General features: G+C 46.9%; 35 protein-coding genes. 14 read left to right on the top strand and 21 right to left on the bottom strand.

The genetic code is table 11. From position 1 onward, the window contains the following. Positions 1-204: 204 nt before the first annotated feature. From QUB26_RS20825 to ribE, 8 genes are all read right to left on the bottom strand, one after another. Complete coding sequence (locus QUB26_RS20825; RefSeq protein ID WP_333319522.1) at positions 205-1,536, bottom strand: glycosyltransferase family 4 protein; 1,332 nt, start codon at positions 1,534-1,536, stop codon at positions 205-207. 5 nt (positions 1,537-1,541) lie between these two features. Beyond that, complete coding sequence (locus tag QUB26_RS20820; RefSeq protein ID WP_333244171.1) at positions 1,542-2,312, bottom strand: class I SAM-dependent methyltransferase; 771 nt, start codon at positions 2,310-2,312, stop codon at positions 1,542-1,544. A gap of 22 nt (positions 2,313-2,334) precedes the next feature. Beyond that, positions 2,335-3,618, bottom strand: a complete 1,284-nt coding sequence (locus QUB26_RS20815; protein ID WP_333319520.1) for a glycosyltransferase — start codon at positions 3,616-3,618, stop codon at positions 2,335-2,337. A gap of 35 nt (positions 3,619-3,653) precedes the next feature. Further along, the gene (locus tag QUB26_RS20810; protein ID WP_333244165.1) at positions 3,654-4,637 is read right to left on the bottom strand and encodes a glycosyltransferase; all 984 of its coding nucleotides are present in this window, start codon (positions 4,635-4,637) and stop codon (positions 3,654-3,656) included. A gap of 60 nt (positions 4,638-4,697) precedes the next feature. Further along, positions 4,698-5,921, bottom strand: coding sequence for a glycosyltransferase (locus QUB26_RS20805; RefSeq protein ID WP_333244162.1), 1,224 nt, complete (start codon positions 5,919-5,921; stop codon positions 4,698-4,700). Between the two features lie 33 nt (positions 5,922-5,954). Continuing rightward, positions 5,955-7,751 (bottom strand): ABC transporter ATP-binding protein, encoded by a 1,797-nt coding sequence (locus QUB26_RS20800; protein WP_333319518.1) that lies wholly within the window; start codon positions 7,749-7,751, stop codon positions 5,955-5,957. A 43-nt stretch (positions 7,752-7,794) separates the two neighbouring features. After that, positions 7,795-8,940 (bottom strand): glycosyltransferase family 2 protein, encoded by a 1,146-nt coding sequence (locus QUB26_RS20795; protein ID WP_333244156.1) that lies wholly within the window; start codon positions 8,938-8,940, stop codon positions 7,795-7,797. Between the two features lie 291 nt (positions 8,941-9,231). Then, positions 9,232-9,945: a riboflavin synthase gene (gene ribE / locus QUB26_RS20790; RefSeq protein ID WP_333244153.1), complete on the bottom strand. Its 714-nt coding sequence runs from the start codon at positions 9,943-9,945 to the stop codon at positions 9,232-9,234. Between the two features lie 242 nt (positions 9,946-10,187). On the opposite strand from ribE, the gene QUB26_RS20785 reads away from it, so the two are divergent. From QUB26_RS20785 to QUB26_RS20770, 4 genes are all read left to right on the top strand, one after another. Beyond that, the gene (locus QUB26_RS20785; RefSeq protein WP_333319515.1) at positions 10,188-10,694 is read left to right on the top strand and encodes a bifunctional nuclease family protein; all 507 of its coding nucleotides are present in this window, start codon (positions 10,188-10,190) and stop codon (positions 10,692-10,694) included. 5 nt (positions 10,695-10,699) lie between these two features. Further along, entirely contained in the window at positions 10,700-11,830 is a 1,131-nt protein-coding gene (locus tag QUB26_RS20780) for an aldo/keto reductase (protein WP_333319513.1), read from the top strand. A gap of 559 nt (positions 11,831-12,389) precedes the next feature. Next, on the top strand, positions 12,390-15,614 hold the full coding sequence (locus QUB26_RS20775; protein ID WP_333319511.1) for a PAS domain-containing protein: 3,225 nt from the start codon (positions 12,390-12,392) through the stop codon (positions 15,612-15,614). Between the two features lie 300 nt (positions 15,615-15,914). Next, the gene (locus QUB26_RS20770) at positions 15,915-16,445 is read left to right on the top strand and encodes a hypothetical protein (protein ID WP_333319508.1); all 531 of its coding nucleotides are present in this window, start codon (positions 15,915-15,917) and stop codon (positions 16,443-16,445) included. Positions 16,446-16,655: 210 nt separating this feature from the next. On the opposite strand, the gene QUB26_RS20765 is transcribed toward QUB26_RS20770, so the two are convergent. Both QUB26_RS20765 and QUB26_RS32070 read right to left on the bottom strand, forming a co-directional pair. Then, the gene (locus QUB26_RS20765) at positions 16,656-17,765 is read right to left on the bottom strand and encodes an extracellular solute-binding protein (protein WP_333319506.1); all 1,110 of its coding nucleotides are present in this window, start codon (positions 17,763-17,765) and stop codon (positions 16,656-16,658) included. Beyond that, positions 17,762-17,968 (bottom strand): phycobiliprotein lyase, encoded by a 207-nt coding sequence (locus tag QUB26_RS32070; protein WP_445299630.1) that lies wholly within the window; start codon positions 17,966-17,968, stop codon positions 17,762-17,764. The genes QUB26_RS20765 and QUB26_RS32070 overlap by 4 nt, the downstream gene beginning before the upstream one ends. A 54-nt stretch (positions 17,969-18,022) precedes the next feature. Between QUB26_RS32070 and QUB26_RS20755 the strand changes: the two genes are divergently transcribed. Both QUB26_RS20755 and QUB26_RS20750 read left to right on the top strand, forming a co-directional pair. Further along, the gene (locus QUB26_RS20755) at positions 18,023-18,181 is read left to right on the top strand and encodes a hypothetical protein (RefSeq protein WP_333319504.1); all 159 of its coding nucleotides are present in this window, start codon (positions 18,023-18,025) and stop codon (positions 18,179-18,181) included. Positions 18,182-18,649: 468 nt separating this feature from the next. Next, a complete protein-coding gene (locus QUB26_RS20750; RefSeq protein WP_333244132.1) occupies positions 18,650-19,048 on the top strand; it encodes a hypothetical protein in 399 nt (132 codons plus the stop codon). A gap of 280 nt (positions 19,049-19,328) precedes the next feature. Here QUB26_RS20750 and cobT read toward each other — a convergent pair whose 3' ends face one another. The 5 genes from cobT to QUB26_RS20725 all read right to left on the bottom strand — a co-directional run bounded on the left by cobT (position 19,329) and on the right by QUB26_RS20725 (position 24,289). Further along, positions 19,329-20,435, bottom strand: a complete 1,107-nt coding sequence (gene cobT / locus QUB26_RS20745; protein ID WP_333244129.1) for a nicotinate mononucleotide-dependent phosphoribosyltransferase CobT — start codon at positions 20,433-20,435, stop codon at positions 19,329-19,331. Positions 20,436-20,646: 211 nt separating this feature from the next. Next, positions 20,647-21,858 (bottom strand): transposase, encoded by a 1,212-nt coding sequence (locus tag QUB26_RS20740; protein ID WP_333244126.1) that lies wholly within the window; start codon positions 21,856-21,858, stop codon positions 20,647-20,649. Between the two features lie 188 nt (positions 21,859-22,046). Continuing rightward, complete coding sequence (locus QUB26_RS20735; protein ID WP_333244123.1) at positions 22,047-22,808, bottom strand: DUF2232 domain-containing protein; 762 nt, start codon at positions 22,806-22,808, stop codon at positions 22,047-22,049. Positions 22,809-22,987: 179 nt separating this feature from the next. Next, the gene (locus QUB26_RS20730) at positions 22,988-23,485 is read right to left on the bottom strand and encodes a universal stress protein (RefSeq protein WP_333244120.1); all 498 of its coding nucleotides are present in this window, start codon (positions 23,483-23,485) and stop codon (positions 22,988-22,990) included. A 90-nt stretch (positions 23,486-23,575) separates the two neighbouring features. Next, positions 23,576-24,289, bottom strand: coding sequence for a Crp/Fnr family transcriptional regulator (locus tag QUB26_RS20725; protein WP_190663937.1), 714 nt, complete (start codon positions 24,287-24,289; stop codon positions 23,576-23,578). A 259-nt stretch (positions 24,290-24,548) separates the two neighbouring features. Between QUB26_RS20725 and QUB26_RS20720 the strand changes: the two genes are divergently transcribed. Further along, positions 24,549-24,770, top strand: a complete 222-nt coding sequence (locus QUB26_RS20720; RefSeq protein WP_333302778.1) for a hypothetical protein — start codon at positions 24,549-24,551, stop codon at positions 24,768-24,770. Between the two features lie 123 nt (positions 24,771-24,893). On the opposite strand, the gene QUB26_RS20715 is transcribed toward QUB26_RS20720, so the two are convergent. Next, positions 24,894-25,214 (bottom strand): hypothetical protein, encoded by a 321-nt coding sequence (locus QUB26_RS20715; RefSeq protein WP_333244118.1) that lies wholly within the window; start codon positions 25,212-25,214, stop codon positions 24,894-24,896. Positions 25,215-25,400: 186 nt separating this feature from the next. Between QUB26_RS20715 and QUB26_RS20710 the strand changes: the two genes are divergently transcribed. The 7 genes from QUB26_RS20710 (at position 25,401) to pgsA (ending at position 39,005) form a co-directional block, all read left to right on the top strand. Continuing rightward, positions 25,401-26,591: a transposase gene (locus QUB26_RS20710; RefSeq protein ID WP_333244115.1), complete on the top strand. Its 1,191-nt coding sequence runs from the start codon at positions 25,401-25,403 to the stop codon at positions 26,589-26,591. Positions 26,592-26,858: 267 nt separating this feature from the next. Next, a complete protein-coding gene (locus QUB26_RS20705) occupies positions 26,859-31,217 on the top strand; it encodes a hypothetical protein (protein WP_333319502.1) in 4,359 nt (1,452 codons plus the stop codon). A 274-nt stretch (positions 31,218-31,491) separates the two neighbouring features. Then, on the top strand, positions 31,492-32,202 hold the full coding sequence (locus QUB26_RS20700; RefSeq protein WP_333319500.1) for a sugar transferase: 711 nt from the start codon (positions 31,492-31,494) through the stop codon (positions 32,200-32,202). An 83-nt stretch (positions 32,203-32,285) separates the two neighbouring features. Further along, positions 32,286-33,131: an ADP-ribosylglycohydrolase family protein gene (locus QUB26_RS20695; RefSeq protein WP_333244106.1), complete on the top strand. Its 846-nt coding sequence runs from the start codon at positions 32,286-32,288 to the stop codon at positions 33,129-33,131. A 1,157-nt stretch (positions 33,132-34,288) separates the two neighbouring features. After that, positions 34,289-36,001, top strand: a complete 1,713-nt coding sequence (locus tag QUB26_RS20690) for a pentapeptide repeat-containing protein (RefSeq protein WP_333244100.1) — start codon at positions 34,289-34,291, stop codon at positions 35,999-36,001. A 384-nt stretch (positions 36,002-36,385) separates the two neighbouring features. Further along, entirely contained in the window at positions 36,386-37,747 is a 1,362-nt protein-coding gene (locus QUB26_RS20685; RefSeq protein ID WP_333319497.1) for a calcium-binding protein, read from the top strand. A 739-nt stretch (positions 37,748-38,486) separates the two neighbouring features. After that, on the top strand, positions 38,487-39,005 hold the full coding sequence (pgsA, locus tag QUB26_RS20680) for a CDP-diacylglycerol--glycerol-3-phosphate 3-phosphatidyltransferase (RefSeq protein ID WP_333150896.1): 519 nt from the start codon (positions 38,487-38,489) through the stop codon (positions 39,003-39,005). Between the two features lie 61 nt (positions 39,006-39,066). Here pgsA and QUB26_RS20675 read toward each other — a convergent pair whose 3' ends face one another. The 5 genes from QUB26_RS20675 to QUB26_RS20655 form a co-directional block, all read right to left on the bottom strand. Beyond that, positions 39,067-39,276, bottom strand: coding sequence for a type II toxin-antitoxin system HicB family antitoxin (locus QUB26_RS20675; RefSeq protein ID WP_333150893.1), 210 nt, complete (start codon positions 39,274-39,276; stop codon positions 39,067-39,069). Continuing rightward, positions 39,263-39,529 carry a type II toxin-antitoxin system HicA family toxin gene (locus QUB26_RS20670; RefSeq protein WP_333244090.1) on the bottom strand — a complete coding sequence of 89 codons (267 nt, stop codon included), beginning with the start codon at positions 39,527-39,529 and terminating at the stop codon, positions 39,263-39,265. Before QUB26_RS20670 ends, QUB26_RS20675 begins: the two co-directional genes overlap by 14 nt. Positions 39,530-39,643: 114 nt before the next feature. Next, the gene (locus tag QUB26_RS20665) at positions 39,644-41,389 is read right to left on the bottom strand and encodes a diflavin flavoprotein (RefSeq protein ID WP_333244088.1); all 1,746 of its coding nucleotides are present in this window, start codon (positions 41,387-41,389) and stop codon (positions 39,644-39,646) included. Then, a complete protein-coding gene (locus tag QUB26_RS20660; RefSeq protein ID WP_333244085.1) occupies positions 41,382-42,011 on the bottom strand; it encodes a hypothetical protein in 630 nt (209 codons plus the stop codon). Before QUB26_RS20660 ends, QUB26_RS20665 begins: the two co-directional genes overlap by 8 nt. A gap of 345 nt (positions 42,012-42,356) precedes the next feature. Next, positions 42,357-44,084 carry a diflavin flavoprotein gene (locus QUB26_RS20655; protein ID WP_333244082.1) on the bottom strand — a complete coding sequence of 576 codons (1,728 nt, stop codon included), beginning with the start codon at positions 44,082-44,084 and terminating at the stop codon, positions 42,357-42,359. Positions 44,085-44,373: the final 289 nt, after the last annotated feature.

Genomic DNA, 44,373 nt, shown 5'->3' with positions numbered 1-44,373 from the left:
GGGCGGGACGCCCATCCCACAAAATTGTGGAAGTTATTTAATTCTCATTCCTTAGTTGAAAGAATGAATATATTAAAAAAAATCGTCAAGTTAAATTTATTAGGTCTCCGATAATTGGCAAAAAAAATGATAATAAAACCACAAAAATTAGGCGGAGATAAATTTTTAGGGCTGGGATTTTTCAAGCATTCCCAGTGCTGCGAGTCAGATATGCGGAATGTGCGCTAAAGAGCGATCGCACAAAAACTGTCGCAGTTGCACACCGATCGCCTCCAGAGAAAAATGAGTTTCCACCCGAATGCGAGCGCGCTTGCCCAACTCCCGCCCCCACACCCGATCGTCTAAAACCCGACCGAGCCCCCCCGCCAAAGCGGTTGCATCCTCACGGCGCACAACGATCCCGCCGTCAGCTTCGCCCCCCTCGAAAATATCAGGCACTCCAGGCGCGTCAGCAGCCACAACGGGCAACCCGCAAGCCATCGCCTCCAGCGGTGCCACCGGAAACCCCTCATGCCGAGAAGGCAAAGTATAAACGTCAGCAGCCGAGAGGTACTGTCGCATCAAAGCGCGATCGCGCACATATTTATTCACCCAAACAATGCCCGAAAGCTGCATCTGAGCGATTCGCTGGCTCAACTCCTCCGCGTCGCTACCAGTCCCCACCAGCAACAGCCGCAAATCTCGGCCTGGGCGATCGCGACAGATCCCTTCCCAAGCTTCCAGCAAAATATCTAACCCCTTGCGGCGGATGTCAATCCGCCCGTGACAGGCGACAATTTCAGCGTCACCGGGAAAACCCAGCAGTTGTCGAGCTTCCCCGCGATCCATAGGCTGCCACAGTTCCAAATCCAGCGGGTTAAAAATGCGGGCAATCTTGGCAGGAGGCACGCCATAGCGACTTTGCACGCGCTGTACCTCGGTTTGCGAAGCAATAATTAAACCCGCGCTCGCTTTGAGGGCGATCGGGCGCGACAAACCTTCCCAAGGACTAACCTGAAAATCGCCCCCCTGAAACGTCGCAAAAACAGGCAGCCCCATCCGCCACCCCAACCAAGTGCAAGCGTCGAAGCGCGGGTACTCGTATTCTTGGCAGAGAATCGCTTGGCAGTTTTCCCGTCGCAGTTCTCCCGCCAGCAACCCCAGCGGTGTAGCCAGATAAGGAGTAACGCTTTTCACCCCTGCCAACATCAGACGGCCCAGGCCTCGAACCTCTCCAAACATCTCCTGAACCGTCCACCCTTGAGGGTTAACCATCTGGCGACGGACAGCTTGGTAAAGTTGAGGTGCGGGCAGGGTGCAGATTGTTGCACCTGTGTCTTTGTGGGTGTAGCGCACGGGTTCAGCCACGCTACCAGAGATGCAGAATAACACTGTCCGCACCCCTGCCCGTCGCAGCGCCTCAATGTAGCCAAACATCCAGCCCCCCGTCATTTCGTTGCAGAAAGCTTCAAAGGAAACCCCGATGGTATCTAAAAAATCTTCGATTAAATCGCCCCAGTGCAGGAGGGCGATCGTTGGTTCTGGTTGGAAATTCATAAATTTTATGGCTTCTGCCAAGCTGATGCTGTTTCCGTTCCCAGGGAATCAGGTTTGTGCCACCAATAGCTCGTCCACGTTACAGGACTCAGGGCAGTACAGAATAATAAGCGCATGAGGGCAGGCAAGCGAGAGAAGGCAAAATCATGGCAGACTACTGTCAGGGGATTGATAAAAGTAGCAGAACTCTGGTAAGGCAAACCGATTAATCCTGTCAGTTCATCGATCGTATAGCCGCGCCGAACGTGACCCCATTCTGCCATCACCTCTGCTTCAGGCGGACAGAGCGGTTTCATCACGCCGTAGTAGGGAAAGCGCCAGTTTTCATTGGGACTGCTCACTAATAAAAAACCCTTGGGTTTAAGAACTCGCAGCGCTTCAGATACAGCTTTTTGGTGGTCGGGAATGTGTTCGAGAACGTCGAACATCGTCACTGCATCAAAGGACTCATTTTCAAACGGTAAATTGGTCGCGTCGCCACAGATGAAGCGTACTTTTTCCTGCCGATTGCAAGGAACATTTGCATATTTAGGATCGAGGTCAATGTTAGTAATTTGCGCTTGCGGATAAAGTAAAGACGTTAAGCCTCCTTGACCTCCTCCTACTTCTAAAATTTCTTTAAAGGGCATATCTGGCGAAATGCGGTGAATTGCCCGCATCTTTTCTCGGTAAAAGAATCCCAGGGTCAAGGGCTGACCGAAAGGGTTGCGGGCTAAGAAATTGCCCAGCTTTTCTTTATGTGTTTCCGATTTCTTGGTCTCAACAACTGTTGCCATAATCTTCCTATAATTGGAAAAACTATTGATCCTTATTTACACGATTTTTGAGGTAAAAGCTGACTCCCGCAAAGCAACCTAATACCTCTGCCAATAGCGTTCTATTAATCCCTTTAAATCCGGTCAAAAGACCGATTAAAAATCGTTTCACATAATAGAGAGGTAAAATGATGAATAAGCGAAGCAAGTTCCCCCAGTGCTTGTAGCGCCCGAACTGAATCAAAAGGGCCGCGATGTGACCCCGCATATATTGGTACATCTGATGTTTCAAGCTATCGAGATCGCCCCGGTGATAGTGATAAACAACAGGGGTCGGATCGTAGTAGCAAATCCACCCTTCCGCCAGCACTCTATACCATAGCTCTGAATCTTCACTGCACCCAGATGCCCCTGCACCCAAGCGTTCGTCAAAGTCTCCTAGTAACTCAAAAGCTTCACGCCGAAAAGCCATATTTGCTCCTGCACCAATGCGCCAAACGGGAGCGCCTAGGTGTTTCGTATCCTTAAAAAATTCAGCGTCAAAAGTCAGAGATCGGTATCCCCAACCAAAGCCAGTATCACCTTTTTGGAATATTAATTGGGCTTCTGTTTCGAGTTCAGCAGGCAGGACGAGGCCGGTTACAGCGATGATCTTGGGTTCGCGGAAGCTTTGTGCAATCCTGGCCACCCAGTCAGGGTGAACGATCACATCGTCATCGGTAAACGCAATAATGTCGCCTGTACAGTGACGGATGCCAGTATTGCGGGCGATGCTTAAACCAGGGCGAGGTTCTAATACATATTTGACTCCAGGGATCTCAGCCACCAGTTGGCGGGTAGCGTCTGAACTCGGAGCATTATCAATCACGATGAGCTCGTGAGCAGGTTGGGATAAATTTTGCAGGGATTGCAAACATCGCGCCAATTGTTCTGGCCGATTTCGAGTGCCGATTACGACAGAAACAGATGCGCTGCTAGTCTGGTTCAAGCGTTCCTGCAGCTTGGCCAGGGGTTGCTCTAAGGCAGTCAGGGCATCAAACTCAGGGGACTGGTGCCACGCCCGATTTTTTTTGTAAACTTCTGGCAAAGGCGCTTTAAAACCTTGCTCTAGCAGGTGGCTGCCGACTGCAGGCGCGATCGCCAGCGCCGCTAGATTCGCTAGTTGTGAAGCCGAGATTGGCAACTGATCCTCTAAAATCTCCCGTTCGCCAAGGGGGATATTATGCCACCAAAACACTACATATATTCCGGCGTAGTTGGAAATCAAGGGCAATTCAGGAATATTTTCGCTCAATTCGACATTGAGAACTTTCCAAGGCTTGCTCACAGAAATTACCTCAAGAAATATTATTTATGAGCTGTTTAGCCAGCTAATTTTGCACGCCCCAATATCAAGCTGCGTTCTTCTGGGCTCATGCGAACCACACGGCTAATTCCGGCCCACTTACCACGGACAAAACTCCCATTTATCTCCACTTCCGCTGGATTCATCCGCCCCAAAGCTGCTCTTAAAGATTGAATCAGGACATTTTGGGAAGCTTTCACCGCATCGATAATAAATTTCAACAGCCAATCTCGATAAGAACCAGACCAGAGAAGAGAATCGCCCAAAACTTGAGAGGTTCCTAGACCATAGTTAATGTCGATCAAGTATTTTTGAGAAGTACGCCTAGCCGGAATAAAGTGTCTTAACTGACAGTCGGGAGTGTACCACAGGTCGTATCCTGCTCCGTAAATCCGCAAAGCAATTTCCACATCTCCCCCTGATATGAGCTTAGTTCCGATGCGATCTTGAAGTAACGGTTTATCTATCCAGCCAGTATGAGCGAGGGCTGCTCTATTCAGAACTAATCCTGCTCCCACTAAACAAGATTTTTTTTGGGGTTCTGTACCGTGTTCTTGTTGTGCGAAGGAGTACCCATAATTCAATACATATTTGGCTGGTAGAGTTTCCCAATCTAAAATTACTCGACCGCCAAAAGCCCCGCAGTCGGGATGAGCCGCTGCAAATCTAACAGCTTGTTCCACCCAATTTTCTGCCAGGAAGCAATCGTCATCTACAAAAGCAATCCAATCAGCAGTTGTATTTTTAACGCCACAGTGGCGGGCATAGGTTAATCCTTGCTGTGTTTCTGATACTGTAGAAAGCTGGGGAATTTGCCCCAAAACTCGATATTTTTCGACAATTTTCTGCGTATTATCGGTGCAATTATTGTCAACTACTAAAACTCTCCACTCTAGGTTGGGTGACACTCTTTGTTGGGAAAGAGCTGAGAGAGCTTTGTCTAAAACTGGAGCATTGTTATAAGTACAAATTACGATATCAATCGGCGGAAGCTTACTCATATTTAACTATTCTTCCCTGCGTTCAATAGGAAACAGATTTCGGAAAAAACTCTCCTAATTTTAGGCAAATTGCTGCCTAATTTTTTCAATTAGTTTTAAAGAGCGGGGATATTCCCCAAACAGACCTACAACACCGCCCCACAACTCGGCTAGAATCATGGACGGAGGCAATACATGGCACCCTCTGACACTTTTTTGTAACTGATTTAACTGATTGGCAAACCACCAGGCTACAAGCGAGCGCAATTTCGAGCGTTGGCTCGGATCGGTCTGATAAGATTTTACGACAAAAGCCATAAAACCTAAACCCCACGTCCAATACTGGCGGCGCAATTTTTCATATTCCCGGCGGTGTTGGTGAAACACCAGATAGCGAGGCTCATAGACGAGGGGATAGCCAGCGCGAACAACTCGATAAAACATATCTAAATCGCCACCGCCGGGGAGAGGCGCACCTGTATCGAGTGCATCATCAAATCCCCCTAATTTCAGTAGAACATCTCGGCGAAATGCCATATTGCAACCAGCTCCAAATATGCCAGCCCCACAGGGGTATAAGGGATTATAGGGCAAGATTTGACCATAACGAATTTTTTCAAAACCGCGTCGAAAGCCTCCTCTGCTTTCAAATAAAATTTGGGCTTCAGTCACTAACTCATAAGGCAGCACTAACCCTGTAAAACCGCCAGCATCAGGATTTTCTGCCCAAGCTTCCCTCAAGCCTTTGAGCCATTGGCGATCGGGCGTGACATCATCGTCAAGAAAGGCTAATAGTTCGCCATTTGCTTCCTGCAGGGCGCGATTGCGAGCGAAGTCTAAACCTGGTTTTGGTTCCCTGGCATAGCGAACTCCTGGTAGAGAGTCTACCAATTTCTTCGTTCTTTCATCTGAAGGTGCATTATCAACTACTAACACTTCAAAGTAAAGCTTTTCACCCGAAATAGGTGTTTGCAACTTGAGTAAATGTTGCAGGCACCGCGCCAAGTTGTCCGGCCGATCTTTCGTACAAATTGCTACTGTCAGCGGCGGAAAGGGATCGCCATTTTCGGCAGGAGTTAGCTCTTCTCTAATCGATTCCTGAAGTAACTTAATGCCAACCTCCCGTTCAATGATTTTAGCTAAATCTTCAGGAGAAAGGACGGTCTTGGGAGGAAGAGGCTGCATGATCAAACCAACAGCTTTATCTTTGCGCCGCACAACTAAGGCAATTCCTGTATCCTCCTCAGAAATTATCAGATTTGGGAGGGGCTGTGTCACTTCAATGTCAAGGATGGGATAAGGCATAAATAATTCACCAACTTACTCTTAGTTTTTTACTTAGTTTTGTACGTTACGGTGTTGCAAGTGATAAAGCTTGGCGAAGAGGCCGTCGAGTTTCAGCAAATACTGGAGGTTGCCTTGTTCGATCGCCCTGCCATTTTCCATCACAATAATTTTATCCGCATTTTCTATCGTCGATAAGCGGTGAGCAATGACAATGACGGTACGATCCTGGCTGAGGGTATTGAGGGCATCCTGAATCAAGTTTTCGGCAATACTATCCAGAGCATTCGTTGCTTCATCCAGAATTAGAATATCTGGGTTGCGGACAATCGCCCGAGCGAGGGCAATGCGCTGCCTTTGCCCGCCAGAAAGGCGAACGCCGCGATCGCCCACTTTCGTGTCATACCCTTGCGGCAGTTGGCTGATAAAATCGTGAGCATTGGCAAGTTTTGCCGCCTCAAAAATTTCTGCCTCGGTTGCTTCTAAACGCCCGTAGGCGATATTATCCCTCACCGTCCCGCTAAAGATATGGACATCTTGGCTGACAATCGCAATTCGTTTCCGCCAGTCCATTAAATTCAGTTCTTTTAATGAGCAGTCGTCAACATAAATTCCTCCTGACGTTGGCTCGTAAAAGCGGCAGAGGAGGCTGATGATCGTAGATTTTCCCGCACCCGATGGCCCCACTAAAGCAGTCGTTTGGCCGCGTTTTAACTCGACGGAGACAGCCTCTATTGCCGGCCGATCTTCAGGATTGTAAGTTAAGGAAACTGACTCAAAATAGATCGCCTGCTTCAGCTTGTCAAAGGGAACGGTACCAGAGCGGATGTAAGGTTTATCCGAAGTGTCTAAAAAAGACATCACCACTTCAGCAGAACAGGCAGTAGAGACTAAACCTAACCTCGCGATATCTAGTTGTTGCACCTGCGGTTGCAAGCGGTAGAGGATGAATAAAAAAGTCAGCAGCGTTGGCATAGCTGACTGGTTTTGCAGGAGGGCGATCGCCAAAATTGCTAGCAGGAGGAGTGCGGAAAAAACTTCATAGAGCGGATTGATGAGCCCTCCCAGCATATCGAGTTGCAAAAAGGTGTTTCGCACCTGCTGGGAAGCGCGATCGAAGCGTTCTTGCTCGTAAGATTCCCGTCCAAAGGAGCGGATGGTTTTCATCCCCCCTAATCCCTCCCACATTCGGACAGCGAGCTGAGAATTGGCGTCTACCGCTTGCTGTGCCAGATGTTTGACTCGGCGTGTCACCAACTGGATGAACTGTGAGATGAGGAAGAGCGCTATACTGATAATTAAGGTGAGTTGCCAAGAGATGAGCAGTAACAGCGTCGCCAGGACAGTAATCGTACAAGCAGACGTAATCAAGTTAACAAACAAACTCAAAGCTTTGCTAGTCTGCCAACTCTCTGTTGCCAAAATATTCATAATCTTTCCCGATTCGCTGCGCTCTAAGAAAGAGTAGCTAACGGTTAAAGTTTGGTTAAAAATTTGGCAGCGTAATCGGTTGCTAATTCGCGAATTTAACCAAGCAAAAAGTAGAGAATTACTATAGACAATCAGGTTTTTGATGAGGATGCTGACTAAAATACAAGATGGAATGATTAAGGCGCGGTAGCCAGCAGGAACACCAGCGAATATCTGGTTCAGAGAATCAATGAAAGAATTGCCAGTTACAGCCTGAGTTTGTTCTTGCTGTAAAGTTTGCAAAAAGGGAATGAATAAGCTAATGCCAAAGCCGTCGGAAAGGGAAGCAAGCATACCCAAGGAAATCATTGCCGGGATTGCCCAAGGATAAAGCTTGAGGAGGGGTAGCAGAGTTCTAATAGCCTGAATTTCTTTTTTCATAAGACAACTCTGCCTTTGTCGGTGGCGTGGCGCTAATTTTTACTTAAGGGAGCGTGTCAATATTTGGTTGATTTCGCTGGACAAGGAGGGAAATTGACTGGTGAAAAATGTTCCCTATCGTTACCATGAATTCGATCTTTTTGCGCCGGAGCTCTACCAACACCTCCCGGCCCATCGGTTGGTTCTCAGAGTATGGCGTATCTTCTACTCTCACAGGTGCATCTAGAGCATCCTGATGTTTCCCAGACTGGGATAATAGGTTTAGAAGGCTCTTTCCCAATACTATGTAAAAGCCAGAACGTAATAAGGGTGAGATGCACTCAGTTTTTAAAGCTTGGAATAACCAAAAGAGCGCGGTGCGATCGCGGCCGTTGCGGCTGCTTTGGTTCGCTAAGTACAGCAAAAAATTACTGGTAGATAATCGGTGCAGGAAATCGGGAATTTCGGGATGCCGTTGCTTGGCCGCTTGCAGCATCAAAGATTGAGAATTCGCCATTGTCGTATAGTTGGTAGACATAGTGTTATACATTCTGCGATAGCCAATGGAAAATTCCGGCACGGCTCGAAATTGATAAAGCTCTGCTATCCGCAGGTATAAGTCCCAGTCTTCACAGCCTTGAGCATTCCTTTCCTTCAATGTCTTGTCATAAACCCCCACCTTTTCCAAACAACTGCGACGGATCATAGAAGCACTCGCGTTTCCTATAAAGTTGTGGCAGATTAGGGTGGCGTACACGTCACCTTCAATTCTAAAAGACCGGAATCCTCCTGTTAGCAATCCTTTTTCATCTAAGTCCACTGTCCACGAATAGACTACCCCTACTTCTTCCCCTCCCTCCAACATAGATTCAACTTGTTTTTCTATGTTTTCAGGATACCAAATATCATCGGCATCAATGGGGGCAATATATTCTCCTCTGGATTTCTGAATTCCTAAGTTTCGAGCAACAGCGACTCCAGAATTTGGCTGTTTCAGAAGCTGGACGCGAGAATCTTTTTGGCCAAATTTTTCGACAATTTCAGGGGTTCGATCTTGGGAACCGTCATCGACTACTAAAACTTCAATTGCTGGATAAGTTTGAGCTAAAACTGATTTCAGAGTTTCTTCAATAAATGGCTCAGCGTTGTATGCAGGGATAATGACTGAGACGAGAGGTAAATTGGGAGATTTTTGAGAATCTGGCTGCATTGCTTTTTAACAAGATTTTTCAATTTTTTTTCTTTGTAGATTGGCATATCTACCTTACACTCGTCGCAGTCAGGACTTACACAGTCGCTGGAAGAGATAGCCGAGAAACCCCTAATAAAAATTGTACCGCCTTCTCTGTTCAACGTCAATGGTATATAGCACGTATCAATGAGTTGTGCAAAGCAAGAGAATGGTGATAGACTACAACTAAAAGTTATATTCTAAATGATAAAAAGATGCTAGTCGGCCCACAGCTACTTCGTTCAGCAATGATTTTTATTGTTTCATTGATTACATAAATCCGTGTTCTGCTAAGAATTCGGGTGTAATTGTTCCTAAACTGTTGATTGCGGAATCTTCTTCCCAAGGTTCGGGATGGGATTTTGAGCCGCTGCGGAGAAATTTGGCGACATATTTGCCCAGAATATCTGCTTCTAAGTTTACTAAACTTCCTGGTTGCAAATAGCTGAGGTTTGTCTCACCAAAACTGTGGGGAATGACAGCAACTTCAAACCAATTGCCGTCAGCATCGCAATCTGCCACTGTTAAGCTGATGCCGTTGACGGCGATGCTGCCCTTGGAAACGATGTAAGGTGCGATTTGACGTTGCCATCCCGAATTTGCTGCCGGTGGGGCAGTAAACCGCATCTCCCAAGCGTTGGCGGTTTGGGTTGATGTCGCTAAAGTGCCGATCGCATCTACGTGCCCCGTCACAAAATGTCCCCCCAATTTGCTACCGGCGCGCAGGGAGGTTTCTAGGTTCACCAAAGCATCGGGGAATGATCCCAGAGTAGTGCGGCGGAGGGTTTCTGGGGAAGCGACGGCGACAAAACCTTGCGGCAGAACTTCCACTACCGTCAAACAGACTCCATCCACGGCTACGCTGTCCCCAATGGCTAAATCTTGTAAAATCTGGTAGGAGTTGTTTGATGTGCAGGAAATTTGGAAATAATCGTTGCCTAGCGACTTCAGTTTTCCGAGAGATTGAATTAGTCCTGTAAACATAAGTATTTTTCCTTAGTCGATCGCTTATTTACATGAAACCACAGGCACAAACCAGACGCAGGAGGTTTTGCTGTCCCCCTCTCCCCCGGAGTCTATCGAAAATCTAAAATCTAAAATCTAAAATCGATAGTCCCAGATCAGTTGCAGATTCAGGCGAAGATCGAGTCATACTGGATTTAGGTGATCTTTATGTCCAAGTTCTCTACTGCCTTACAGTTTCTTAATTCTATGAGGCCGATCGAATGATTGAAATGAAAGTCGCTGGAATTGCCTTAGATGCAGCCACGCGCAGCCCTATTGTCCTATTGAGAGACTCTACTGAGCGACGCGCTTTGCCTATTTATATCGGTCAGGAGCAAGCAAAAGCTATTATTAGCGCGATCGAAGGCCACAAGCCTCCTCGACCCTTAACTCACGATCTGATGGTCAATTTCTTAGAGGCATGGAGTCTTACCTTGGAGCGTATAGTTATTCACTCGCTGCAAGATAACACGTTTTATGCCGTCCTGATCGTCCGTCAGGGAGAAGTTAAAAAAGAGATCGATGCCCGACCTAGCGACGCGATCGCCCTAGCCCTGCGAACGAACTGCCCCATCTGGGTGATGGAAGAAGTCGTCGCCGATGCTTCGATACCGGTCGATCGAGATGCTGATGAGGCAGAACGCCGGGCCTTCCGGGAATTTATCTCAAACCTCCGTCCAGAGGATTTGATTAAGAGAAGCGGTTTCAGCCCAGGCGAAACTTCCTAAACTTTATGCGCTATCGACGGTTTGGCAAAACGGAGTTGCACCTGTCTGTATTTTCCTTGGGAACCATGCGCTATTTGGCTTCTGAGGAAACTGCCTGTCAGACTGTACAACAGGCGGTTTCTCAGGGAATCAATCACCTGGAAACGGCTGCAGGTTACGGTTGCAGCGAGGAATATCTTGGCGCGGCCCTTTCGGCTGGTTTGTCTGTCGATCGATCGCGCTTCCACGTCACTACAAAAATTTCCCCAACCGAGGATGCAGCAGCAATGGAACGCTGCATCGACGCATCCCTCAAACGCCTGAATTTAGACTATATCGATTGTCTGGCAATTCACGGTTTGAATACTTGGGAACATTTGGCGATTGTGCGATCGCCCACAGGCTGCATGGAATCTGTACGCAAAGCCCTCGCCGATGGGATCATTCGGCACGTCGGCTTTTCCACTCACGGGCCTCTAGATCTGATTTTGGCGGCAATCAATACAGATTTGTTTGAATTTGTCAATCTGCATTACTACTATTTTTTTCAGCGCAACGCCCCGGCAATTGAACTCGCCAAGCACAAAGATATGGGCGTTTTCATCATTTCCCCAGCCGATAAAGGAGGGCAACTCTACACGCCCCCGGAAACTCTCGCACAATTGTGCTCGCCTTTCTCGCCCTTAGAGTTAAACTATCGGTTTTTACTTAGCGATACGAGGATTGGGACTTTGAGTGTGGGCCCTGCAAATGCCACAGAATTAGAGCAACCCCTGAAATATTGCGATCGCGACTTTCCCCTCACCCACGCCGAAATCGCTGCGTTCGATCGGCTAGAATCGGTTATTGCAGCCACTTTGAAAACCGACAAATGCAGCCAGTGCTATGCCTGTTTGCCTTGCCCGGAAAACATCAACATTCCCGAAGTATTGCGACTCCGCAATCTCGCCGTCGGGTGCGACATGACTGACTTTGGCAAATACCGCTACGCCATGTTTGAAAATGCCGGACACTGGTTTCCTGGCAGCAAAGGCAACCGATGCACCGATTGCGGCGAATGTTTACCTCGGTGTCCCGAAGAGTTAGACATCCCAACCCTGCTCAAAGATACTCACCAGCGACTCGGTGGCAAAGCAGGCAGGCGGTTGTGGGATTGAAAAAAATGTGAAGCAGGGAAAAGGCGATCGAGCGTATCTAAGTGTTGCAATAATTACGCTAAACTTTGGTTTAAGTAAATTTAGGATACAGTCGATCGAACAACTACTTAGTTTGGCGAGTCTATGGGCCAGCCTCCCGCAACATGGCAAAAAGCCTTTTTGAGGAGTGCGAGTATCTTGCACAGCCAAGCCTACATCTAAGCGGGAACTCTCCGGCTCGCACTCTTGTCAAAGCACTCATTTGGATGCTCCCAACACACTTTAAATAGGAGCCGACAGTAGATGTAAAAACAACTAAATAAGACAATCTGATTAACACCGAGAAACTGATTTCTTTGAGAATACCCCAGTCATTTTCTTGCTGGGTGGGCGCGGGCGATACCGAATAATTTTATGACGATTGATTAACCCAATTAGATATAAAATCTAAAATCGTTCAACTGAGCGCTCACGCCGAAGTCTTAGCTCTAAAATCTAAAATCTAAAATCTAAAATTGATTGATTGCCTTCCCGATTAATTGATGGCCTGTCATCTACAACCGATCCCGCATTTACTACTATGGCTCATACTCAGTTAAACGACAGCCAGCAAAATTGTCGGCAACAAACTAAAGTTGCGACTTCCGAAAGAAGATTGAAAGCAGCTTTCAAGCCCTGTACCTACAAGTTATCTGTTACCAGAAAACAGCTAATCGGACTGCTGACTTTACAAACAATCTTGCCCGTGGGACTAACGGCAGCAGCACTTTGGCTAACATCGGCAGTTGAAAGCAATCAACTGCAAAATCAAGCTAAATCCGAACTGAGCCTTAGTGAAATTAACTACAATCTCCCACTCGATCGCGCAGCCGACCGTTTGCAAAACTCCTCTGACAGCAAAACGATCGCCCAAATAGCCTTAGCTTACAACAGCGGCAAAAATTTATCATATTTGCAAAAATCTGTCAAGCAAATTCTCGAAAATCAAGTCAAAACAGGGGAAATAGACAGCGCGGCCTTAGTTGGAAAAAACAGGCAGATAGTGGTTAGCGTCAACCCCAACCAAAAGGGAAAAAGTTTTAACCTGCCAAAAATAGTCGATCGAGTATTCGCTACAAAAAAACCCATTACAGCTACCGAAATCATTGCCAAATCAGAAGTTCAGGAACAATTGGGATCTTTGCCGCCCGGAAAGGGCGATCGACCTGTTCTCCTCCACTACGCAGCAATTCCCATAAAAGATCCCAAAAATCAGACAGTGATTGCGGCCTTAGTGTTAGGAAAAATTATCAGCCAAACTTCGGCGGTTGCTAACACCGAAACCCTCAAATTACAGGGCGGCGGATATCAGGCTATCTACGCACCGCTGGCTGACGGCAAATTTGTTTTGGCTTCGCAAACATTTACAAAAAACCAACAGTTACCAGACTTGCTGGCAGAAAAATCGCTGCTGACATCTGCACTCGCAGCAGGCGGCAAACCAGTCGCCGGAAACGTACAAACAGGCAGTCAAACTTATGCTGTAGCTGCCAAATCCCTTGGCAATTTAGCCGGAAAACCAGCCGCAATTTTAGTGCGATTCATCCCCAAAACATCAATAGAAACTTGGTGGGAAAACAACTGGCTGCTGGCAATGTCTGCGGCTGCCCTTGTCCCCTTCGCCTTGGGAGTTGCCGTCACTCGCCGGATTGCCAAACCCGCTAACTCAGATTTATCAACAGCAGAGGGGAATTGGGCATTTAACTCCAGCGCCGAACTGTCGCAGCGATCGCGGACATTTGATATAATTTATGACAATTTAAATTTCGGCGAATTCCCCGATTTATTTCCTAAAAAATCTAGTTTAGATGGTCAATTAGCAGTCGATTTTCGATATAAAAAAATTGCGGGCGCTCGGCCGATCGCAAATCCCCACATCCCGCTTGCTTTCCAACCCCTAGAATTGCCCGAAAGCTCCGTCTCAAACCAGTCGCGGCAGGTAAATACAGAAAATACAGAATTAGAAAAAAGCGCGATCGCCTTAAATCTAGTCCAGGAAGCTTGGCAAGACTTAAATCGCCTCAACTTGGAATTGCAGCCAGAAATAGTCGATCGCCAAAACACTCAAAAAGCCCTGCGAAAGAGTGAAGCACTGCTGCAAGCGATTTTAGACAACTCAACAGCAGTAATTTACATCAAAGACCTTGACGGAAAATACCTGCTCACCAACCGCCATTTTGACAATTTGTTCGACATCACCAAAGAGCAAATAACAGGGAAAACCGACGGCGATATTTTTCCCCAAGACTCTTCAGCAGCCTTGCGAGAAAATGACCTGAAAGTTCTCGAATCCTCCTCGCCCATAACTCTCGAAGAAATCATCCCTCAAGACGATGGCCCGCACACTTATATTTCTCTGAAATTTCCCCTCTGCAACTCCGAAGGTAAAGCTTATGCAGTCGGTACAATTTCTACAGATGTGAGCGATCGCAAACTTGCCGAACGCACCCTAGAAAAAGCCAAAGCAGAACTAGAAATAGAAGTCGAACAGCGCACCCTATTCCTCAAACAAGCCAACGAACTCTTGCGGTTTGAACTCGCCGCCAGAGTCCGTGGCGCCATCACAGTCAGACAAATGACGGCTCAAGTAGCCCGACACGCCAGAACAGTTGACGGCATTCTCGGTGCTTCTCTTGACCTAATTTTTCTAGTAGATCGATCGGGAAAATACACCTATGTCAGCCGCACCGCCGCTCAAGCTGCCGGCATGAACCCCAGAGAAATGATTGGCAAAACCTGGCAGGAATTAGGCTGGCCGCCAACAATTATGCAGCGGGTTCACCAAGAATGCCAGGGCATATTTGCCACAGCCGAACCCGTCAAAGGCGAAGTAATTGTCCCCACGGCAAACTGGGGAACCCGCGACTACGAGTACATTCTCAGCCCGGTTTGTGCGACAGACGGCAGCGTCGAAGCGGTGGTGGCGACACTTCGGGATATCACCGAACGCAAAGACGCTGAGGAAGCATGGCAGTTGGCTAAAGAAGCCGCAGAAATCGCCAACCGCGCCAAGAGTGCTTTTCTGGCAAATATGAGCCACGAGTTACGCACTCCCCTGAACGCGATTATCGGCTACAGCGATATGCTAGCGGAAGATGCCGAAGAGTTAGGCAATTTAGAGGTAGTCTCGGATTTAGACAAAATTCGCACTGCTGGCAAACACTTGCTGCGCCTAATTGACGACATTCTAGACATTTCCAAAATTGAAGCTGACAAGATGGAGATTTACCTCGAAAGCTTCGATGTTGGAGGCTTAATTGAGGAGGTGGTAACAACTATCAAACCGCTAATGGATAAAAACGGCAATACTTTGGAAGTATTGAGTTCTGACAATATCGGCGCGATGCACGGCGATTTGATGAAAGTGCGGCAGGTAATGCTGAATTTGCTCAGCAATGCTGCTAAATTTTCTGCTAATGGGACGATCGTGCTTACTGTCGAAAGAATTACCAGCGAAGAATTAAAAAATAAATATCAACCGAGAGTTGCTCAAATGTTAATTTTGGATGCAGATTTTTTAATTTTCCGAGTGACGGACACGGGTATCGGCATGACACAAGAACAACAAGAGCGACTGTTCCAGCCTTTCACTCAAGCCGACAATTCAACTACTCGCAAGTACGGCGGTACTGGTTTGGGACTGACTATCAGCCAGCGTTTTTGTCAGATGATGGGCGGCGATATTGAAGTTTCTAGCGAGTTAGATTGTGGTTCTACTTTTACTGCTTGTCTGCCTGCTTCATTGTTTAGGCGATCGGAATTTTAACAATTTTGCAGAAATAAGAGCAAGAAGAGTCGGCGGTTGAAACCGCTACTCTACAAACAAAGTCCGCCTCCGCGGACTGAAGAATAATAAAATTAACTTGTTCCCAGGCTCCAGCCTGGGAACCTAAATCTAGAGGCTCTGCCTCGCTTGGAAACATGGAGGCAGAGCCTCCGGATCTGCGTTACTAGGCTGAAGCCTAGTAACGAGTAATTTAAAATTATCTGCGTTTATCCGTGTTTATCTGCCTTACATCTGCGGTTTCTGTATTAATGAATGATTTATAAAATCTTGGCTAATAATATGATGAATTACCACAAAATGCGCCACGAAAATCAAGTTTCTCGCCGCAAACACGGCATTTTGACAAAAAGTTTATTTTTGTTCCCGATCGCCTGTTATGCGTGCCTAGGAGCCTTGCTGGGTGAGCAATCGGCGGCCTATTCCCAGGAGCCGGTCTGCCCGACTGGCAGCGCTGCTAATTTCCCGTCGCCCCCGCTTTCGCAAACGGAAAAAAGCGTGCCGAGTCTGTGGTTAGCTCAAAAACAGTTTGGCGGAAAATTGCTCGATCGCTGGTTTGTTGATCCCGGTAATACTTGGGTAATTATCATAGTCAACCGCCAACTTTGGAGTTTGCTCGATTATATGGAACGCTATCAGTTTGTTAACCGCTTTGGCACTGTCGCCAACGATTATGGTTACAATGTGCGAGTTTGCAACCGTCAAGGCACTGCTTTGGCAGTTTATTCGTGCAAGGGCGATCGGCTTAACTGTCGGATTGATTTAGAATCTCTCTCAAATCCAGGTCTTCGAGGAAGGGTGAAAGGCTTTTAGATTAGTGTCCTTACAAGAGTTAGGACACGGCGCCGTGCCTTTGGGAGTGTCAACTTAAGGTCAAACCCATAGTCCGGCAAGGGTTGAAACCCCTGCCTCAAAGCTAAAGTCGTCTGAAGACGACTAATGAGTTCTTCAGTCCTCTTTGAGAGGACTTTAGCTATTAGACAGGGGTTTCAACCCCTGGCGGGCTCGCGGGATGACTGTAAATTAACTTCTCACTACTTGCCTAGTTTCTTGCCAGAGCGATCGATACAGCGAAATGCCCGCATCCCCAAACGGCAGCAGAAAGTCGCTAGCAGCAAGAATCTTAGCATCCGGCAACAACACAGAATTAGTGCGAACAGCTTCCGGCAAATCTTCGGGTTTCATGCCGACAATTATCGGCGAACTAGCCTTAGCCAGCAAAGATAATTGAGGAGCAATCCGAGGCTGCAAGCAAAAATCAATCCATTTGTCAACTAAAGAAACTGGATTCCCTGATGCTGGTTGTACCCACAAATCCGTCCAAAGTGCAGTTCCCGAAACTGGAATTACTAAAGCAATATCCTTTTGAGTTTGCAGCAGCGGCAGCAAGTCCCCAGAGGAACCTACTGCCAACCAAGTATCGCCTAAAACTAATGGTTGCAGGTAAGAATCAGAACTATAAAGTTTAACTTGTTGGTGCAGATTTGCGAGTTCTTTTTTAAGATTTGGGACTTGATCTAATTGCTGCGTATTGTAAGATTTTCCGAGTTTTTTTAATGTTAAACCGATAACTTCTCTGGCACTGTCCGGCAGAGAAATTCGATCGCGCAATTCGACTCGCCACAAGTCTTTCCAATCTGTCGGAGTCCACCCCAAAGCCTTAAATTTGTCGGTTCGATAAGCAATTACCGTACTTCCCCAGCGGTAAGGTGCAGCCCACACTTTACCTTGAGGATCTAATTTACCCTCATCGTTGCGCCTGACGAGTTTTTGCCATCTTTCGGGCAATTGTGGCCAATTAGCAAACTTAGCAGGATCGATCGGCTTAATCAATTTTTGCCTAATTGCCAAAGTCAGCCAGTAATCTCCCAACATCACCAAGTTAGCTTGATTTTTTGATTCGGGAACCCGTTTCCACTCCTGCAACAGGGCGAATAATTCTTTTAATTGTGCTTCTTGCCTTACCTGTAACAGCGGAGACGGTTGTACATCGCGGCTAAATTTGCTTACCAGTTGGGCCGGAATACCGTTTTTGAGCGATCGAATTTTGAGAATCGGCTTCGAGTCGCAGCCTGCCGCCAATTGACTTAAAGTTAGGGTGGCGGCCCCCAATAGCAAAGACCTTCGTTTCACCTGTCAATCCGCTTTTCTAAATATTGACCCATCGTTTTGTGTTCTAGAGCCCCGGAAATAATTGTTTGTCGAGTCCGGTAGTTGGCGCTGATTTGTTTTATTTCTTTTTCAAACACAGAGCCATTGTACTCGGTTCTGCTGCGCTGTGAGTCTGTTTGACCGAAACCATCCAGGATACAATCCCCCGAATTTATCTCGCGCAAGTCAATGCTTCAATTCTAAAATCTAAAATCTAAAATCTAAAATCGCGCAATCGATTGGCTCTTGCCCTGATTTTACCTTCTACCTTGTCGATCGAGCTTTCCGATGCCGAAAACTCCCTCAGCTTAACGCCTAATTTCTCTGCTGCAAGTTCCTTTGAGCCAGTTGTGCTCGCCAGCCGGGTCGATCGACTGCATCTGTGTTACATTTTTTAATATAACGAAACAACGAGAGCGCTGCCATCTGCCGTTAGATGACGCTTTTTACACAACCGAAGTGAAAAAGTATTTTTATATCGGCGACAGATTAATAACTAAAAAAACTAAAAACCAATTTATCTAAATCCTGAAAGCACTAGCGAGAGCGAAGTCAATCTAATAGGACGCTGTGCGATCCGACTCTCATAAACCAGATTTTTTAACTCTGATTGAAGGTTTGAACGAAGTATGGGGGTTAACCCACCCGGTTCCTGTGTCTAAGACTATCTAAAACCTAAAATCTAAAATCTACAATCGACTCACCAATGGCGATCGATTATCTTCAAGCTGGCTCCCTAAATCTACCGTCAGGATTGGGAACACAACAATTAAGTCAAAAATTAAATAATTTAGTGATAAATCCAAGTTATGTAAAGATTTACCTAAAATGTAAAGATATTAAGTTACGAGCCAAAGGATAATTGTATGGAAGCGCTCCGCCAGCAAGTTACAGTATTGAGCCAACAAGTCGAGGCCCTCTACAAACTCATAGAAAACCTCAATGAAAAGCTCTTGGAGTCGGCCAAGGAGACGAAGCTGACTCAGCAACAGAGAAACGATCGCTCTGGAACGCTAGGAAATGACCAAACCTCGCCCTATCAAAGCTACAGCACTCTTGACGGCCTCCTCGAACACAAAGACATACTGTTAGATGACAGCTACTTCGACAAGAATTCTCAAAGCCTGGAAAAAGAGCTGAGCGCAGAGATTCAAATCCAGCGCTTAACTGCTCAGCTAACAGCAGCTTACAATCGAATTGCCGCCTTGGAAGAACAGTTGCTCTCCAAAAGAATGCACTCGCAACATCTAGGCGGGCCTAATTAAATATTGCTAGCGGGGATCGGGTAGTAATTCAAAAAAAATACAAGTTGCGTTGATTTATGCTCGTCTACTTATAGATTCATTGCATAGAGTTTTTTATCTCCCGCAATTAGCAGGGGGAATACTGCATGAAAGGGAGATATTGTGTAGAAATAGGAAGGCTATTTCTTTGGTGAACAAGATTTTTTTACAAACCGCAGAGGGCGCAGAGGACGCAGAGAGAGAAGAAAGAGAAGAAAGAGAGAAGTTCACAAATCTGGCATCGATTGTTATAACTATCTACTTAATGTTTAATCTCACAGCGCGAGGCTAAAGCTTCAACAGCGTGGAGGAGTTGAGTGGGAGTCCAATTTGCAGTCAAGCCACTGGCGATCGCACACGCTCCCGCACCGACACCTTCCTTAACATAGCCGCGATCGTAAGCTTGCAGTTGCCCGTAGCGAGAGCCCGCAAAACTTAGCTGCGCGGCGAACAGAGGCACACCGCCGATATCATTAGCAAGTCCTACAGTGTCTCCTGTAGGGTCTTCGGCTACCCAGCGCGTAGTCCCCACCGCAACTTGTTCGGGACTCCATAGCAGAGCATATTCACGGGCTAAGGCTTCCATCAAAGCGTACACCGCCAGCATTTGCGTACCCCCGGCCAGAAGCACCCCGCAAGTCTGACTCGCGGCGATCGCCATTGCCGCCACCGCTATTTGCATCGGATCGCCCACCGCCGCTACCAATTCCAGGGGAGTGCTGTTTTGTCCGTTAATTTCCCACTCAGCATTATTGAGTCCCGCTGTCACCGCAGCCAATTTTTGAGCGTGATTGCAGCGAGGATGAGAACTATTAACTTTGCCCGCCGCTGCAATACCCAAACCCATTAACACGCCCAAAGCAGTAGTCGTTCCCCCAACTACGCACTCGCCTAAGATTAAATAACTGCCATTAGTTTGAGCAGCCAATTTAGCTCCCCAAATTAATCCTTGTTCGAGCAAATGTTTGACTGTTTCGAGTTCTAAAGCATTCCCAGAAATCAGACACTTTGCCGGAGTGCCCCCCAAGTCAATTGCAGGTACGGGAGGTGGGAGGGGCAAACCAGCATTAAATAGGTAAAGCGGAAGTTCCAAAGCTTCGACTACAGCGCGAGATATTAGTACCGGCGAGGCACCCGCTTCTAGGGGCGGCAAAGGATATTGGGGCGACGGTTGGGGGCCGTTATACAAAAATTCTGCATCGGCTAAACAAGTAAATTGTCGATCGTGCGGGGTTGCTCCTGCTGCTGAAATCCCCGGAATTAAGCCTGTCGCGGTAAATCCTAACACGCAGGCAAATATCGGTTTTCGTCCTCGATAGCGATCGAGCCACCGCTGCCCCTGTTCAATTTCTGTATAAATACCAATCATAAATTAGTCATTAGTCAGTAGTCATTAGTCATTAGTCAGCAGTCATTAGACCTCTGCAATAATTATTGTGGAACAGGCATCTTCCCTGTTCAAGACTTGTTTTGCAGGAGAGGTCTATTAGTTATTAGTCATTAGTTATTTAGTAGCAATTAGCAATGCCCCATGCCCCATGCCCCATGTCCAATAACTACTCTTCTTGACACTCCCCTGGCTAAAGCCGAGGGGATTCTTGATTCGCAGAATCAACTTGCCGATGCAGAATTACTTCAACATCGGTAGCGGTCAACTCTCCACAAGCGTTCGGATCTAAGATCCAAGTTCCGACGTGCCCCGCCGTACTTAATCCCCGACTTAGGATATTTCTACCTGCGTTGTGATCGCGATCTAATACACATCCACACCGACAAGCGTGAGTTCGCGTTGATAGACTTTTCTTAACAATGGTTCCGCAGCTAGAACATTCTTGACTCGTCCCGTGGGCTGGCACGGCAATTGTAATCCTTCCGAATACTTTACCGAAATATTCCATCCACACTCGAAACATATACCAAGATGCGTCGTTAATCGATTTAGCTAAGCAGTGATTCTTCACCATGTTTTTGATTCTCAAATCTTCATAGACTACACAGTCGTTTGACTGGATGACGCATCTTGCTAATTTCACAGCAAAATCTTTACGCTGTCTACTTATTTTGAGGTGGCGTTTTCCTAGAATTACCCTAGCTTTTTTTCTATTTTCTGAACCTTTGACTCGCTTTGAAAGCCGCCTTTGGGCTTTCTTTAGTCGGCGCTCTCCTTTGCCCAGAAAACGCGGATTTTCGACTGTAACACCATTAGAGTCTGTGTAGAACTCTTTGAGCCCCACGTCTAATCCAATAGCATTACCTGTAACTTCAATCTTCTCGGAACGGTCAACTTGAACGCAAAACTGGATGTAGTATCCATCGGCTCGTTTGACTAAGCGTACTCGCTTAATCTGGGTAAGCTGATAAAAATGTAAGTCGCGCGTCCCTTTCAGCTTAAGTTTTCCGATGCCTTTTTTATCGGTAAAAGTGATAGATTTTCGGTCAGTTGCCATCCGCCACCCGGTCGTTTTATATTCGACCGACCGATTGTCTTTCTGAAACTGCGGAAAACCCTTTTTCCCGGTAATTTTATTTTTACAGTTGTCGTAAAATCGGGCGATTGCCGACCACGCTCTTTCTGCGCTTGATTGTCGAGCCATGCTGTTGAGTTCATCGCAAAACGTCCATTCTTTAGCTAAAACAGCACTGTACTTATTCAAGTCATACTTGTTGACTTTTTGGTTTTCCATCCAAAAGCGCAATGCTTTGTTACGGATGAATTGTACTGTTCTAATTGCTTCGTCTACAGCGGCAAATTGCTGCTTTTTTCCGTATGCTTTGAATTCAAAAACTAGCATGACTTCGACCTCATCACGATATGCTTATGCTAACAACATCGGCTTAATATCACTTGAGTTGTTCACAAAGCTTTACACGTAAGTTTCGTATACTATAAAGTTAGTCGTAAAAACTTGGTTCTAACAAAGGAAATGGGAGGCTTTAGCCTCCTTCTGTTTTTCTTCCCCGGACTAAAGTCACGGGGTTTTCATGCTTGATCGTTATAATCGATCAAAACTTCCACCCAGCTTGGTGGGCGCGGAATTGGGTTTCCCAAACGATCTAATAGCAGCAAAGCTACTAAATGCACTACAAATAAATAGACAATATTGTTAACCAAAATCATCCCGGCTGCGATCGCCCCAATTGTGTCCAAACTCGGTACATTAAGCCAGCCCAGCTTCACAAACACCCATTCCACCATCTCTGTTACCTGGGCCGTTACGTAAACCCATAGATCCTGACCCACCAAGGCTGACAGCAGCCAAAACCGAAAAAAGAAGCCGACAGTACCAATGAGAGCACCCACACTAATAGAGAGTGACCAACTCGCTTTGCGCCTCCAAAGTCCTCCCAGTGCAACTCCCATAATTCCAAAAGGCATCACGTATAAAATGCTCCGCGTCGGGCCCATTAGTACCGACAGCAGCAAACCCGATACCAAAGCTGCCATCCAAGCTGCTCGGTTGCCCCAGCGCAAGTAAACCAGGGCGATGGGTATCGGAAAAAAAACCCGCAGCAAAGGCCCCAGCGGAAAGTAATAATTTACCAGCCAAATTAAGCTAGCGGTACTTGCCAAAAAAGCCGTTTCTACCAGCCTTAAAGGCGCTTCCCCAGAGATGTGCTTCCCCGGATCGGGATTTGGGCGATCGCCAGTCATTGCTGAAATATCGGCGGTTTGGGGCTCGTTATTTGTACTGGGTGAACTACCCGAATTAGACGCAGCATCTGCTGACAAAAAATCACTCATCCGATTTTAGATTTTAGATTTTAGATTTTACGGGACTGGCCCCCGATAACGGCTGATTCCCGGTTTCAGTGTTTGGATGCCTCGCCGCCAAATTTAATATTGCTCGCAGAAACCGGGAATCAGCCAGGAGCGCAAGTCTTATTTTCGATCAATTTTTTCAGCAAACATTTTCAGCAGCATTATTTTTCAATTTTGGCTTCCTGGATTACCAAAACCGAACAAGATGCGTGGTGAACGACATAATTGCTGACACTGCCGAGGAAAGCTTCTGCGAACCCCGTGCGGCCGCGCCTCCCCAATACTATTAAATCTGCGCCCCAATTTTCGGCGGCTTCACAGATACAATGCCCCGGATTGCCGTCCTTTTTGCAGTCAAATTCTACCTGCAATCCTTTTTTTGCTGCAGCGTCGCAGTAATTTTTTAGCAAACCCGAAGCGTGTTTTACGTCGCTTTCCAGCCGCAAACGTTGAGCTTGATAAGCTTGATCCATTAACTCGACATTCATGCCCAAATCTACCGGAATTGGCACTGCCGTCTCCCCCATGGTGCTGACAGTAACGCAGTTAAATAGCATCACCTGGGCGCGATCGTTCAGAGCTAATTCTAAAGCTTGCGTGAAGACACGGTGGCCCAGTTCAGAATCATCTAAGGCGGCGAAAATTTTCTTAAAACTCACAGCTTTACCTCCTGCAGGAAATCATTAATATCACTTAGTTAACAGAGAGTGCTTTTGAATTAGATTCAATAAAAGCAAACTCTGATACTTCTAGACTAACAGACGCTCTAAGGCGTGCAGGTCGGGAATGCACAAAACGTCACGTTCGCGCTGAATAGTTCCTTTTTTTTCCAGCTTGCTGAGCACTCGCGTTACTGTTTCGCGAGCCAGCCCGCTGAGGCTGCTTAATTCTCTGTGTGGCAGGTTCGGTATTTCTGTACCTCCTGTTTCCAGGATTTTTTTGCCTTGCCCTTCGGCCAAAAATAAGAGAATATCTGCTACTCGCGAGGTACTGTCGGACTCTCGTAAACGCAGGCGGCGGTTGACTTGTCGCAGGCGACGCGCCATCAGTTGAGCTAGGCGAATGCCTGCTAGAGGCTCGGTATGAATGAGCTGCACAAAATCCTGAGATGGCATATTGCCGATCAGTGTCGGGGCTAGGGTGATCACATCTGTCGATCGCGGTGCTTCTTCGATCGCGGCCATTTCCCCGAATAATTCTCCTTTCCCTAAAATATTCAGTGTTACTTCTTTTCCGTCTAGGTTGTAGGTGCGAATTTTCACCCAACCATCCAATATAAAATACACTGATGTTCCCCAGTCATTTTCGAGTAAAATCACTTGATTTGACGGATGACTTCGGGTAACGATGTGGACAGTTGCTCTCTCGATTACAGGATCGGGTAATCCTGCAAAAAAAGGAGTAGAAACTATCAATTGATTTATATTAGAATTCGGGTCTCGGGTGTTAAAGCGGTCTTCCATGAGGCCATCATTTTAATTTATGCGCTTGAGCTGCGCTGGGCAGTTACAAATAGCTTGCAGCCGAGTCATTCGATTTGAGATTCCAGATTTGAGAAACAAGGATCTAAAATCGGCAATTTTACCTCTAAAGTTTTGCGGTCAAAGGCTCAATATGGTAATTAATAGCCTCAAGCTCTGATTGGGAGCTAGAAACTAAAGAATATACCATAATTTTTTAGATACATACCACTGAGCAAATTTTATTAACAAAATTTTAGCTATGTGGCAAACGACTGAGCCGATCGAATTACCTTTGAAAGCACTTCGCGAAGACAAGCTTAACACTGCTGAGAGATTTGTTGTCACTCGGCCTTGCTTTCGAGAAGGCAGAATCCACGATCGCAAGGGGTGCCACGGCAGACAGATCCCAAATCCAAGCAACTGCCTGGAACCTGGCCAATGTCAGCACGATCGGCAAAATCCACAGCCATTGCGAGCCTAAAGGCTGGCGCTCTTGGCGAGCGAAACCCACCCACTTCCCAGCAAACTTTTCTGCTACCCCAAGATTATTGTACCATTAGTATCTAGCCATGAATACAGATAAAAGGCTATAATAAAAGGTTACTCAAACCAACTGTACGGGGACAATCCCGAATCCCGGCATCCCAACTCGCAAATTGTTTGAGGTTTTTTCCCAGTCGGTGAAAGATCGAGAGAGAGTGGCGCGCCGCCACGCTAGCCAAACTCGGGGTGACGGGTGTGCGATCGGCAGTTGTAGCGGGTGAGGACAAAAGTTTGTGCGATCGCAGCTATCCCGACCAGGAATCGGCCTCGGGCCGGCAAACAGGAAACCACCCGGCAGAGAATTCGATCGCATTTGCAGTTGATAGAAACGGGCATTTGGTGTGGAAGTACCGGCTAACCTATCATAGACAATAGAAGTCATCCAAAGACAAAAGGTTAATTAACACTTGTCACAAAATATTAGTTAATTATTGACTGACTCGCATTCAGATTCTCAAAAAACAGGGTTGAAAACCCCGTCCTAAAAGGACGGCTTTAATTGTAAAGCTTTGTTGCAATACCAAGTGCCCTATGCTGAATTGTGTAGCCTAAGATAGGAGGTAAAACCATGCTAGTTTTCGAGTTTAAGGCCTACGGAAAATCAAATCAGTTCAACGCAGTAGACGAAGCAATTCGTACCGCAAAGTTTGTCCGCAATAGCTGTATAAGGTATTGGATGGACAACAAAAAAGTGGACAAATACGATTTGAATAAATACTGCGCGGTACTGGCGCGTAATTTCCCGTTTGCCGACGAACTCAATTCAATGGCTCGACAAGCCAGTGCAGAACGAGCATGGTCTTCTATCTCCCGATTCTATGATAACTGCAAGAAGGGTATTGCGGGGAAAAAAGGGTATCCACAATTCCAGAAAGATGGTCGCTCAGTTGAGTACAAATCGACGGGGTGGAAACTTGCTAACGATCGAAAATCAATCAACTTTACCGACAAAAAAGAAATTGGGCGGTTAAAACTAAAAGGCACACGCGATCTACATTTTTACCAAATCAGCCAAATAAAAAGGGTGAGATTGGTCAAACGTGCTGATGGCGTGTACGTTCAATTTTGCGTGGATGTTGATAGAAAAGAAAATACAGAACCCTCTGGTACTACGATCGGATTAGATGTGGGTTTAAAAGAATACTACACCGACTCGAACGGAACTACGGTTGAAAATCCTAGATTTCTGAGAAAAGGTGAAAAAGTCCTCAAACACTCTGGGCGTCGTGTATCTAGGAAAATAAAAGGTTCAAAAAACAGGGGCAAAGCTCGGCAGATTCTAGGCAAGCGCCATCTTAAAATAAGTAGGCAACGTAAAGACCATGCAATAAAACTTGCACGGTGCGTAGTTGGGTCAAACGACTTGATAGCCTACGAAGATTTGAGAATCAAAAATATGGTGAAGAATCATTGTCTGGCCAAGTCTATTAACGACGCATCTTGGTATCAATTCCGTATCTGGCTTGAATACTTCGTCCAAGTATTCGAGAAAATCACGGTTGCGGTGAATCCACAATACACCAGCCAAGAATGTTTTAGTTGCGGTGAAATTGTCAAGAAAACGCTATCTACTAGAACCCACGTCTGTAAATGTGGTTGTGTCTTAGATCGTGATGAAAACGCAGCTAGAAACATCCTAAGTCGAGGATTGGGTACGGTAGGGCATACCGGAACTTTTGGCCTTGAGCCAAGCAACGCTTTAGGAGAATTGACCTCTACTTTGGTTGGAGAAATCCTGCCTCAGCAAGTTGGCTCGTAGATTAAAGAATCCCCGCGCGTAAACGCCGGGGAGTGTCAATCTATCTATTGGCATCGCTGCCGCCTGACAATCAAGCATCCAGGATACAAGCCCCCGAAATTATCCGTGGAGAAATAAAAAACCTGTATCCGCTGAAACTTGCCCCCCGAAATTATCCGTGAGGTCAATGCTTCAATCTAAAATCTAAAATCTAAAATCTAAAATCGATTGACTTCAGTCTTTTTTTGGTAAAGTTTCTCCCAAGCCGCATTCCCAGAGGTTCCGCCCTTGAATTCTCAGAAGTACAAAATTCAAGCACTGATTGCTGAGATAGACGAGGTACTCAGCAAGCCCGCACCCCGCTTGCCTTGGACGGGTTCTCTTGATACTGTCCACCAGCGCCAACTTTTAGAGCGAGTTCGCGCTTATCTGGTTTCCTCAGACTCAAAGCTAACGGCCCCAAAGGCCGCGGCCCGCCAAAATGTCCGCCCCGAACCAGTTCCAGTACCCAAAGTGCCTCTGCCCCCCCCTGGCCCCTCAGCAGCAGAGCAAATCATGCTGGCAGTAACCGGAGAAATCAGCCACCTGCGTTCCAGCCTGACAGGGCCGCTCCAAGAAGACATAGAAGCTCTGCGGCAAGAGCAGCAAGCTCTCATTCAAGAAATCAAACAGCTAGAAGCAAAACGGCAGCAGCAACAATCCCTAGCTCAGCAACAAGCCAACCAACAGCAAATCATTGCTGAATTTTTGCAGGTACTGAGTGCCCGCTTGGAAGAAACCTTGACTAGCGATTTCTCCCAAATTCTAAATTCCCTAGAAAATCAGTTATTGCAAAGTATCTCAGCACCATACTCTTTGGGCAGTGCGCCTGATGAAGAATCGGCTATTGACGTAACACTTCACCGACAAACCTCAGAAGAACACCCGCTGCTGACGCCGGCTCAGAGGTTGGAGCAAATGCAACTTTTCCAATCTCATGCTGACAGTCTGCTGATGAGTCTCGATTCGAGGATGGCTATCGTGTTCGAGGCTTTGCAAGCAAATCTGCAAAGCTATCAAGCTTCCTTGAGACAAGAACTCGAAAATATGTACGGTTTGAACCAGCAGAGCGAGGCGATGTTCGCGGCTTTGGTCAACCACTTAGCTGCACAGTTGGGGCGAGAAGCTTCTTCCTACGTTCAACAGCCGATCGATTTAGCAAATAATCTCGAAACCGTCACCCCAACCGCAGCCGATCGATCTCCTGTCGCTCCCGCCCTTTCAAATACTCCGATCGAACACTCAGCCCCAGAGACTCAGACGGGAGACTCGGTGCAGTCCATTCGCACCGGCGAATTCGGAGAACAAGACAGATTTCCCTACGCCGGTACAGAAATTTCTCCGCAATTCAGACAGTTGAGGCGCGAACGCGATCGCATTCAATCCCCAATTTTGCTCCCGGAGTTGGAAGATAATTTGTTGGGTTCTACACCCGAAACATCTCAAAATTCAACTCTAGATACGGGGGAAGAATCGGACAATAGGTTAACAGAAACAAACGAAGAGATTGAGGATTTGTATGCAAGTTTGTTCGCGGGAGAAGCGGTTCCTGAAGTAGAATTACAAGTCGAAAGTTTCCCGGTAGAAAATACTGAAATTGAGACCCAAAGTGAAGGTTTAGAATACCAAGCGACGACGGATCGGGAAACTGCCGAATCGCTAAAAATGACCGAAGATTTGTTTGTAAATCTGCTGGATGAAGGCGAATCTTTGGAAGAGATTTTAGGAGATGAAGATTCAGACTTTGTAATGGGGAATTCTGTAGAGTCTCTAACTTTAGATAGTGCAGATTTATTTGAACCGCAAGTGGCAAAAGTACCTCAAGTTTCAGCACCACCACCCTCAACTGCTGAGGTGAAAATTGACGGGGACGATCGAGAAAATCTAGAAACGGGTCAAAACCCAGGCGAGCAGTTCGACGCTGCGATGCCTGAATCGCCACCTTTGCCGTTGAGAACGCCAGCCGAAATTAGCCCAAACCTCCCCAGTGCCGAGTCTCATGTGCCAAGTATCGGTGAGGTTCAAACTGGCGAGTCCGGCACTTCGTCGCAGCGACTCGATGAGGAGTACATCCAAGCTTCGCCGGACGAGGATTTGCTGCCGATCGAGGAATTAGAAGATGACCTCGATCGAGCTCTAAATTTGGACAACAACACTCTGGAACTTTTGGAGGCAGACCTCTACAATCTGGAGGAAGTGGAAAATACTAGCTCCCGGCGATCGAATTTCTCAGTCGCTAACAGCTTGGATTTATCGGCGAGTTCCCCCGAAGGCATTGCAAACAATCCCTTTGCCGAGGTGGCAGAGGAAGAACTCGGCACGCTGGAGGATTTGTTCTCCGATGTTTTGGAACTATCCTCGGATGATCAACCTTTTGTTTTGGAAGACGAACTTGAGGATGATTTGTTGGCTGAGGAAGACGACTCGAATTTGACGCTAGACGAGATTTTGGCTAGTTTGACCGAAACCGATCGACCTTTGACTGATTCTCCCCCTCCAGAAACTGCCGAAACTGACGAACTGCCATCGAGTCCTCCAGAAAGTCAAAAAAAAAACCTAATTTCGACAGAGAGTAAAGCAGGAGTTGTTGAGGGGAAAACCGATTTTAGCGAGTTTGCCGAAACACAGCAGCAAGACTCGGCTGGGCATTCTGCAGCAGGTGCGATCGCCCCATCCCGACAACGCCGGAATTCTAGCTGGTATTTGGGCATTGATTTTGGTTCCAGCGGCCTGTCTGCGGCTTTACTCGATCGCACCAGTGGCGAATTGCACCCGATTTACTGGGAAGCATCGCAGGCTGAGGCTTGGCCAGCAGACGCCAGTTGTCGGATTCCCTCGGCTGCGGTGCTGACCCAAACATCCCCAGGTAGCCCAGGGTCAGAGGTGACAGTCAAGTCGGTGGGATTCCGACCCCAGGCTTTGCCTGCAGGAGAATTTTTACTGGAAAATTTTAAATTGCCTTTAAAGGTGGGCATTCCTTATCAGCGGGAGGCTGCTGGGATGTACGAACCGCTGTTGCAGTGGGATCCCTTGCAGGCTTTTTCGATCGCCTTGCCGCTGCAATGTGTGCGGGCACTGCTGGCTACTTTGAATCCGAGTTTGCGGGGACAAAAATTTGCCGAATCGGGGGAAATTTTGGATTCTGCACCAAGGGCGAATTTTGCAGGATTGCCAGTTTCTAATTTAATTTGTAGGGCTTCGGGACTGACGCCAGAAACTCTTGATGCGGCGCTTTTAGACTTGCAGGGTGTAATTTTGGGGACTCCGGCCGGCTGGTCGGATGTTTATCGGTTTAATCTGCGGGAGGCTGTTTTGGGCGCGTCTCTGGTGGCTTCGAGTTCGCAAATTTTTGTGGTGGAAGATGCGATCGCCACTTTGCTTGCTGCTGTAACTCCTGTGAAAAATGACATGGAAGTCGAGTCGTCAGCCGTGGATTCTGCTAACGGCACTGAAGAAGCTGCACCGCTGACTGTGAATGCTTCGTCTTTTAGCGGGGGAACTTTGATTTTGAATGCGGGGGCGGCGACGGTGGAATTAGCTTTAGTTGAGTTGCCGTCTAATCTTCAAGATTTAACTCGTGCTGATTTTACTTGCCAGAGTTTTGGTTTTGCTGGCGATGCTTTCGATCAGGATATTATCTGTCAGTTGTTGGCTAAAAATGAAACCTGGGGAATGTCGATCGATTTGCCACGTCCTGGCCATCCAGATTTGCCGAGTCGCTATCAATTGCAGCAGCGGTTACAAGGTTCTGCTTTTGGCCTGCAATTGTTAGAGGCAGCAAGACAAATAAAAGTTACTTTGCAACATCAAAAAAGTTTTGCTTTGGATATTGGTCAGCAGCATTGGGATGTGAAGCGCAAAGATTTGGAAAGTCTGGTTTTAGTGCCTTTTGTGCAGCAGTTGAACCGTGAATTGAATGCTTTGCTCAGCCGCGCGGGAATGTCGCCGGCGGGGATTAATCAGGCGATTTGTGCGGGGGGTATGGGTGCTTGGCCTGCGATCGCCCGCTGGTTGCGGCAGAAGTTGCCGAATGCGATCGTGGTTCAAGACCAGGAATTGCAGGGCGATCGAGATATTTTTGAGATTCACAATTCTGCATTAAATTCTGTATCTCAAAGTACAAATTTCCCCCAAAAAATTGGTCGAGTTGCCTGCGGGTTAGCGAGTTTGGCTCTCTATCCTCACATTTTGGATGTGTCGCAGCAGCAGTACAGCGACTTTTTTCTGCTGTGGGAATTAATGCAGGTTTTGGGTGAGGAAACTCTGAGCTTTCAGGAAATTTTGCAGTTGTTGGAACGCCAGGGCGTGAATACCCGTACCTGCGAGCCCCGGATTTTGCGGATTTTGGAAGGAAATTTGCCGGCGGGAGTTGTGCCTGCGGAGGAAGATTTCATGCTGCTGGCCGAGGAGTCGAGGCAAAATCCCGATTGGGAAGCAATTTTGGCCGAGCCGCTTTTCTTTGAAGATGTCTCACGCGGTTATCGTTTGAATCTCGAACACGCCTCTGTTGTTCGTGAATATTTAGGCAAACTCGCCTCTAGCAGCCAGCAAAAATTGTTAGAGCCGCTAACACTTGCTTGGGATGTTCGCACCGATATTTATCGCTAAACGGCAAAAAACCCGGTTTCTCAGTATAATCCTCCCTGTCTTCGGGGAAGAGTCCTAGCCGAAACCAGGTTTTTTTGCGTCCCGGACTAACTTTTTTCTGTAAATTTACGTAAGTTTACAGAAACTTTATACGTTTTCATAAAAAATACATAGAAACTTTATAAAAGTGTGATTGCTTTTTAAAGATTGTGCAAAGCTGAGTATTTCAGGTTCTGCAGATTTGGGATGGCTAATAAGATGGACGTAAGAGATCGTTAAAGTTGAGAGAAATCATATGAAATTTCCGATGGGTGTCTCGTCGAAATCATCATTATCAGAAATGCTGTCCTTATTTTTTCAAGAATCTACTTACAATGTCTGTGTATCAAAACAAGAGGCTCACCGATCCGTAACGAGCAAGGTAAAACGGTCGATCGATATTTTGGGTGCGCTGCTGGGACTGGCAATTGCTGCTGTGGTGGCGGTGCCGGTGGCTGTGGCGATGCTGTTGGACAATCCGGGCCCGCTGCTGTACAGTCAAGTCCGCTGCAGCTTCAAAGGGCGACATTTCAGAATATGGAAATTTCGATCGATGGTTGTCGGTGCAGAAAATCTCAAACATTTAGTTAGCAACCAAGCCAAGGGTCACATTTTTAAGAATGAAAATGACCCGCGAATTACGCGCGTCGGCCGCTTCTTGCGGAGCACGAGTTTGGACGAGTTGCCTCAATTCTGGAATGTGTTAGTTGGCGACATGAGTTTGGTGGGAACTCGACCGCCAACTCCCGATGAAGTTGCTGCCTATGACGAGTTCCACTGGCAACGTTTAAATGTCAAACCCGGTCTGACTGGGGAGTGGCAAGTCAACGGACGGTCTAGAGTTAAAGACTTTGACGAGATTGTCCGCATGGATCTCGACTATCAGGGCAAGTGGTCTATTGTCTACGACATCACTCTGATTTGCAAAACAATTTTGGTTGTCTTCAGCAAAAATGGTGCGTGTTAATAGACTTGCTGTTTTGGGTTGTTTTTTGATTTTAAAATTTAGGAAAAAACACGGGATGAAATAGTAGGAAACAGATTAAATATATGTTAATAGAATTAGCGATTGGTGACGCTTACGGTGCGGGTTTTGAATTTGTTGACCAGCAGACGATCGCAATGTACAACAATCTCAACGGCTACATCCAGCATCCCCGTCACGATATCCAGCCTGGATGTTACACGGACGATACGCAGATGAGTTTAGCCGTCGCAGAAGCTATCGTCAGCCGAGAACCTTGGACGCCCGAACTTTTAGCCAGCAAATTTGTTGCAGCTTTTCACCGCGATCGGCGATTTGGTTATGCTGGTAAAATGTACAATTTTTTGCTGCAAGTTCAAGACGGCAAAGAATTCTTAGAAAAAATGCACTCCGCTAGCGATAAAAGCGGATCGGCGATGCGATCCGGCCCCATTGGCATTTTTCCTACTATTGAAAAAGTCATCGAAAATGCCACCATTCAAGCTGCAATTACCCACAATAGTCCAGATGGCATTAATGCAGCTATAGCGGCCGCTTTGATGTCCCATTACTTTATTTATCAGCTAGGTTTAAAGAAGAATTTGGGAAATTTTCTAGAAAAGCACGTCCCTGGTGAGTGGTCGATACCTTGGCAAGGAGAAGTCAGCGCTAAAGGTTTGGTCTGTGTTAGAGCAGCTATTACTGCTGTCATGCTCCATGATAGTATGAGCAAACTGCTCCAAGCTTGCATTGCCTTTTCGGGAGATGTCGATACAGTAGCAACTATTGCTTTAGCTGCTGGTTCCTGTAGCAGTGAAATTGCCCAAGACCTGCCAGAAAATCTGGTACAAGGATTAGAAAATCTATCTTACGGCAGAGATTATATCATAGAACTGGATCGACAGTTAATGAATTGCAGGAGCGACTTCTGACCGAAAGCATCCAGGATACCCGCCACGTGATTCATGTGTCCAGAAATAAAAAACCTGTATCCGATAAAGGAACCCCCGAATTTATCCGTGGGGTCAATGCTTCAATTCTAAAATCTAAAATCTAAAATCTAAAATCGCTTGACTTCTTCCTGATATCTGTTACATCCGTTAAATCCCCATTCACTGCGCGTTGCCGAACTTCTTTCTATTATGAATTTGCCTAATTTGATTACTTTTTCTCGCTTGCTGGGAGTGCCTTTTGTGCAGTAGTTTAACTGTGAATTGAATACTTTGGTCAGCCGCCGCCGCGCAGGAATGTCGCCGGTGGGGATTAATCACGCGATTGGTGCGGGGGTTATCGGTGCTTAGTCTGCGCCACTGGTTGCTGCAGAAGCTGCCGAGTGCGCTCGTGCTTCAAGCCAGGAATTGCAGGTCGATCGAGATATTTTTAAAATCCACAATTCTCCATTAAATTCTGTATCTCAAATTACCAAATTATCATAAAAAAAAATAGTCTATTTGCCTGCCGGTTGGCGAGTTTTGCTCTCTATCCTCTAGCAGCAGCAATGCCAAAAATTGTTAGAGCCACTCACAATTACTTGGGATGTTGGCACCGATAGTTATCGGTAAATATATAAACTTATCGAGCCCCCTTAGATAAAGATCGTAGGACTTAGGCAACTGTCACACTTATGTCACTTGTATGGTGCGTCAGACATCTTTGTTATTAGGCGATTATCAAGGCTTTCAGATTTCTGGCAACCCTACCAATTGTGCCAGTTGTGTAAGTTTTGAATAAAAAACAGCATACCCAGAACCCGCAGCACTTACAGCAGAATTCAGGAGTCAAGAGCGTTGCCCTGACGAAGGCCATAACAGCGAATAGCCAGAATTATTTTGTGTTTTTTCCGTAACAATACTTAAATTTATTCTAAAACTTATGCTTTCTTAGAATAAATTTACAAGAATTTTATAAAAGTGTGCTTTTTTTTAAAGATTGTGTAAAGAAGAGCCTTTGCCGCTTGTGGGAAATTTGGGGCTCTCATAGGATGTAGCCAGATTCAGCTATTACAAATATTTGAGTCTTTAGTCTTAATTCAAGACCAATTCTTTCATGCTCATCAAAATCCTAAATTTTCACTTTTTGGTAACTACAAATGGTAGCGCAAGACTTTAGCAATCAAAACTTGGTCGGTAATAACTTTAGTGGGCAAAACCTGAATGGTTCCACATTCTTCAAAGCCCGACTGGAAAACGTCTTGTTCAGGCGCAACGCTCAAGGTACACGCACTCAACTCAGAGGTACCAACTTTGAAGAAGCCTTTCTACTGAATGTAGATGCAACGGATGCGATTTTTGCTGCCAATACCAACTTTGAACCGGCGAATTTTTATAAAGCGACCTTAGAAAACGTCAATTTCAGTCGCGCCAACCTAACTGGAGTAAATCTGTCGCTGATCAGCACAAAATTCATCAACCTGTCCAACGCCAACCTGACAAATGCCATTCTCCATGAGGCTAATCTCAGCGGCGAACAGTCGGAGCGACCGAATCTAAGAGGAGCAAACTTTACGGGTGCTGATTTCTACAAGGCGAAGCTGAAAGCGGCTGACTTTACGGGCGCCAATTTGACCAATGCCAAATTCCAGGGTGCTGAGCTGGAAGGAACCTTGTTGATCGATGCGAACTTTACTGGCGCTCAATTCGACCCATCAACTAATTTCACAGACATTATCCTCAGCAACTCCATCTTTGACCTTGCCAACCTGAGTGACGTTAATCTGACGGATACCGACCCACCCGATGGATTGACACTGACAACTTCTCGCTTTCGCGGAGCCAATATGACTGGCTTTAGTGCCGAAGATGTCAATCTGGCTGGTGCTGACTTCAGCGCCCATGCAAATGGTACGCGCACTCAAATGGGTGGTGCTAGTTTCGCAGATTCTGAGTTGAACAACGCGAACCTGACTCAGGTGATTGCAGAAGGCATATTCCTGGACGGTGCTGATTTGAGCAATGCAATCATGGTTGCTGCTGATCTCAGCAATGCCAACCTGGGTGGAGCAATTCTCGTTGGCGCTAACCTGACGGGTGGAGTTGAGTTAGACAACGCTTTTATTGAGAAGAGTAATGTTGCTGGAGCTAATTTTACAGGGGCAAACCTGGCAGGCGCAAACCTGAAGGAGGCGGTTGGAGATAACCTGACCAAGTTTAGAAACGTCAATCTGTCAGGTGCCAGCCTGGAAGTGGGGAGTTTTATCGGTGCCGACTTCACCAATGCCAACTTAAGCAATGCCAACCTGGTCAAAGCCAACTTCACCGATGCCACGATGGTCGGGGCGAACATGACCGGGGTCAATGCAGTGGATGTCGTGGGTCTGACGATGGGGACTAGCAGTAACGATACCCTAACTGGAACCGGCAGCAAAGATAATATCTTCGGGCTCGACGGCAATGACTCCCTCAATGGCGGTGATGGGGATGATTACCTGGATGGCGGCAGTGGTGCTGATATCCTGACAGGCGGCCCCGGCAATGATGGGTTGTTTGGTGGTGCGGGAAATGACACCCTCACAGGCGGTGGTGGCAGAGATACCATTCACTACCGCAGTGGTCATGGTTCCGATCGCGTGAATGGTTTCACCCTCGGCTCCAGCGGAGACATCCTATCATTCAGTGGCATTGCAGCGATCGATGTGGTGCCATCTGGCGCGAACACTCAATTGCGATTGGGCAATGGCATTGCTGGCGATGCCGGTTTTGGCACAGGCGCGCTGTTGATCACCCTAGCTAACACTTCATTTACTGCAGCTCATATCAACACCAATACCAACTCTGCCAACAGGCCCATCTTCCAGTTCTCGTAAACTCAATTCGGAGTCTGTGTAATGGGTGCTCAGAGTTTATTTTTTCTATCGATGCCTCGCTCCCCCCCTTTTTTCAAGGTTGGAAGAGGGAGGATTGCCAGCGGTAACGAAGCACCGAGTTCTAGCGTGCATTAATAACTTTGGGGCTATGTGCCAAGTTCACTTGATATACCTCACTGTCTTTTCATGAGCAGTGATTCCTTGACGCGACCTTGAGATGTGGTACCGAGGTAGTCTTACCTTCTCTCCACGTTTGTTTAGAGTCTCCCAATGCCCTGTGGCGACTTGTTTAAATTCTAGCATCAAACCGTCAAACAAAGGACGGGGTTTAAGACCCAAATTTTCGATAACCACGAGAAATTTACCTAACACTAGGAGAAAATTATGGCTGTCAGAAATGGAACTCCAGAATCCGATACCCTGACCGGAACCAATAACGCCGATGTGATTCGCGGCTTTGGCAAGGAAGATCTGCTGTATGGCTTAGGCGCTAACGACAGCATCTACGGTGGAGACGACAAAGACACTATGTATGGTGGTGCTGGAGCCGATCGACTCTTTGGAGAAAACGGCGAAGACGATCTATATGGTGAGGATGGTAACGACTTCCTCTACGGTGGGCTGGAGAAGGACAACCTGTATGGTGGAATCGGAGCCGATCGACTCTTTGGAGATTCAGGCGAAGACTCTTTGTATGGCGAGGCTGGCAATGACACCCTGTACGGAGGATCAAATGCCAACGATGCCAACGATGGCAAAGATTATCTTGATGGTGGGGCTGGAAAAGACCTAATCTATGTGGGTTTCGAGGACACAGGATTGGGTGGTGTTGGCGATGACACCGTAATTGGCGGCTTTACCGATGACGTGATCTACGGCGATGACTCAGAAGGTTTAGTGTTTGGGGGAGCGGATTCCCTGGTTGGCGGCGACGGTAACGACACCCTCTACGGAGAAGCCGACAGCTTAGCGAGTGGCAGCAACGATACCCTCGATGGTGGCATAGGCGACGACGCCCTCTACGGCTATGCCGGAGATGACCTCCTCAATGGTGGGGATGGCATTGACTTCCTCGATGGTGGCGATGGCAATGACATCCTTGATGGTGGCACTGGCTCTAGTACCCTGTTAGGTGGCGCTGGCTTAGAAACCATCAGGGGTGGCGCTGAAGGCGACTTCATTGATGGCGGAGAGGGCAATGACAACCTCAATGGTCTGGGTGGCAATGACACTATCTATGGCGACGCCGGAGTTGCTGAAACACTGGCTGGCAATGACATCCTCAATGGTGGCGCAGGCAATGACTTCCTAGATGGCGGTGCAGGTGTCGATCGCATCATCGGTGGTGCTGGCATTGACCTGCTTTTTGGCGGCGAAGATGCGGAAACTCAAACCGCCCGCGACACGCTAACCGGCGGGGCTGACACCGACTACTTCCAGTTGCTGTACACAGCATTTGTGCCCGAACCAATCGATCCCGGTGAGCCGGTCGTTCCTGCTCCTGCTGGTGACTACATCGTGGACTTCGTGAAAGGGACTGACTACTTCTTACTGGAGGGGATTACCTTTGAGCAGCTATCGTTCCAGAACATCTCGCTGACAGTTAACGGGGTTGCTACTCCGAGTACCCGGATCTACGTCACGCCTGAAGCCGGAATTCCGATTTCTCAAGCGGAAACGCTAGCTGTGGTTCAAGGAGTGCGTCAATTTAACGCCTCGCATTTCGTTGAGGAACCACTCATTTAATTAACCTGAGATGTTGCACCATTCTCAATAAGCTTTTTATGAACAGGCTTTTCGGCCTGTTCCACAAGAAAATTCACTCTTTGTGGAACAGGCCGAAAAGCCTGTTAAGCGAGAATAGTGCCAGATTTAAACAAATTTTAAGCCCCAAACCAAGCGCAAGCTGGCTTTATACACGGTAAATAAGTTCATGTTTTCTTGCCACCACCGCACAAATCTATATTCTGTCCCTTGACAGTTTTTATCTCCTGCTGTCTCTTTAAAGGCAGCAGGAGTTTCGTCTTTGACCAGGAATCCGCAGATCCTTTTTCTTGATGCCCATTTACCTGCCCAGTTTCGCCATGAGGTAGCCGCGATCGCCAAAGATTACCCTGAGCTAGTGAACTCTGTTTCCGAATTTTTCTAGCCAGTTACGATCGCCAATCGGCAGTAAAAATCGAATTCGATCGGGTGAGGCGACACAACAAATTGAGCCGATAAATTATCCAATAGACCTCTTGCAAAAGTCAAAAACTCACCCCCCTCAGTCCCCCCTTGCGAAGGGGGGAAGCAAGAAAAATTAGGCTCCCTCCCCGCGACTTCGGGGAGGGTTGGGGAGGGGTCTCAGCATTTTTGCAAGAGGTCTAATCTTGTGACTACTCTAATCAGAATGTTTTGAAATTAAGTAAATCCACCTGATTATCAGTCGTGTAAATGTTAAATTAAGGAAAGCCTTCGTAGAGTAGCCCTTAATTTTTGATTTATGAATTTGCCTAATCTGATTACTTTTTCTCGCTTACTGGGAGTACCTTTTCTGCTCTACGGTTTGTACGACCCAAGCGCTCAAAGCCGCTGGATTTGCACCGCGATTTTTGTGGTAGCTGCGGCTACTGATTGGCTGGACGGCTATTTGGCTAGGAAGCTGAATCAAATTACCGATTTGGGAAAGTTTCTCGATCCTTTGGTGGATAAATTGTTGGTGCTCGCGCCGCTTTTGGTATTGATTGAGTTGGGGAAAATCCCGGCTTGGGGAGTGTTTTTGATTTTTGGTCGGGAGTTGACAATTGCGGGGTGGCGTGTTAATAAAACTACGATTTCTGGAGCTAATATTTGGGGGAAGTTGAAGACGGTGAGTCAGATTGTGGCGATCGCACTTTTAATTGCTCCTCTGTCGGAAGCGTGGAATTTTCCCGCATTAATTGCTTTTTGGGTTTCTGTGGCTTTAACTTTGATTTCGGGCGCTATTTATCTGTGGCCGGAAAAGACTGGTGAGGAAAAGTAAGCTACCTTCTTGATTACTCGTTCCCAAGCTATTCCTGGTAACGAGTTAAATTCCTATTAAACTAAGCCGAAATCAAGCGACCTTTCGGTTGAGGAATAGAACGCCCCAATTCCTGAGCAGTCTCAATCCACTCCTGCATAACAATCTCGATATTTTGTAGTGCTTCTTGATAAGTTTCGCCATCCGCAGCGCATCCGGGTAATTCCGGCACTTCGGCAATAAATGCTTGGTCTTCTTGACTCCAGTAGAGGATAATTTCATAGCGAAGCATCGTTTTCACCTCCTAGTTGGTGTTTGAGAATTACCTCACGAATTTGCCTGACTTGATAAACTTTGGCTTGCGAGCCTTTGGGTTGAATATTTAGGATTTCTTCAACACCATCTTTAGCAAATATGTGGTGACTGCCGCGAATCCGTTCCTCAAAGCCGAGTTTGCGTAAAAGTTGGCAAAGTTGAGCAAATGGTATATTGGCGTCGGAATTACCAAGTAAGATTTTAGCTAGCAGTTTGTCTGGTTGACTCACGCTCTATCCAAGTTATCAGTTATTTTATGATGACATATTTCTGAGTTGGCGATCGAAAGTCATTCGTCAGAAATCAGAAGCCAGAATCAAAAATTCTGACGAATGACAAATTCCTTAATAATGACTCCCAGATTTCCGGTAATGCACCGCTGTTACGCCGTCATTATTGAGCAAATGACCGTTTTCAATCGCCGCATAAACTACCCAGTGATCGCCGCATTCCATCCGACTTATCACTTGGCATTCCAGATAAGCTAGAGCATCAGTCAAAACTGGACAGCCGTTGCTAGCTTCCATTGTTTCGACTCCGGCAAATCTGTCTTCTCCCGGAGCAAAGTTTTTCATGAAATACTTCCGCAACTGTCGCCCTTCGGCTAAGATGTTGAGCACAAACTTATCTCCGGCGTACATCAAAGCTTCGATCGATCGATCTTTCGCCACCGCAATCGTCACACCGGGCGGATTAAACGTTGCTTGCGACACCCACGAAGCCAGCATCGCACTGGCGACTTCCCCCCGCTTCGCCGAGAGTACGCACAGCGAACCAACCAATCTCCCTACTGCTTGTTCAGTGCGATCGCTCCCCGCTGCTAACTGGGGTTTCGGTGCCCGCAATTTTTGCGATCGAATCAAAGCTTGAGCAAAATCAGTTCCCGCTTCTTTGCACTCGTGAATTGTGGCCGCCGTCGGCTTAAATTTGGCTCGAATCGGCTCAAATCCAATTCGATAGCCGGCATCTTTCAGCTTGTTTTCCACTAAGTCGATCGCCTCTCCACTCCAGCCAAAAGAACCGAAAACCCCCGCTAGTTTGCTCTTAGTTGCTGTAGATAAAACAATTCCCAAAGCAGTTTGAATTTGCGTCGGAGCGTGTCCTGCTAGCGTGGGAGTTCCGATGATAAATCCCGCGCATTTTTCGATCGCCTCTTGAATTTCTCCCGGTTCGGCAAATTCGCAGTTAATACTTTCCACCGCCACGCCGGCTTTCGTAATTCCTTTGGCGATCGCCTGCGCTAAAGTAGCCGTATTTCCGTAAGCCGAAGCATAAATCAAAGCAACTGTCAAGTCTTTTGAATTTTGTTGCTGGCTCCATTCCCGATACAAATTGCTCAGTTCATTAAGGCCGTAACGGACGATCGGGCCGTGACCGGGAGCATAAAATGCTGCGGGTAAATCGGCGAATTTATCCATTGCCGTCAGCACTTGTTTTGCCTGAGATGCGTGCAGGGAATCGTAATAATAGCGCCGATCTTCGCTGTAAACGCTCCACCCTTCATCGAATACTTGGTCGCCGCAAACGTGAGCTCCAAATAGTTTGTCAGTGAACACGATTCGAGTGTGCGGATCGTAGGTGCAAAGTTGGTCAGGCCAGCGAGGAGTCGGAGTCGCGATGAATTTTAAGGCGTGACCTTTTCCTAAATTGAGAGTTTCCTCTCCCCGAACGACCATAATGTTTAATTCTTGGTCTGGAAAAGCGGCCCGCAAACTAATTGCGGCGGGATTCGTGCAAACCAAAGCTACTTCAGGAGCCAATTCTAACAGAGCTTTAATTGTTACTGACCTGTTAGCATTGAAATGCCCCAAAATTATGTAATCCAGCTTGGTCAAGTCCACCCGTTGCTGTAAAAAATCGATGTAATTTTGAGTAAAAGATTCCCCTGGCGGATCGAACAAAGCAGTTTTGTCAGCTTGAATAATATAGCTATTGGCTGTCGTCCCCTTTTGCAGCGAATACTCGACTTCAAATTTGAGTCTGTCCCAAGTGCGCGATCGCACAATAAAAGTATCGAGTGCGATCGGGATAAACTGCACATCGCGGGGTTTGGCATCCGATGCGAGTCTAGGAGTCAAAGTATTAGTCATTTATTGCACCTATGAGAAACTGAACTACAGAACTTCTTTTGATTTCGTGCCAAAACTTGGTATCTACAATGTCAAACCTTGCACCTCTCCCCTGTAAATTGGTATCCAGGTCAATCAGAAATTCCCTGGTTTTCAAATCGTCGCCAATTTGGATAAAGCTCACTCCAATTTCTTCATCTTTATCTATTTTATTTGCCGCACTTACAAGAATTTCGGCAACAGCAGCGGTATTTTCGGGTTTTTGATCTAAAACTGCAACAATTATTGTTCCGTTTTTCCCTTTGGCATTTGGTTTGCTTGCAAAATAATCACTAAAAGTTGCTTTCAGAGCTTCTTCTAAATTAATTGCAGTGGGGTTTTCTGAATCCGGTTCCGTATTTTGTCGCTGCAAAATTTCAGCTAACCGAGCAACATTGGAATTTTTATACTTCCACATAGGAGTAGAAGCTTCGTAAACGGTGATGCCGTCGCTGTCAAATTGCTGACATTTTTTTGCTAAGTCGATCAGAGATGCCTGTGCTTCTACCCAATCCTCGTACCAAGGATGGTGAGGGTCTCTGCTGGCATCGCTTCTGGCAATAATAATTGTGTAATCTCGGTCTTCTAAAAGATTGGCAGGCATTGGCAATTCCCCTATTAAAATGAAGTCTAAATGACAACGGTTTGCCCGGTTTGCTGCTTGTGGCGCACCCAACACCCAGAACCCGGTAAGGTGCGCCACAAGCACCCAACCTTGAGAGTTTTTGCGTAGCCAGTTGAGTCCTGGACTGTAATTGTAGGGTGCGTCAGTAGATAGTCGATGATGAAGTCGAATAAAACATCGGCTGACGCACCTTACTAATACGTTGGGGGTGTGTAGACTCAGACAGTCAATCAATATATCGTTGAATTTCCCCTTTGCACCTGACAACAGTCAACTGACAACAGTCAACTGTCAACTGTCAACTGTCAACCGTCAACTGACTTCCTAATAGTGATTTCCGACTTTGCGGTGGTGAACTGCCGGCAGTGCATCGGGATTGGAGACGCGGCCGCTATCGACGATCGCATATACGATATGATGATCCGAAAGTTCCATCCGGCTGACTACTTCGCATTCCATGTAAGCTAAAGCATCTGTCAGAATTGGAGAACCGTTGGTTGCTGGTTGAGTTTTAACTCCGGCAAATCGATCGGCACCAGGAGCAAAACGCTTTAAAAAGTGCCTCATCAAAGTTTGATAATTGCCTTCTTCCAGCACGTTGAGAACAAATTTATCTCCCGCGTGCATCATCGATTCGATCGCCCGATCCTTCGCAACTGCTATTGTTAAACCCAGGGGTTTAAAGCTGGCTTGCGTTACCCAAGAAGCTAGCATCGCACCGCTAACCTCGCCTTTTTGAGCGGTGATGATGTACAGTCCGCCGCTGATTCTTCCCAAAGCTTTATCGAGGTCGCTGTCGAGGGATTTCATCTGTTTGACAGCCTTGTCCCGCGTCAGCCACTGTCCCAAGTCGGTGCCGGCTTCGTCGCAAAGTTGATAACTCGCTTCAGTCGGTGATTCTTTAATTAAAATGTTGGGAAATGCTTCTTTTAAACCCAACTCTTTGAACTTGTTTCGCAGCGGGTAAATAGATACATCATCGCCACCACCGGATTCGCACAAACCGAAAGATTGTTTGTTGTTAGCTGCAACTAAAATTGTGTTGATTGCGGCTTCGGCATTTACAGCAGCAGTACCGCCACTCGGTGGCGAACAAATTACGATACCGACAGCATTACTGACAAGTTCCGCAACTTCTTGTAAGTCGGCGATTCTCAAATCCATCATTTCCACAGCGACACCTGTTTTGGTGATACCGTGGGCGATCGCTTGGCTGAGTCGATCGCTAAATCCGTAGTCGGAGGTGTAAAATACCGCTACAGTGGTTTCTGCCTTAGCTTGCGCTTGGCTCCACTTTTTGTAGCGTCCGGTAAGTTCCACCACATTGTGCCGCAGCAAGGGGCCGTGACCGGTCGCAACTGTACCAATTTCTCCCAATTCTGCCATCCGCTTCATCGCAGCGAGTACCGATCGAGCATTGGGAGCCATCAAACACTCATAATAAAAGTGGTAATCTTCCTCAACTGCTGCTAAATCGTCATCAAAGGTGCTGTCGGAACAGTAGTGCATCCCGAAAGCATCGCAGGTGAACAGCACTTGAGTTTTGCTGTCGTAGCTGAAAATAGTATCAGGCCAGTGCAAGTTCGGCGCTGATACGAATTCGATAATGTGACCGTTTCCTAAATCTAGTTTGTCCCCGTTTTTGACCACCAATCGCTCAAATGGTTGGTGTACAAGGTTTTCTAAAAATTGAATTGCTACTTTCGCCCCCACGACAATCGCTTGGGGTGCCAGCGCCAGCACGTCTTTGACTAAACCGCTGTGGTCTGGCTCGGTGTGGCTGATAATTAGATAGTCAATCTCTTTGGGGTCAATTTCGCCCGTTAGAGTTTCCATGTATTGCTGGCGAAACTTCTCGTGCGAGGTATCGACGAGGGCCGTTTTTTCAGCGCGAATGATGAATGAGTTGTATGTTGTACCGTTTTTGAGTCCGAATTCGATGTCAAAGCGGTCTCTATCCCAATCCAGGCATCGAATTGCCGTTGTGTCAGAGGCAATTTCGACTTTTTCCACCGTCAATCTGCGTTGGACTCGTTCAGTCAGCGCTACCATCAGTGCCTCCTTGTCTTTTACCCATTACCTTATTGTCTTCATTCTGACACGTTTTTTTTGTAAATCTTTATAAAATTTCCTATCACTCAGTTAAGCATCCCAAAACTGATCTCTATGTATTGACAAAAAGCTAAGATGTGTGGTATGGAAACCGAGTTCGATCGGTTGGGCGATCGAACTTGGTTTTGCATGGAAATTGCGATCGAGCAGTCAGTTAGGATCGCGAATTAAATAACTTACAATTTTAATTGTTATTGTGGGATGGGCGTCCCGCCCGTCCAAAAAGGAC

Source organism: Microcoleus sp. B4-C1, from assembly GCF_036705285.1.
Classification (GTDB): domain Bacteria; phylum Cyanobacteriota; class Cyanobacteriia; order Cyanobacteriales; family Microcoleaceae; genus Microcoleus.
This window is presented reverse-complemented; position numbering and strand designations above follow the sequence as displayed.

Coding starts and splice junctions, on each gene's coding strand:
- QUB26_RS20825 (WP_333319522.1), bottom strand. CDS start 1,536: ATGAATTTCCAACCAGAACCAACGATCGCCCTCCTGCACTGGGGCGAT.
- QUB26_RS20820 (WP_333244171.1), bottom strand. CDS start 2,312: ATGGCAACAGTTGTTGAGACCAAGAAATCGGAAACACATAAAGAAAAG.
- QUB26_RS20810 (WP_333244165.1), bottom strand. CDS start 4,637: ATGAGTAAGCTTCCGCCGATTGATATCGTAATTTGTACTTATAACAAT.
- QUB26_RS20805 (WP_333244162.1), bottom strand. CDS start 5,921: ATGCCTTATCCCATCCTTGACATTGAAGTGACACAGCCCCTCCCAAAT.
- QUB26_RS20800 (WP_333319518.1), bottom strand. CDS start 7,751: ATGAAAAAAGAAATTCAGGCTATTAGAACTCTGCTACCCCTCCTCAAG.
- QUB26_RS20795 (WP_333244156.1), bottom strand. CDS start 8,940: ATGCAGCCAGATTCTCAAAAATCTCCCAATTTACCTCTCGTCTCAGTC.
- ribE (WP_333244153.1), bottom strand. CDS start 9,945: ATGTTTACAGGACTAATTCAATCTCTCGGAAAACTGAAGTCGCTAGGC.
- QUB26_RS20785 (WP_333319515.1), top strand. CDS start 10,188: ATGATTGAAATGAAAGTCGCTGGAATTGCCTTAGATGCAGCCACGCGC.
- QUB26_RS20780 (WP_333319513.1), top strand. CDS start 10,700: ATGCGCTATCGACGGTTTGGCAAAACGGAGTTGCACCTGTCTGTATTT.
- QUB26_RS20775 (WP_333319511.1), top strand. CDS start 12,390: ATGGCTCATACTCAGTTAAACGACAGCCAGCAAAATTGTCGGCAACAA.
- QUB26_RS20770 (WP_333319508.1), top strand. CDS start 15,915: ATGATGAATTACCACAAAATGCGCCACGAAAATCAAGTTTCTCGCCGC.
- QUB26_RS20750 (WP_333244132.1), top strand. CDS start 18,650: ATGGAAGCGCTCCGCCAGCAAGTTACAGTATTGAGCCAACAAGTCGAG.
- cobT (WP_333244129.1), bottom strand. CDS start 20,435: ATGATTGGTATTTATACAGAAATTGAACAGGGGCAGCGGTGGCTCGAT.
- QUB26_RS20740 (WP_333244126.1), bottom strand. CDS start 21,858: ATGCTAGTTTTTGAATTCAAAGCATACGGAAAAAAGCAGCAATTTGCC.
- QUB26_RS20735 (WP_333244123.1), bottom strand. CDS start 22,808: ATGAGTGATTTTTTGTCAGCAGATGCTGCGTCTAATTCGGGTAGTTCA.
- QUB26_RS20725 (WP_190663937.1), bottom strand. CDS start 24,289: ATGGAAGACCGCTTTAACACCCGAGACCCGAATTCTAATATAAATCAA.
- QUB26_RS20720 (WP_333302778.1), top strand. CDS start 24,549: ATGTGGCAAACGACTGAGCCGATCGAATTACCTTTGAAAGCACTTCGC.
- QUB26_RS20715 (WP_333244118.1), bottom strand. CDS start 25,214: ATGACTTCTATTGTCTATGATAGGTTAGCCGGTACTTCCACACCAAAT.
- QUB26_RS20710 (WP_333244115.1), top strand. CDS start 25,401: ATGCTAGTTTTCGAGTTTAAGGCCTACGGAAAATCAAATCAGTTCAAC.
- QUB26_RS20700 (WP_333319500.1), top strand. CDS start 31,492: ATGAAATTTCCGATGGGTGTCTCGTCGAAATCATCATTATCAGAAATG.
- QUB26_RS20695 (WP_333244106.1), top strand. CDS start 32,286: ATGTTAATAGAATTAGCGATTGGTGACGCTTACGGTGCGGGTTTTGAA.
- QUB26_RS20690 (WP_333244100.1), top strand. CDS start 34,289: ATGGTAGCGCAAGACTTTAGCAATCAAAACTTGGTCGGTAATAACTTT.
- QUB26_RS20685 (WP_333319497.1), top strand. CDS start 36,386: ATGGCTGTCAGAAATGGAACTCCAGAATCCGATACCCTGACCGGAACC.
- pgsA (WP_333150896.1), top strand. CDS start 38,487: ATGAATTTGCCTAATCTGATTACTTTTTCTCGCTTACTGGGAGTACCT.
- QUB26_RS20675 (WP_333150893.1), bottom strand. CDS start 39,276: ATGCTTCGCTATGAAATTATCCTCTACTGGAGTCAAGAAGACCAAGCA.
- QUB26_RS20665 (WP_333244088.1), bottom strand. CDS start 41,389: ATGACTAATACTTTGACTCCTAGACTCGCATCGGATGCCAAACCCCGC.
- QUB26_RS20660 (WP_333244085.1), bottom strand. CDS start 42,011: ATGCCTGCCAATCTTTTAGAAGACCGAGATTACACAATTATTATTGCC.
- QUB26_RS20655 (WP_333244082.1), bottom strand. CDS start 44,084: ATGGTAGCGCTGACTGAACGAGTCCAACGCAGATTGACGGTGGAAAAA.